Annotated in this window: 52 protein-coding genes, 5 tRNA genes, 3 rRNA genes and 2 pseudogenes (2 of these 62 only partly in view); 22 read left to right on the top strand and 40 right to left on the bottom strand. The window is 43.1% G+C overall.

Annotated features, from left to right (window positions below):
* From bslm_RS01285 to bslm_RS01275, 3 genes are all read right to left on the bottom strand, one after another.
* Positions 1–112: the start of an MFS transporter gene (locus bslm_RS01285; RefSeq protein WP_003246425.1), read on the bottom strand. Its footprint begins 1139 nt before the window's first position; 112 of the gene's 1251 nt are visible here — the first part of the coding sequence; it begins with the start codon at positions 110–112; its stop codon lies beyond the left edge, outside the window.
* Entirely contained in the window at positions 109–1026 is a 918-nt protein-coding gene (locus bslm_RS01280) for a bifunctional helix-turn-helix transcriptional regulator/GNAT family N-acetyltransferase (protein WP_003246419.1), read from the bottom strand. The genes bslm_RS01285 and bslm_RS01280 overlap by 4 nt, the downstream gene beginning before the upstream one ends.
* A gap of 91 nt (positions 1027–1117) precedes the next feature.
* Complete coding sequence (locus tag bslm_RS01275; protein ID WP_003234879.1) at positions 1118–1366, bottom strand: YbeF family protein; 249 nt, start codon at positions 1364–1366, stop codon at positions 1118–1120.
* A 296-nt stretch (positions 1367–1662) separates the two neighbouring features.
* On the opposite strand from bslm_RS01275, the gene glpT reads away from it, so the two are divergent.
* On the top strand, positions 1663–2997 hold the full coding sequence (glpT, locus tag bslm_RS01270; protein ID WP_003246460.1) for a glycerol-3-phosphate transporter: 1335 nt from the start codon (positions 1663–1665) through the stop codon (positions 2995–2997).
* A gap of 98 nt (positions 2998–3095) precedes the next feature.
* Positions 3096–3977: a glycerophosphodiester phosphodiesterase gene (locus bslm_RS01265; protein ID WP_038428300.1), complete on the top strand. Its 882-nt coding sequence runs from the start codon at positions 3096–3098 to the stop codon at positions 3975–3977.
* 46 nt (positions 3978–4023) lie between these two features.
* Here the strand turns inward: bslm_RS01265 and bslm_RS01260 are convergent, their stop codons facing one another.
* On the bottom strand, positions 4024–5643 hold the full coding sequence (locus bslm_RS01260; RefSeq protein ID WP_003246447.1) for a glutamate/serine transporter AimA: 1620 nt from the start codon (positions 5641–5643) through the stop codon (positions 4024–4026).
* 265 nt (positions 5644–5908) lie between these two features.
* Here bslm_RS01260 and bslm_RS01255 point away from each other — a divergent pair, with 265 nt between their 5' ends.
* Positions 5909–6169 carry a hypothetical protein gene (locus bslm_RS01255; RefSeq protein WP_003234883.1) on the top strand — a complete coding sequence of 87 codons (261 nt, stop codon included), beginning with the start codon at positions 5909–5911 and terminating at the stop codon, positions 6167–6169.
* Positions 6170–6209: 40 nt separating this feature from the next.
* Here the strand turns inward: bslm_RS01255 and cypC are convergent, their stop codons facing one another.
* Positions 6210–7463, bottom strand: a complete 1254-nt coding sequence (gene cypC, locus bslm_RS01250; RefSeq protein ID WP_038428299.1) for a CYP152 family fatty-acid peroxygenase CypC — start codon at positions 7461–7463, stop codon at positions 6210–6212.
* Between the two features lie 172 nt (positions 7464–7635).
* On the opposite strand from cypC, the gene blaOXA reads away from it, so the two are divergent.
* A complete protein-coding gene (blaOXA, locus tag bslm_RS01245; RefSeq protein WP_038428297.1) occupies positions 7636–8439 on the top strand; it encodes a class D beta-lactamase in 804 nt (267 codons plus the stop codon).
* A gap of 26 nt (positions 8440–8465) precedes the next feature.
* Here the strand turns inward: blaOXA and bslm_RS01240 are convergent, their stop codons facing one another.
* From bslm_RS01240 to bslm_RS01225, 4 genes are all read right to left on the bottom strand, one after another.
* The gene (locus bslm_RS01240; protein ID WP_003234886.1) at positions 8466–8657 is read right to left on the bottom strand and encodes a DUF5370 family protein; all 192 of its coding nucleotides are present in this window, start codon (positions 8655–8657) and stop codon (positions 8466–8468) included.
* 16 nt (positions 8658–8673) lie between these two features.
* The gene (gene csgA / locus bslm_RS01235; RefSeq protein WP_024571599.1) at positions 8674–8922 is read right to left on the bottom strand and encodes a sigma-G-dependent sporulation-specific acid-soluble spore protein CsgA; all 249 of its coding nucleotides are present in this window, start codon (positions 8920–8922) and stop codon (positions 8674–8676) included.
* Between the two features lie 112 nt (positions 8923–9034).
* On the bottom strand, positions 9035–10423 hold the full coding sequence (locus bslm_RS01230; RefSeq protein WP_015252942.1) for an amino acid permease: 1389 nt from the start codon (positions 10421–10423) through the stop codon (positions 9035–9037).
* Positions 10424–10740: 317 nt separating this feature from the next.
* Positions 10741–11925: a DUF4885 domain-containing protein gene (locus tag bslm_RS01225; RefSeq protein WP_038428296.1), complete on the bottom strand. Its 1185-nt coding sequence runs from the start codon at positions 11923–11925 to the stop codon at positions 10741–10743.
* 131 nt (positions 11926–12056) lie between these two features.
* Between bslm_RS01225 and bslm_RS01220 the strand changes: the two genes are divergently transcribed.
* On the top strand, positions 12057–12914 hold the full coding sequence (locus bslm_RS01220) for a hypothetical protein (RefSeq protein ID WP_038428295.1): 858 nt from the start codon (positions 12057–12059) through the stop codon (positions 12912–12914).
* A gap of 85 nt (positions 12915–12999) precedes the next feature.
* A complete protein-coding gene (locus bslm_RS01215) occupies positions 13000–13770 on the top strand; it encodes a serine/threonine protein kinase (protein WP_015715158.1) in 771 nt (256 codons plus the stop codon).
* Here the strand turns inward: bslm_RS01215 and bslm_RS01210 are convergent.
* The 4 genes from bslm_RS01210 to bslm_RS01195 form a co-directional block, all read right to left on the bottom strand.
* On the bottom strand, positions 13755–14009 hold the full coding sequence (locus bslm_RS01210; protein WP_088325232.1) for a hypothetical protein: 255 nt from the start codon (positions 14007–14009) through the stop codon (positions 13755–13757). The two genes, bslm_RS01215 and bslm_RS01210, sit on opposite strands and share 16 nt — an antisense overlap.
* Before the next feature lie 65 nt (positions 14010–14074).
* Positions 14075–15061: a two-component system sensor histidine kinase YbdK gene (ybdK, locus tag bslm_RS01205; protein ID WP_038428294.1), complete on the bottom strand. Its 987-nt coding sequence runs from the start codon at positions 15059–15061 to the stop codon at positions 14075–14077.
* Complete coding sequence (gene ybdJ, locus bslm_RS01200) at positions 15058–15729, bottom strand: two-component system response regulator YbdJ (RefSeq protein ID WP_015252948.1); 672 nt, start codon at positions 15727–15729, stop codon at positions 15058–15060. Before ybdJ ends, ybdK begins: the two co-directional genes overlap by 4 nt.
* 1 nt (position 15730) lies before the next feature.
* Entirely contained in the window at positions 15731–16708 is a 978-nt protein-coding gene (locus bslm_RS01195; RefSeq protein WP_038428293.1) for an alpha/beta hydrolase, read from the bottom strand.
* Between the two features lie 119 nt (positions 16709–16827).
* On the opposite strand from bslm_RS01195, the pseudogene bslm_RS20280 reads away from it, so the two are divergent.
* Positions 16828–16986, top strand: a pseudogene (locus bslm_RS20280) (MerR family DNA-binding transcriptional regulator); the annotation flags it as partial.
* Positions 16987–17089: 103 nt separating this feature from the next.
* On the opposite strand, the gene bslm_RS01190 reads toward bslm_RS20280, so the two are convergent.
* The 10 genes from bslm_RS01190 to adaA form a co-directional block, all read right to left on the bottom strand.
* Entirely contained in the window at positions 17090–17443 is a 354-nt protein-coding gene (locus bslm_RS01190) for a hypothetical protein (RefSeq protein WP_029317260.1), read from the bottom strand.
* A gap of 207 nt (positions 17444–17650) precedes the next feature.
* Positions 17651–18823: an MFS transporter gene (locus tag bslm_RS01185; RefSeq protein WP_038428292.1), complete on the bottom strand. Its 1173-nt coding sequence runs from the start codon at positions 18821–18823 to the stop codon at positions 17651–17653.
* Positions 18824–18949: 126 nt separating this feature from the next.
* Positions 18950–19252 (bottom strand): ArsR/SmtB family transcription factor, encoded by a 303-nt coding sequence (locus bslm_RS01180; protein ID WP_003234907.1) that lies wholly within the window; start codon positions 19250–19252, stop codon positions 18950–18952.
* A 496-nt stretch (positions 19253–19748) separates the two neighbouring features.
* On the bottom strand, positions 19749–20123 hold the full coding sequence (locus bslm_RS01175; RefSeq protein ID WP_003246482.1) for a Na-translocating system protein MpsC family protein: 375 nt from the start codon (positions 20121–20123) through the stop codon (positions 19749–19751).
* Positions 20124–20180: 57 nt separating this feature from the next.
* Positions 20181–20471, bottom strand: a complete 291-nt coding sequence (locus bslm_RS01170) for a DUF6407 family protein (RefSeq protein WP_017694954.1) — start codon at positions 20469–20471, stop codon at positions 20181–20183.
* Between the two features lie 60 nt (positions 20472–20531).
* Positions 20532–21062 (bottom strand): carbonic anhydrase, encoded by a 531-nt coding sequence (locus bslm_RS01165; RefSeq protein ID WP_017694953.1) that lies wholly within the window; start codon positions 21060–21062, stop codon positions 20532–20534.
* Between the two features lie 76 nt (positions 21063–21138).
* Positions 21139–23751 (bottom strand): DUF2309 domain-containing protein, encoded by a 2613-nt coding sequence (locus tag bslm_RS01160; RefSeq protein ID WP_046380741.1) that lies wholly within the window; start codon positions 23749–23751, stop codon positions 21139–21141.
* Between the two features lie 14 nt (positions 23752–23765).
* Positions 23766–25283, bottom strand: a complete 1518-nt coding sequence (locus bslm_RS01155) for an NADH dehydrogenase subunit 5 (RefSeq protein WP_046380740.1) — start codon at positions 25281–25283, stop codon at positions 23766–23768.
* A gap of 517 nt (positions 25284–25800) precedes the next feature.
* Positions 25801–26343 (bottom strand): methylated-DNA--[protein]-cysteine S-methyltransferase, encoded by a 543-nt coding sequence (adaB, locus tag bslm_RS01150; protein ID WP_046380739.1) that lies wholly within the window; start codon positions 26341–26343, stop codon positions 25801–25803.
* A complete protein-coding gene (gene adaA / locus bslm_RS01145; protein WP_046380738.1) occupies positions 26327–26965 on the bottom strand; it encodes a bifunctional transcriptional activator/DNA repair enzyme AdaA in 639 nt (212 codons plus the stop codon). The genes adaB and adaA overlap by 17 nt, the downstream gene beginning before the upstream one ends.
* 272 nt (positions 26966–27237) lie before the next feature.
* On the opposite strand from adaA, the gene alkA reads away from it, so the two are divergent.
* Positions 27238–28149, top strand: coding sequence for a DNA-3-methyladenine glycosidase II (gene alkA, locus bslm_RS01140; protein ID WP_046380737.1), 912 nt, complete (start codon positions 27238–27240; stop codon positions 28147–28149).
* 248 nt (positions 28150–28397) lie between these two features.
* On the opposite strand, the gene bslm_RS21200 is transcribed toward alkA, so the two are convergent.
* The 12 genes from bslm_RS21200 to bslm_RS01085 form a co-directional block, all read right to left on the bottom strand.
* Positions 28398–28538, bottom strand: a complete 141-nt coding sequence (locus bslm_RS21200) for a hypothetical protein (RefSeq protein ID WP_128484027.1) — start codon at positions 28536–28538, stop codon at positions 28398–28400.
* A 46-nt stretch (positions 28539–28584) separates the two neighbouring features.
* On the bottom strand, positions 28585–30387 hold the full coding sequence (gene glmS, locus bslm_RS01135; RefSeq protein ID WP_046380736.1) for a glutamine--fructose-6-phosphate transaminase (isomerizing): 1803 nt from the start codon (positions 30385–30387) through the stop codon (positions 28585–28587).
* A gap of 433 nt (positions 30388–30820) precedes the next feature.
* Positions 30821–32167, bottom strand: coding sequence for a phosphoglucosamine mutase (gene glmM / locus bslm_RS01130; protein WP_014112449.1), 1347 nt, complete (start codon positions 32165–32167; stop codon positions 30821–30823).
* An 18-nt stretch (positions 32168–32185) separates the two neighbouring features.
* Entirely contained in the window at positions 32186–33637 is a 1452-nt protein-coding gene (gene cdaR / locus bslm_RS01125) for a CdaA regulatory protein CdaR (protein WP_046380735.1), read from the bottom strand.
* Positions 33630–34451, bottom strand: coding sequence for a diadenylate cyclase CdaA (gene cdaA / locus bslm_RS01120; protein ID WP_003223651.1), 822 nt, complete (start codon positions 34449–34451; stop codon positions 33630–33632). The genes cdaR and cdaA overlap by 8 nt, the downstream gene beginning before the upstream one ends.
* 160 nt (positions 34452–34611) lie before the next feature.
* A complete protein-coding gene (gene rsiW, locus bslm_RS01115) occupies positions 34612–35238 on the bottom strand; it encodes an anti-sigma-W factor RsiW (RefSeq protein ID WP_038428286.1) in 627 nt (208 codons plus the stop codon).
* A 13-nt stretch (positions 35239–35251) separates the two neighbouring features.
* Positions 35252–35815, bottom strand: a complete 564-nt coding sequence (gene sigW, locus bslm_RS01110) for an RNA polymerase sigma factor SigW (protein ID WP_014478649.1) — start codon at positions 35813–35815, stop codon at positions 35252–35254.
* A gap of 230 nt (positions 35816–36045) precedes the next feature.
* Positions 36046–36117, bottom strand: a tRNA-Gln gene (locus bslm_RS01105).
* A gap of 4 nt (positions 36118–36121) precedes the next feature.
* Positions 36122–36206: transfer RNA gene (locus tag bslm_RS01100), tRNA-Tyr, on the bottom strand.
* A 22-nt stretch (positions 36207–36228) separates the two neighbouring features.
* Positions 36229–36301, bottom strand: a tRNA-Thr gene (locus bslm_RS01095).
* A gap of 4 nt (positions 36302–36305) precedes the next feature.
* Positions 36306–36381, bottom strand: a tRNA-Val gene (locus tag bslm_RS01090).
* A gap of 3 nt (positions 36382–36384) precedes the next feature.
* A tRNA-Glu gene (locus bslm_RS01085) sits at positions 36385–36459 on the bottom strand.
* Positions 36460–36638: 179 nt separating this feature from the next.
* Between bslm_RS01085 and bslm_RS01080 the strand changes: the two genes are divergently transcribed.
* The 13 genes from bslm_RS01080 (at position 36639) to bslm_RS01020 (ending at position 51069) form a co-directional block, all read left to right on the top strand.
* Positions 36639–37094 (top strand): 2-thiouracil desulfurase family protein, encoded by a 456-nt coding sequence (locus tag bslm_RS01080; RefSeq protein WP_003234960.1) that lies wholly within the window; start codon positions 36639–36641, stop codon positions 37092–37094.
* A 12-nt stretch (positions 37095–37106) separates the two neighbouring features.
* A complete protein-coding gene (locus bslm_RS01075; RefSeq protein ID WP_014475628.1) occupies positions 37107–37589 on the top strand; it encodes a GNAT family N-acetyltransferase in 483 nt (160 codons plus the stop codon).
* A gap of 109 nt (positions 37590–37698) precedes the next feature.
* Positions 37699–38613 (top strand): N-acetylmuramic acid 6-phosphate etherase, encoded by a 915-nt coding sequence (murQ, locus tag bslm_RS01070; RefSeq protein WP_017694928.1) that lies wholly within the window; start codon positions 37699–37701, stop codon positions 38611–38613.
* A gap of 16 nt (positions 38614–38629) precedes the next feature.
* Positions 38630–39481 (top strand): MurR/RpiR family transcriptional regulator, encoded by an 852-nt coding sequence (locus bslm_RS01065; protein WP_015252968.1) that lies wholly within the window; start codon positions 38630–38632, stop codon positions 39479–39481.
* A gap of 25 nt (positions 39482–39506) precedes the next feature.
* Entirely contained in the window at positions 39507–40874 is a 1368-nt protein-coding gene (locus bslm_RS01060) for a PTS transporter subunit EIIC (protein WP_003234968.1), read from the top strand.
* Between the two features lie 56 nt (positions 40875–40930).
* Complete coding sequence (gene amiE / locus bslm_RS01055; protein ID WP_038428285.1) at positions 40931–42256, top strand: N-acetylmuramoyl-L-alanine amidase; 1326 nt, start codon at positions 40931–40933, stop codon at positions 42254–42256.
* A 27-nt stretch (positions 42257–42283) separates the two neighbouring features.
* Positions 42284–44212, top strand: a complete 1929-nt coding sequence (nagZ, locus tag bslm_RS01050) for a beta-N-acetylhexosaminidase (protein WP_038428284.1) — start codon at positions 42284–42286, stop codon at positions 44210–44212.
* 13 nt (positions 44213–44225) lie between these two features.
* Positions 44226–45470, top strand: a complete 1245-nt coding sequence (locus tag bslm_RS01045; protein ID WP_015252972.1) for an exo-beta-N-acetylmuramidase NamZ family protein — start codon at positions 44226–44228, stop codon at positions 45468–45470.
* A gap of 190 nt (positions 45471–45660) precedes the next feature.
* A complete protein-coding gene (gene btr / locus bslm_RS01040; protein ID WP_038428283.1) occupies positions 45661–47250 on the top strand; it encodes a bacillibactin transport transcriptional regulator Btr in 1590 nt (529 codons plus the stop codon).
* Positions 47251–47340: 90 nt separating this feature from the next.
* Complete coding sequence (gene feuA, locus bslm_RS01035) at positions 47341–48294, top strand: iron ABC transporter substrate-binding protein FeuA (RefSeq protein WP_014475620.1); 954 nt, start codon at positions 47341–47343, stop codon at positions 48292–48294.
* A gap of 18 nt (positions 48295–48312) precedes the next feature.
* Positions 48313–49317: a FecCD family ABC transporter permease gene (locus bslm_RS01030; protein ID WP_003234979.1), complete on the top strand. Its 1005-nt coding sequence runs from the start codon at positions 48313–48315 to the stop codon at positions 49315–49317.
* On the top strand, positions 49310–50320 hold the full coding sequence (gene feuC / locus bslm_RS01025; RefSeq protein WP_038428282.1) for an iron ABC transporter permease FeuC: 1011 nt from the start codon (positions 49310–49312) through the stop codon (positions 50318–50320). Before bslm_RS01030 ends, feuC begins: the two co-directional genes overlap by 8 nt.
* Positions 50317–51069 (top strand): alpha/beta hydrolase, encoded by a 753-nt coding sequence (locus bslm_RS01020; RefSeq protein WP_038427276.1) that lies wholly within the window; start codon positions 50317–50319, stop codon positions 51067–51069. The genes feuC and bslm_RS01020 overlap by 4 nt, the downstream gene beginning before the upstream one ends.
* Positions 51070–51078: 9 nt before the next feature.
* Here bslm_RS01020 and bslm_RS01015 read toward each other — a convergent pair whose 3' ends face one another.
* Both bslm_RS01015 and bslm_RS01010 read right to left on the bottom strand, forming a co-directional pair.
* Positions 51079–51999, bottom strand: a complete 921-nt coding sequence (locus tag bslm_RS01015; RefSeq protein WP_072557088.1) for a bile acid:sodium symporter family protein — start codon at positions 51997–51999, stop codon at positions 51079–51081.
* 145 nt (positions 52000–52144) lie between these two features.
* Positions 52145–53581: a SulP family inorganic anion transporter gene (locus bslm_RS01010; RefSeq protein ID WP_038428280.1), complete on the bottom strand. Its 1437-nt coding sequence runs from the start codon at positions 53579–53581 to the stop codon at positions 52145–52147.
* 307 nt (positions 53582–53888) lie between these two features.
* On the opposite strand from bslm_RS01010, the pseudogene bslm_RS21800 reads away from it, so the two are divergent.
* A pseudogene (locus bslm_RS21800) lies at positions 53889–54311 on the top strand (hypothetical protein); the annotation flags it as partial.
* A gap of 15 nt (positions 54312–54326) precedes the next feature.
* Here the strand turns inward: bslm_RS21800 and rrf are convergent.
* From rrf to bslm_RS00995, 3 genes are all read right to left on the bottom strand, one after another.
* Positions 54327–54442 (bottom strand): 5S ribosomal RNA (gene rrf / locus bslm_RS01005).
* A 55-nt stretch (positions 54443–54497) separates the two neighbouring features.
* Positions 54498–57425 (bottom strand): 23S ribosomal RNA (locus bslm_RS01000).
* A 167-nt stretch (positions 57426–57592) separates the two neighbouring features.
* Positions 57593–57671, bottom strand: a 16S ribosomal RNA gene (locus bslm_RS00995) (it continues 1471 nt past the right edge of the window).
* The 16S, 23S and 5S rRNA genes sit together here, the layout of an rRNA operon.

Below are 57671 nucleotides of genomic sequence, written 5' to 3'. Positions count from 1 at the left end.
GCCGTTCCCACGGCTCCACAAACGCACCAAACGACAGCCGCACCCCCTGAACCGCCAATAAGATCAAAAAGGTGACGGAGACGATGATCCACGCATAATGCAGTCTTTTCATGACAGCTCCAAATCCCACCGTTCTTCTGTCAGCTGCTGTCCCCATAATGGCGCTTCTTGTTTTACTTCACTTATCCTGAATCCAAATTTTTTATAGAGCGGACGAGCCTCAGCCATCGTGCTCACCGTCCAAAGGAAAATGCGGTCAAACTTCATGTCTTGGCAGTATGCAACCAGATGCTCCAGCAATTGCGTGCCAAGCCCCCTGCCCCGAAAATCCGCATCAACCAGAAACCATCTGAGCTGGACTGTCTTTTCATCGTGCTTGACCAACCCGACAGAGCCGGCAAATTTCCCGCCGCTTTCCGCAATCCATATTTTTTCGATGTCAGCGTCAAATGTCTCCTGAAGATAAGCTAAAAACGTGTCATCCCAACCGTGAGCCTCCGCGTAAAATTGTCTTTGTTTCTCAATAAGGAGTTGAAGATCCTCCGAAAGAAAATAATCTCTAATCGATATCTCTGATGCTCTGGCAGAAAGCGACTGTGAAAGGATCGCTTCAATCTCTGCCATCGCCTCGGCAAGCTTGTGCTGCTCCTTTTGGTTGATTACCTTCAGCATCAGTTCTACTTGTTCGTTGGCTTTCTCCTCCAGCTTTTTATAAATCGTTTTTCCTGTTTCTGTGACAAAAATGTAATGGTGGCGGGCGTCATCTTTGCTCCTCTGTTTATAAATCAAATCTTCTTTTTCAAACTGCTTCACAATCCTGCTGACATATCCCCGGTCAAGCCCCAGCTTATCCTGAAGAGCTTTTGCCGTACAATTAGGCGTATTATAAATCTCAAATAAAATCCGTGTTTCTGTTAAGGAAAACGGGCTGTCGTAAATGTGCTCATTAAGGAAACCAAGGACGTTTGTATAAAATCGATTGAACTTTCTGAATTTTAACCCGACAGATGATTCTCTTGTTTTCAAATCAATTCCCACTTTCTAATATCGTTGACTAAAGCAATTATAATCACATATAGTTGCTTTAGTCAACGATATGTTAGAAAGTGAGGTCTTTTTAATTTCCTGATTCCTTCCTTTTCCTTACCACAATCAATGTGATATAGGATAAAGCCAGAGAAACCAAGCTATAGACAACAGCCCATCCCAAAAATGATTGATTAAAAATGGTAAAGGTGAGCACAAGAGAAATCACCAAACTAAGCATTGGCATCAGATACGGGTTTTTACAAATACAGGTCCCGACAATCGATAGCAGCATAATTCCTAACGGTAAAATAAAGAATGCGATATCTAATTCATCCATCTTTAAACAGCCTCCCTCCAGATTTTTATGTTACTAGTAAAAAAATATAATTGCATTTAGTAAAAGGATAATATTCACTTCCCTAAGGCCCAATTTGAAAATTACCCGTTTACATTCGCTCCGGACTATGATAATTTAAGAAAGCGCTATCATGATAAGTTAATAGCTTGGATGGAGATGAGGAGAGCCAGGAATCCAACCCCTTTTGACAAGGGGTGTTTTCTGGCTCTTTTTGTTTTTCGGGAAAGGAGGCACGCCACACATCCAGCACAAACAGCAAAGGGGGATAATTATTAATGCTTAATATATTTAAACCGGCTCCTCATATTGAGAGACTGGATGATTCAAAGATGGATGCGGCATACAAACGGCTCAGACTGCAAGTATTCATTGGTATTTTCATTGGCTACGCAGGCTACTACCTGCTGCGGAAAAACTTTGCCTTTGCCATTCCTTATCTGCAGGAACAGGGATTTTCGAAAACAGAACTGGGTTTGGTGCTGGCCGCTGTGTCCATTGCGTACGGCTTCAGCAAATTCATCATGGGAATGGTGTCTGACCGCTGTAATCCGAGATATTTTCTGGCGACAGGCCTATTTTTATCAGCAATCGTTAATATTCTATTCGTTTCAATGCCTTGGGTGACTTCGAGCGTCACCATCATGTTTATTTTTATGTTTATCAACGGATGGTTTCAAGGAATGGGCTGGCCGCCATGCGGCAGGACGATGGCCCATTGGTTCTCCATAAGTGAACGCGGCACAAAAATGTCGATCTGGAATGTCGCCCATAACATAGGCGGCGGTATTCTTGCTCCGCTTGTCACTCTTGGGATCGCGATGTTCGTCACTTGGAAAAGCGTGTTTTTCTTCCCTGCCATCATCGCCATTATCATTTCATTTTTAATTGTTTTATTGGTTCGTGATACGCCTCAATCCTGCGGACTCCCGCCAATTGAAGAGTATCGGAATGACTATCCAAAACACGCTTTTAAAAATCAGGAAAAAGAATTAACAACAAAAGAAATTCTTTTTCAATATGTGCTGAACAACAAATTTCTTTGGTACATCGCTTTTGCCAATGTATTTGTTTATTTCGTGCGATACGGCGTGGTTGACTGGGCGCCTACTTACTTAACAGAAGCCAAAGGCTTTTCTCCTGAAGACTCACGCTGGTCGTATTTTCTTTACGAATACGCAGGCATACCGGGAACGATCTTGTGCGGCTGGATCAGTGACCGATTCTTCAAAAGCCGCCGGGCACCGGCAGGCGTTTTGTTTATGGCGGGTGTTTTCATTGCCGTATTGGTGTACTGGCTGAATCCGGCCGGCAATCCGCTCGTAGACAATATCGCCTTAATCAGCATTGGTTTCTTAATCTACGGACCTGTTATGCTGATCGGCCTGCAAGCGATCGATCTAGCACCGAAAAAAGCAGCCGGAACTGCAGCCGGTTTGACCGGATTTTTCGGATACATCGGCGGATCCGCCTTCGCAAACGCCATTATGGGCTTTGTCGTTGACCGCTTTAATTGGAACGGCGGCTTTATCATGCTGATCTCTTCCTGCATTCTTGCCATCGTCTTCTTGGCTTTGACGTGGAATACAGGAAAACGGGCAGAGCATGTTTAAGAAAGACACATAAAAGATTAATAGTTTTCCAACACGCCGTTTACATCCGTTTTTTAATATGAAAGACAGGTAGTGCTTATCTATAAGGAGGAGAAATCATGAGAAAAAATAGAATACTGGCCTTGTTTGTTCTGTCGCTGGGCTTACTCTCATTTATGGTAACGCCAGTGTCGGCAGCGTCAAAAGGAAACCTGCTGTCACCTGACCGTATCCTGACCGTCGCGCACAGAGGGGCTTCTGGATATGTGCCTGAGCACACGATTCTGTCTTACGAAACCGCTCAGAAAATGAAAGCAGATTATATTGAATTAGATCTGCAAATGACAAAAGACGGGAAATTGATTGTCATGCACGATGAAAAACTGGACCGTACCACAAACGGAACGGGCTGGGTGAAAGACCATACGCTCGCAGACATTAAGAAGCTTGACGCCGGTTCTTGGTTTAATGAAGCCTATCCGGAAAAAGCAAAGCCGCAGTACGTCGGCCTTAAAGTTCCTACATTAGAAGAGGTATTAGACCGTTTCGGAAAGCACGCGAACTACTACATTGAAACAAAATCGCCTGACACCTACCCAGGTATGGAAGAAAAACTGATCGCTTCTTTGCAGAAACATAAATTACTGGGGAAGCATTCTAAGCCAGGCCAGGTGATCATTCAATCGTTCAGCAAAGAAAGTCTGGTAAAAGTCCATCAATTACAGCCAAAACTGCCGACCATTCAATTGCTGGAAGCCAAACAAATGGCGTCAATGACAGATGCTGCCCTGGAAGAAATCAAAACATACGCTGTCGGTGCGGGCCCAGATTATAAAGCTTTAAATCAAGAAAACGTCCGTATGATCCGCAGCCACGGCCTCCTGCTTCACCCTTACACAGTCAATAATGAAGCTGATATGCATCGCCTGCTTGATTGGGGCGTAACAGGAGTGTTCACCAACTATCCTGATCTTTTCCACAAAGTAAAAAAGGGTTATTAAAAGCAAAAAACCTTGCGACAACTATCGCAAGGTTTTCTTCTATATTTTATTCTTTTCCGGCAGCAGCTTCTGACTGTCCATTAAGCAGCTGAGAATTTATCTCTTTCGCATCCTTTAAGTATTCTGTCTGGTAGCCGCTCTTCAGCGCCCACACATAGAATACAAGTGATACCATCGCAATCAGAACCATATCCCAGCCATAATGAATGACATTCAGGCCGCCGAATTTATCACTGCCCAAATAAGAAATGACCATCATGGCCAGCAGATAAAACACCATCCAGACGCCGGCTTTAAAGTTCCTGCCAAACCCTTTCCATTTCGCCTTCGCCTGATAATAGAAATAAATCGGAAGACCGATCAGGATAATAAACAGAACCTGTCCTGTTAACGGCCAGCGCGCCCAATACAGCACCAGTGACGCAAAGATAAATCCAAGCGGCGCAATCACGTTTAAGCCTTTTAAACGAAGAGGCCTGTACAGGTCTTTCCCCGTCCGTCTCAATGTCATGACTGTGATCGGGCCGGTGATATAAGAAATTAACGTAGCAACGGAAATAATTTCCGCTAATACGCCCCACCCTCTGAACAGGAACAAAAAGATGAACGACACAATCAAGTTAAAGAACATTGCTTGTCGCGGAACGCCGTAAATCGGATGAAGCTTCCCGAATATACTCGGCATGTATTTGTTTTTTTCCATTCCGTAAATCATTCGGGACGTTGTCGCCGTATACGTAATCCCCGTTCCAGACGGTGATACAAATGCATCTGCATATAACACAATAACAAGCCAGTTAATATTCAGCGCAATCGCCAGATCAGCAAAAGGAGAATTAAAATTCAGATGGCTCCAGCCGTGAGCAATATCAGAAGGATTCACCGCTCCGATGAAGGCGATCTGCAACAGGACATAAATCACTGTCGCAACGAAAAGAGAGCCAACAACCGCAATCGGAATTGATTTCCCCGGATTTTTTGCTTCACCCGCCATATTAATCGGGCTTTGGAAACCGTTAAACGCAAAAACGATACCGGAAGTGGCAACCGCCGTCAGCACACTTGCCCAGCCATTCGGCGCAATGCTTTGACCGCCAGTAAAGTTTTCTCCGTGGAATCCGACAAACAGCAAAGCTCCAATCGTAAGACCCGGAATAATAATTTTAAAAATCGTAATTAATGAATTCGCTTTCGAAAATAGATTGACTGTCCAGTAGTTCAGCAGAAAATAAATGAGAAGCAATACAGAGGCAAATGCTAGTCCTTCCCCAGTAAGCGTTCCATTCTTCACCAAACCGCTTGTCCATTTCGCCCATTCCCAAGGCCAAGAACTCATATATTGAACGGAGGCCACCGCTTCAACCGGAATGACGGACACAATCGCAATCCAGTTGGCCCAGCCCGCAATAAAACCGATAAACGAACCGTGTGAATATTGCGTATATTTTACCATTCCCCCCGCTTCAGGGAACATAGAACCTAGTTCACTATAAGAAAGAGCAATAAATAAAATGACGACCATTCCAATAACCCATGAAATAATAGCAGCTGGTCCTGCTATTTGAGCCGCACGCCAAGCCCCAAACAGCCAGCCTGAACCGATCATCGACCCGAGCCCGACCATCATGAGGGAAAACGTTCCCATTCTTCGATGCAATTGATTCATATCGTAAACACCTTTCATGTATGATGACATTCTCTTGCTAATTATATTATTTCTGATTACTTTACTTTGTCAATATTTATCGAATTTTGACTGAAACTATAATAAGTCAATGTATATTACCTTCCAATACAGGAATGAAGTCACTAGTTTCTTCTTAAATGGAATTTACTGTTAATCCCAGTGATAAAAACACAATAGGTTTAGCTATTTCCAAAACGGGAATGATACAGGAAACACTATTCTTAAAATAGAAAGGAGTATCACCATGAAACAAAAGCTGTTACTTTCAGGTCTCGCTGTTTCAACTGTCGGCATCACTTCTTATCTATTAAAAGACCCGTCAAATCGCCAAAAGGCAAGAGAATTCATTCACAGCATGAAGATGAAAATAACAAAACAGCCAGACATGGAAACGTTCCCAGTTGATAAAGCTGGCCACCCTGACCCGCAAGATATCGAGGACAACAAAATGGTATCAGAAGGCTCCATGTATCCCGTCCAATACTACGATGAAAAAAAGAAGTAATCAAAAAGCTCTCTTCGATAAAGGAAGAGAGCTTTTTAATTTAACTTTTTCGTCTGATTCCGCTCATTACGAATCCGCTTTCAGGCAATGATGGCATTCTGGCGAGACTGTAATGCAGTGATTGTTCCGGAACATCGTATTCAATCTGATGGACGAGGAAATCCAGGCTCGCTTTCATGACTTCAATTGTAATGCCTTCCCCTGGACAGCGGTGGCCTTTCTCGGCGTGCCCCCCGCCTTGAGGAATCATATCAAACAGATTTTCTTCCCGCTCCGCAAATCGTTCCGGCCGGAATTCATCGGGATGATCCCATAGACGAGGGTCGTGGTTCGTTCCATATAAATCAAGCAGCACCGATGTGCCCTTTTTAAACTCACAGTTATTCCATATAAAATCTTTTTTGACAAGCGCCCCTAAAAACGGGCCGAACGGATAATATCTGCGGACCTCCTGCACAAACATTTCTCTTTCCCGGCTGTTTCCAGACCGCAGCCATTCCTTATACTTCGGATGCTCATGAAGCGCCAAAGCTGAAAACACCAGAAAGTAAGAAATGGCGACAATAGGCCGCAGTACATTAATCAGCTCAATGGCTGCCATGCGGGAATCCAGCTGGCTTCCATCTTCTTGTGTGTGAAAAGCCATTTCATGCAGCGCTGTTCCGGAAGTCGTTTTCAGCAAGCCGGCACGAGCATCTTCAATCATGACTTCAATCCACTCTTCCGCACGTGGCCTTGCTCTTCTTCCCTTCCAATGCCGCGGTCCCACAGCACCGAACGCGTCGACCATGTCAATGAAGTCATCCGCTCTCTCTTTGACTTCCGTTTCCTTCAACGGAACACCTGCCCAATAGCACGCTACCCGGCATAGGATTTCTTTTGCTTCTTCAAATAACACAACCTCATCTGCCTTCTCCCATCTTGTGACTGCTGCTTTCCACTCCTCTGTCATCAACTCAGCCAAACGTTTTTGATGCGGCGGTGTCATTAATGATAGAAAAAGCATCTTCCGATGGATATGCGCGCTGCCATCCATTCCCTGAATCGCATTAACACCAAACAGCGATTTCTGCACCCGCTTAGGCAAAGCGTTCTGCCGCTGGAATCGATCCGTATCATAAAACACCTTCGCCGCCTCAGCGCCAGTCATGCAAATAAAGTTTTTTCCCAACAAACGGGCCTGAAACAGATCTGAATTGTAGCGCTCTGTTCTGTTTTTAATAAATAAATACCCTTCCTTCAGCAGTATCAGGCTGTTATCGAGACTTTTGTCATGTGGAATCTGCTCATTCATCCGCTTACCCTGCCTTCCTTTTTACCCTCTATTTTCACGTTATCTTCCGAATATAAACCCAGTAACAGTATTTGTTTACAAAACCAAATTTAAGCGCTTTTTGATTATTTTTTAAAGGAAGAACAAACGAAAGAGAGAAAAGGTAGTTAATCAAAACGAAGGGGAGAACAAAATGAAAAAATGGATATATGTTGTGCTTGTGCTGAGTATTGCAGGGATCGGCGGCTTCTCCGTCCACGCAGCATCATCTGCTCATGAAAAACACTTGAATGTCAACAGAATGAATGTCGATGACGAATTCAAGGATACGGATGGAACCTTCATTCTTCACGATTTACAAAAGGATCAGACATTTGTCTATAACAGAAAACGGGCAAATCAAAGACAAACTCCGCAATCCACCTTTAAAGTCGTGAACGCTTTAATCGGTTTGCAGGTCAAAGCTGTAAGAGATGAATACGATGTTAAACGATGGGACGGGGTCAAGCGTGAATTCGAATCATGGAACCGCGACCATACGCTTGGCTCGGCCATGCGCGAATCCGCAATCTGGTATTATCAGGCATTAGCGCGGGATATCGGTGAGGAAAGGATGAAATCGTGGCTTCATAGACTATCTTACGGCAACGAGGATATCAGCGGGGGAATCGACCAGTTTTGGCTGCAAAGCTCGCTTACAATATCTCCGCTGGAACAAGAAACTTTTTTGGAGAAACTGGCTAAAGAGGAGCTTCCATTTGACAAGCCGGTAATGAAAACCGTCAAGCGCATGATGATTCAAGAGGAAGGCGATCATTACACGCTCTACGGGAAAACCGGAACCCGCCTGACTGATATGGGATTAGGATGGTTTGTCGGATTCATCAAAACAGAGCATGGCTCTTATGTCTTTGTCACCAATGTCGATGATTCCGGCACAAAAGCCAAAAACATCACCGTGGATATCCTGAAAAAGTATGGCCTGATCACATCCTAAATAAAAGAGCCCTGCACGGCAGGGCTCTAAATCTCATGCTCAAAACAATAATGATTCACAAGCTCTTCAATCAAATCATGATCGGGATATTCCCCGTTAAATTCAAATTCGATTTCTTCCACAAATTCTCCTTGATGGTACACATGGATGGCTCCGTTTTGACGGACAACGCTAAACTCCGGCTGAAATGTATATCCGCTTCGTTCAATTGCTCCCATTTCTTACCCGCCTTTCTCAAAGCAGTAATTCATACACCTCGTTTAATTCCTTGGCCCGTTTTTGATCCTGTTCATTCTGGGCATACTTAATTTCTTTTTCTAATACATGGTTCAAAAAAGACATTTCATTATCATCTAAGTCTTTTACAAATTCCCCTTCATTTGCATAACGCTTCGCCAGCATCTTCTTGCAAATACGCTGGCAGACTTCATTTTCTAGATGATTCGAAAGTGATTCGCGCAAATAACCGAGTGTAACATCCATTTCATGAACACCTTTCCTTCTGCTATCTTTACCCTATAGCTTGCTAAAATAGGGAAAATCCATACGCGAAAAATAAAAAAAGAGACATCCGTGAATGTCTCTTTTTTTATCGTTATTCAGCTGCTTGTTCGCTTTTTGTCAAATTGGCCTGCGTGCGTTTGCCAATCCCAAACACATAATAACTAATGACCACAAGCGCTAAGAAAATTACGCCTACAATCAGGGAGATACGAGTATCATCGTTAAACCACATGCCAACCAGAACCATCAGCAAGAAAGCAATCGTCAAATAGTTTGTAAAAGGAGCAAACGGCATTTTGAATGGATGTTTATCTAATGCAGCGCCCTTCGCTTTTCTGAATCCGATATGGCTGATCAAAATGATAAACCAAGGAATCATCCCTGGGAGCACGCTTGCGCTGTATACATAGACAAAGATCTTCGGCGGAGCGATATAGTTCAGCACAACGCCGACAGCCAAACCGATCAGCACCGCAATTGTGCCATACAGCGGCACACCATTGCGTGAAATCTTCTTAAAGAATTTCGGTGCTTGTCCATTGACACCCAGTGTATACAGCATGCGGCCCGCGCTGAAAATACCGCTGTTACAGCCGGACATTGCAGCAGTAATCACGACAAAGTTAATAATGCCGGCCGCTGCCGTAATTCCGATTTTCGAGAACGTAGACACAAACGGACTTCCGAGTGAGTTGAGCTCATCCCAAGGATACACCGTCACGATCACAAAAATAGCACCAATGTAGAAAATCAAAATACGCCAGATAATACTTTGAATCGCATTTCTTAGCGTGTTTTGCGGGTCCTTCGCTTCACCCGCTGTAATCCCGATCAGCTCAACTCCTTGATAGGCCGCAATGACAAGAGACAGTGCAAAGAAGAAACCTGAGAAACCTCCTGCAAAGAAGCCCCCGTGAGACCACAGGTTCGACAAACCGATCGCATCTCCGCCGTTGCCAAAACCGAAGAAAATAATTCCGATTCCCGCAATAATCATCAAGATAATCGTCACGATTTTAATCATCGCAAACCAAAACTCAAATTCCCCAAACGACTTAACAGAAATTAAATTCGCCGCACCAAGAATCACCATTGCCACGATACCAGGTATCCAAGCAGGCAAATCCGGGAACCAATACTTCATATAAGAACCGACAGCGATAATTTCTGACATGCCGACGATAATCCACTGGAACCAGTTGCTCCATGCTGTTATATAACCTGCCATCGGATGAATATATTGATGGCCGAACGTCGCAAAAGAACCTGTGCTCGGCTCGACATACAGCATTTCACCCATCGCACGCATAATAAAAAAGATAAAAATTCCGCATATTGCATAAGCCAGAAGGACAGATGGGCCAGTCCATGAAATCGTGCTGGCAGAACCCATAAACAAGCCAACACCGATTGTACCGCCCAAGGCGATCATCTGAATATGGCGCGCGCCCAGGCCCCTCTTTAATTCTTTATTTGCCACTCCTCTTCCTCCTCCTAACAAAATACTCATAAATGAGAAAACAGCAGACCTGCTTGCCTTCACATGAATCAGTGATAACAATCAGAAAATTCAAACTTAAAATTGTTATATAATCTCCTAAATTACTTATTTCATCATAATAAATTTCTCTGGAAAATACAATTGTTTTTTTCAGGTAAACACCTTTGTTCAGAGTTTTGAATCGTTCACTTCTTTTAAAATCTTTTATATAAAAATAATAAAATTGTTTGAATATTTAAATTAATATACCCCTTAGATTCTCATAAAAAATAAGCTGTTCTACATGAACAGCTTACTTAATAATTCACACCCGTTTGACGCTTTAATGCTTCAAGCCACCCGGTATCTCCGGTCCCATAGCTCTTGCTTTGTCCCACATCTCTCAGAGATCCATTGCTGTAATCAATTGATAGGATGAAATCTGGAATGGCATTATACCCGGCTTCCGCGATTTTACTGAGCTCTGAACGATAGTAAGATATAGCATAAGAAGCCGTTTGTTTCTGCACTGGATCTTTTTCAAGCTCTTCCTTATATACATCTAATAAGTCACGTCCATCAGGCGTGATATACCGCCCATCAATCACTTCTAAATCCTTCAATTGATAGCCTGTGACTTCGTACATCTCACGAGCTGCCTGATACTTTTGATAGGCCTCTTCGGAAAATTGTGTTGAATCACTGCTTTGGCTTTTCATGATGTGCAAAAATAGTTCTTTGCTGTTGTCTCCAGATTGCAGCACTTGCTCAATTTGCTTGATCAGATCCTGATCGTCTGTCCCGCTCACCCGCACCTGATAGTCAATCGGTGTGATTGTAAACGTCAGCTCTGTCCCCTCTGGAATATAAATATGGTTTCGATTCAACAGCACTTGCAGCTGCTGGTTAACCTGTCCCCGCTGATACACCTTTTCATTCTCAGCTTCCACTTCCCCATGAAATGTGACATTCCGAAACACAGCATCCTGAAGGTTATAGTTTTGCGCCTTCCCTTTGAATAACCATTCTGTTTCATTATCGTAAGCGGCCTGTCTTTCTGCAGCTGACAGATCACTTCTGAAATAAGGAGACTTTGAATTTTGGTACTTATCCTTAATATAGCCTAATGGATCAGACTTTGTTTTATTAATCGCATTCATCCTGCTGTATTTTTCATCTAGTATTTTGATTCTGATATCACTCTCAGATTCATAGGGGTTTTGGGATTGAATCACTGTTTCTTCCCCTGTGTCTGTCACTGTTCGATCATTCGCTGATTGATACACTTTGCTGAATGTCCCGCTGTTTCCCGACACGCTGATTTTAGAATAATTGAACTGATTGATTCCCCTAGTTGAAGATTGTGACTTAAGCCTGCTGTATGCCTTTTCCAGAACTGCCGCTGGATTTTCAGTCGCATTCTCCCGTTTGGCAGGCGCATTCTTGCTCAATATGTTCTGTGCCATCAGCTGAGTGCGGATAAATTGCCGATTCAGACGCATTGAATTCCCTCCCGAGTATTCTCTCTTATTCTTTTTTATCGGCAAATACAATGTATATATTAACCTCAAAAAACATTTATTTACACCTAAATCGTTATTATGTATGATGGAAATAAAAGGAGGTTGTTTGCATGGTGAAAAAATGGCTTATTCCATTCGCTGTTATGCTGTCTGTCTTATTCACCTTTACGTATTCGGCATCAGCTGCCGGAGTCACTGCTATCACAGGAAACAATTCATTTGATACCGCAATGCCGATCGGTTATTGGAAATATAAAAATATCGATACAACAATACTGGAAGCTGGTCAAGATGAAGCCTATTTCACTTTTACGGCTAATAAGGGAGAAAAAGTATACGTGAGGAGTACATACCAGAGCGCGTATACAGGGATGAAAATTGAAATTTATGATAAGAATAGAATACCTGTTTCTCAAGGGACAGAAGTCATTAACCCTAATACGTTTTCTTCTTTTATTTATGCAAATGCAGACGCCCAAAACACGACAGATACCTTTTATGTGAAAGTGTCACGAGGCACCTATACCGGAAACATGTATTTTACACTTTCAATTGAAGACCGAATCAAATCAGGCAGCGGAACGTTCCAATTCAGCGGCGTTGCTGAAAATAAAGGAAATACAACCCTTAGCCCCTCAGGTTCTGACTCCAGCGTGATCAAGGTTGATTTAACAAACCAATCTGGGATACCGCGTGATGCCATTGTAACCAGAGTTCAGACAACCGCCACTCAAACACCAAGCCAGGGAAATACACGGCACCTGATCATGACGAGCGAAAACAACGAATGGCGCCGTGCTCTTGTAAACAGCTCGACTTCAGGGTCTTATGATATCTCTTTGTCAGATCAACTCAGTGTGGCAAAGGTATGGAGTTTTAAATATAATACATTAGCGACAGCCAGATCGACGATGAGCAATGTAAAAGCAAAAATAGATTATGAATACGACGTGACAAAGCAGTTTTAACTTATACCGAGCCGGTTATCCGGCTCTTTTTTATTCTCCGTCTAGAAGGTAAACTATAGTCAGTACAACCAAGGGAAGTGCAGACATGGCATTAAAACTTCTAAAAAAACTGCTATTTGACCGCCCTCTAAAGAACGGCGTTATCTTAAATCATCAATACAAAATCGAAGAGTGCCTCGGTATGGGAGGCTACGGTTTGGTTTATTTGTGCACCGATATCCTAACTCAAACACCTTATGTCTTAAAACAGCTTCGGCCGACAAAAGCGAAAAAGGAAAAAGAAAAAGTCCGGTTCCAGCAGGAAATAAAACTGCTCAATAGCATTCACCACCCGCAAATTCCGGGCTTCATAGATGAGTTCATCATAGACGGACAGGCTTATTATGTCATGCAGTTCATTGAGGGAGAGAATATAGAAGAATTATTATTTTTTCGAAAACAGCCGTTCACAGAGCTTATGGCGTTACAACTGATTTCGCAGCTGCTTGAGATTATAGAATACCTGCATGATCGCCTTATCTTCCACAGCGACATCAGAACGCCTAATATCATCATCAATGACGGCAGGCTCTGCCTCATCGATTTCGGCCTTGCCAAACAATTGACTCCTGAAGAAATGGAGGAAATAAAGGTACGAAAACAGGATGACTTCTTCGATCTCGGAGAAACGCTGTTATTCCTGCTGTACTCTCAATATAAAGGAAAAAAGAAGAAAAACGGCACTTGGCTGGAGGAATTAACACTGACAAAGGAAGTAACCCTGCTGCTGAAAAGATTATTGGGCATTGATGAGGAGTATCAGCACACCGCTTCCATTCGCGAGGATCTAAACCGGGCCATTCAATCGATCACATAAAAAAACCCTTGTCCCAAAAGCGGAACAAGAACTTTTTTTGGATTAACTGCTGCTGTAGCTCCGGCGTTTGTAACGATGACTGCCGCCATAACGGTCGTAGTGTCTTCTTTTGCCCGAGCTGCTGCTGTAGCTGCGATAATGTCTGCGCCTGCTGCTGCTGTAATGCCGGTGTCTGCGATATCGGTCACTAGAACTGCTTGAGAGGTACTTAATCGTTTTGATGATTTTTTTAAACATATGCTTCACCCCATTTCTTTCTCCCTATTATATAAATTTTATAGGAGAAAGAAAAACATCAGCGGGGTCACTCTTTTGAAAACAAGAACCCCGTTCCGTTATCATTTGTATGCAGCTCATAAGTAATCGCAAGCAGCCTGCATGTATCATCAATAATCTTTAACCCAAGTCCCTCACTGCTCTCATTCCGATCAAATCCAATACCGTCATCACGAATAAAAACATCGCCATGTTCAATCGTGACTTCCATCTTTTCAGCTTTTGAATGCTTTAACGTATTTTGAAAAATATTATCAAACAGCCTTTGCATCCATAACGCGTTGCTCATCCATATCACATCTTGATCTGCCGGCTTATAGTGCAGCTCAATCCCACTCATACTGTATAAATAATCCCACTTTTTCACCGCTGTTTCTAATAGCTCGTTTAGACGCACTTCTTCATTTACAATATAAGAGCTTTCCAGCGTCTCAGCGGAATATAGATTGAATTCATTGGTTAATTCCGAGATATATTCGATTTGCTGATACAATGATTCGAATACAGCCTGACCATGACATTGGTCTTCCAAATAAAATAACTGCAGCCTGAGAGCCGTTAAAGGTGTATTAATGTCATGCCGCAGTTTTTGCAAAAGCTCCTTTTTGATTTCCTCTTGCTGTCTCAGCTCCAGTTCACGATATGTCGTCCGTTCAATTAACAAATTGACCGACTTGATCAGTTCCCCGATTTCATCAGCACGCTTCACTTCAATTTTATCGGGCACCCTTTGATCACTCGCCAAATGCCGAATGGTTTGATTTAATAGATTGATTTTATGCAACAGAGAATGAATCGACTTTGAAAATAAAAAAGCTAACAATAAGAGCGATATCAAAAATACAACAATCATTGCCGGGTACGCAAACGACCTGTGAAAGGGCGTACCATGATTCATCGGTTTAAACATGCTGTCATAAATCACCGACATCAAAACACTTACCGCCAGCAATAGCATCGGAACACTAATGACTGCCGTAAACAATAACAACTGATATTTTGTCTTGAGCTTCATTTCTTGACAACGGTATTCAGCCGATACCCTTCTCCATATATATTTTCAATCATCTCACCCGCTTGATCATTGATTTTAGCTCTAATTTTTTTAATATGCACATTGACAATATTCGGGTTTCTATCTTCGAGCTGCCATAGATATTCAAAGAAATGTTCCTTTGTCAGGATACTGTCTCTATTTTCATATAAATAAAAGAAAATTTTCCGCTCAATCGCAGTAAATAATACCTCATCATGCAGGCTTTCATTGAACACTTTTTTCGTTACCGCATCAATATACAAATGTTTGATTTGCGTAAAGGTCCCATAATGATGCTCAAGCATATTCCGCATTCTTAATAGCAGCTCTCTCGGATCAAAGGGCTTTACCATATAATCCTCGCCGATCTGCAAACCTTGAAGCTTGCTGTCCATATCATTACGGGCCGAAAGAAAAATTACCGGAATGCCCAGCCCCAGCTCTTTGATTTTTGCAGACATTTGATACCCGTCTTCACCCGGCAGCATCACATCCATAATGACCAAATCCACCTTCTGAATCACCGAAAGCACATCCGCTCCATCTGTTTTCCATATCACACGATATCCTTCACGCTGCAAAATCTTTTGCAGCAATTCACCAATCATCACATCGTCTTCCACGATTAAAATATGATATCCCTTCATCCTAGCGAACCTTTCTCATAAACTCCATGGACAGTTTATATATTTGATCAGGCTGATATAAATAAATACTGTGTGTTCCCCTCAGTTCCTTTATATCGGCAGTATTGAATTGAGCCGCAAACGCTTCATAGTCTTTTCGGTTTTGTATAGCATACTTTGAATGTCTATTTTGGTCAGAGACCGCATCTAAAATCAAGACGGGAGTTTCCTTTGGCGCCGGCAGATTCACAGATTTGCTGCCGTTTTGGTAAGACTGTAAAAGCTCATGCTCCATATCTGCATTAAAAAATTGCTTAAAGTTAATGGCTTTATAGATTTCTTTTTCTTCATCAGTTAAAAACGACTGCCGTATCACCTCAGGATTATATACAGCGGAAGGCATAAACCGATGAAAACCAATCGAGGTTAACAGGTGGAACCCTCTCACTTTCAACCTGTCAACTCCGCTCAATTTATACGTGACGTACTGCTGGGGCAATCCAATATCCATCGCAATAATGGCCTTGATTTCCTTAGGATATTTCTGTGCCCAATACATCGCTTCAATCCCGGATATCGAATGAGGCATTAAAATATAAGGAGGCTTATTTCCGCTTTTCATAAGCGCTTTCCTCGTCTGTTCCAATACCGTATCAATATCTCTGTCATCGTGAGACACTTCACTGTATCCATAACCTGCCCGATCTACAACAGCAATCTTATTTTCTTTTGAAAACTTGCTGTACAGCCCCTTCATTTCATAAGCAGGCGCAGCAATCCCCGAACCAGACATAAACACAAACGTATCCTTCCCGCTTCCCTCTTGATACACATTCATCTTTTTACCATCAACATCGACTACTGTGCCTTTTTCTTTAAGGAGTGCCGCCTCCTTATTTAGCTGGAAATGGTGATAAATAAATACCGAGACGGATACAAGCAAAACCAAAGCAGCCAAGCTGACAAAAACAATTTTGAGGACTTTCCATAATGTTTTCATATGATGCTCCTTTCACTTGATACTGAAAGGATACAATATGAAAATAAATTTCTGATTAACTTTGGAACAGTTTTTTTCACATTTGACTTTGCCCTTACGGAAAGGTGTACATTTGGAGCATGGAGGTGATCACTCGGCTATCGATCAGCGAATTTTCAAAGATATGCAAAGTATCAACAAAAACACTGCGATACTATGATGAAATCGGACTCATCCACCCAGAAGACATTAATCCTGAAATCGGAAGGTCTATCCGCAAAGTCCGAGAATTTCTTATACGCAGCCTTCTCCAACCGAGAACGACATTGAGAAGGCTACCGCTAATATCAATCTTTCACAAAACATAATTCAGGGGTATTTAATCTATTTATTCCTATTTATTCACACAACAAAGTCACCACAAAGCTTTTTCTCTTCTTCCTGCTCGATAAACAGATAATTTTCAGGACGGCCCAAAACAGAAAAAAGTGCCAAAAGCAACTTCCAACCTCGAAGCGGACTTCCGCATCTAAACTTCAACACTTCTCCTTCCGCTAAAGTAAACCTCAAAGTTGGGCTTGTACACCAAGCAATCTTCACTTGAATAACATGCTCACCAGGCGGTAAATCAATTCGCAGCCTTCCTCCATCTTTGATAGTTCCCATCTCAGCCCCATCAATTAGCACTGAATACTCTCTCATTTTGTTGATGTACTGCGATGTCCTGCTCATTTCAATGTACGTCTTTTGATTCACGATGACACATCCTCAAAGTAATGATCTTACAGGCGAGAAGCGCTAGAACCCTTCTGCCATACCGTTATTTCCCTTCCTAGTATATTATAACTTGCTGTGCTTCTGCTCTCCGTCGGCAAAAATCCCTTTCAGCTTCAGTGTGCCTTCTACTTGAGCCTATAAAAAAACACCCGCTTGTATAACGAGCGGATGTTAGATCTTTCGAAATTATTGATTGATATCTTTTAGCGCTTGTTTCGGTTGCGAATTGAAAATCAGCAATGATGCAATAATGGCAATCATAACCCCTAACGCACCAACCCAGGTAATCGAGGCCAATGATACGTTTTCCACAAAAACCCCTCCTATACCTGCGCCGACCGCCATGGCGAATTGCATCATTGACTGATTCATGCTAAGCAAAACACCTGACATTTCCGGTTCTATTGTAGCCAGGTGAAATTGCTGTGTCGGACCGGTGGACCATGCGGCAAACGACCATAATATGAGAATCACCAACACTCCGATATAGGAATGAGTGACAAGTGACAGAAGAATCAGTGTGACGATATGCAACGTCATCCCGCCAACGAGTGTAAAGGGCACTCCCCATTTATCGGTGCTATATCCCCCAAACTTTGATCCAACCAAACTGGCAATTCCAAATATAAGCAAAACACCGCTAAGCAAGTTGCCGTTTATACCTGAGATGTTCAAGAGATACGGTGACAAATAAGTGTAAGCAACAGAATATCCCCCGAGCCAGAAGAAAGTGATTGATAATCCCATAGCCACTTTCCGTTTTTTGAAAAGAGCAAGCTGTTGAAGCAAAGGCACAGGCTTATCCCCTTCAGTATGCGGAAGAGTAAAGAAAATAACGACCATTGCGATCAATCCCAACAAAGCAATGGCTCCAAATACAGACTTCCAGCCTAATGCTACTGCTATCATTCTTCCAAGCGGAACACCAATGATTAAAGAAGCGGTAAATCCCATCACGACCGTAGCGATGGCACTTCCCTGCTTCCCTTCCGATGCAATCTTAGCGGCAATCGTTAATGCGGTGACAACCACCACACCTGCTCCCATCGCCATAATGATCCGCGCTGCAATAAACCATCCATAACCAGGCAATACAAAAGCCAGGACATTACCGAACACAAACAAACCTAGGGCATACATCATCAATTTGCGTCTATCCATACTTGCTGTCAACGCCATAAGTACGGGTGTAGAAAGAGCATATACAAGTGAAAAAATGGTAATAAACTGGCCCGCGGCAGCTAAAGTGATCCCGAGAGTATGAGCAATTTGATCCAAAATTCCGGAAATGATGTACTCTGAGGTTCCAACTAAAAAGCTGACAATGGCTAAAATATAAATTTTCCAAGTGTTAGACATAAAACATTCACTCCTTAATTATTAATAAACATATCACGAATTATCGATATGTTATTATAAAAAATAAACACATCGTAATATGTCGATATGTATGGTGTAAAAATAAACATCTTTTGATGTTTATTTTTATATCTCTGTTTTAAGAAAGTCAGCAAGTTTCCCAATGGCTTCTTCATCTCTTTTGTAATATGTGTACTTTCCAATACGCTCCGCCTTAATCAAGCCGGCTCTTAAAAGGATGGTAAGATATTGAGAAGCTGTCGATTGCGTCATTTTCAATTTGTCTGTTATTTGACTGACACATACCCCGATTGTGTTCATATCAATCCCTTCATGGGGTGCAAAATGACGATCGGGCTCCTTCAGCCATTGTAAAATTTGCAGCCTTGATTCATTTGATAAGGCTTTGAATACTTCAATTGGTTCCATATCGATTATTATATCGTTATATTTCGATATGTCAATCCGTTTTTTGGATATATTTAATTAAAGGTTTATCTCTGACTAATTCCGTGAAATGAAACTGAAGACAGCATATCAATTTTGTTCACCGCTTAAATTTATCATCAAGCTTTACGAAATTGGTCTCATAATCATTTCACAAAACACTTGGGTGAACCTGGAAGGTGACAAGGATGTTTTCAATTAAAGTGAATTTAATATTGTTCAAGTGACTAATCACCAGCATCAAATTCATGTATTTAAAATAGATGTAAAAAAACATCCGCTCATAACAACAGCGGATGTTAGATCTTTCGACAGGAATAACACAACAGTGTACTATGAATTGATATCTCTTTATGTCCGCTTAGGATATGAATAAAAGTTATCAATGATACCATAATTGTAAAACAAAAGAATCGGCAGTTCTTTATGTTCAATTCACAACAAATTCCATACCGTCTTAACATTTATTTTCTTTAGATTATAAGATCTTTTCCAAATTTTTCTCTAGATCATTACATAATTTAAATACCATCACTCGTTCACCTGTCCGGGAGCTTAAATCAGTATGAAAACTTTTCACTTTTTCTCCGGTTATTTTTAAGATAATATCCTTAAGGCCTTCTATACCTGATTCAACTAACTCCGAACGAGTTTGTTTGATAGATAACATACCCTCTTTTGATCCACAAACTACATATTCGGCTGGTGTTAAAATCCCTTTTAAATTGACGATGATCATGTCCCGCAGTATATCAGTCTTAACAGATACAGACCCCCGCCCAAGATAATCCTTCTCCCATTGAGTAATGGACTTACTGATCTCTGATTCAATAGAACCCTTAGACTTTTTCATATCTAATACATCTCCTGAGCAAAAAAATTGGCATATTCTATTTGTGATTTCGTCTCATTAATATTCTCTTACAACATATCCTTCATATACACCTTCAATATCCAAATCAGTTTTACCGTTTCTTGTGACCACTATCATTTTGGATAACATATTTTCTTCCATCATAGAGTGGACATGCAAAAATCGAACATTTCCTGAATGGGTTTCCTCAACTTCTTCATAAGACTTTAGATGATAAAAATCAATTGCTTTTCTAATTAGTTTTTTCATAAATTCCATATTTTCACGATCAAACGAGTTCATGTCCTCTATTGTTTTCGTGACAAAATCAGTTAAATTAGCGCTCATACAATCTCCTTAGAACTGCTTTCTCCATATATGGGTGCGTTTAGAAGTTGAACCTGTATTTCATCGTGACAAGCAATGATCAGGTATGGCTTGACCTGTTTTAGCATCAGGACCCTCCGCGATTGAGGGTTTTCCATCCTTATGATGAACGAATAAACCTCTAACTTTAACATATGACGGCACTAGGGGATGATGTCGAATCATATCAACACTTTTTTCAATGGTGTCACTGCTATTTTCATTTAGCCATTCATCGACCGTACCACCTAAAAATTCAGGCTTGCAATTTTGAAAAAGATAATCCAATGTTTGTATTTTATCTTTCATTGTTTCAAGTTGAGTTAGTCCATTACCTGCGGAAGTCTTCTTATCTTTTGTTCCTACTACAAAAATCTCCTCAACATCTTCCTGGTAAATCGCAAAAATAACAGACCTCATGATTTCTCCATAAGGATGTGAAATACCGGCACCATAGCTTTGTATAGTCAACATATTCTCTGCAGAAGTGTTAGTCGCTTCTTGTAAAATAGGCTCCAAACCGTTTTCAATATCCGTCAAAAATAATACTTTTTTATTTTGGTTTACATTCATACAGCACACCTCTTCCTTATGTTTATCATTTTTATTTTGAATAACAAATCCATTTGATAAATGCTTAGATTCATCATTACCAGCTTTCCCAACATCCTTCTGGATCAAGACTAGCCAGTCGGACCCATCCATTTTGAACTTTTTGCAGAAATGCTGAATCATTATTTAATAACCGTTCTACATATTCTCTAGGTGCTTGGATGAGTATCAATAAACGAAGAGGAGAATGATAGGCCTCGTGATCTGATTCCATGACGGATTGCCAAGGCAGTCCGGCTAACAAATCGCTTGCATTCCCCTGCATAACGCCGAGACCTGCAGTAACGGTTTGAGTTGCTTTATTTCCGCTGCCATAATAATGAGGTGCTACCGTTGATGCGTAATATTGTAAATTAATCCATTGGGCTACAGTTCCAGGTCCTGCAATAATATTTGCTAGGAGTTCACCGCTTTCATCCTGCTTCCAATCATAATTATGGAGAAAGGCTCTGCCTTCCAAATCACAATCCTGAGTTAGTTCACGTTTACCGATAATAAAAGCGGCATTACGAGCCAGTCCCCATTCCGGACGTATCTCACTCCAATCTTCCGCAAATCGGTTTGCCTCAGCCTTCGGATTTTTTAGCTTCGATTGGAAATTCGGTAATTGGGCTAGACGTTCTGCGTTTACATGATGTCTCACTTTCGGCATCACGGCTTCAATTTGTTCAAATGCTTCTTGTGCAGCTTCGGAAAGCTCTGGTACATAAAGCCAATGTAATTCATCTACTGTTGTATTATGTTCAGCTGCTGCAAAAACCGTATCCTCAGGAATTTTAATTCCTTCAGCTAAAAGAGCTTCTCGTACCTCTGATAGATTACATAAAGCAGCTAAAACTCTTGCATTGAATCCACCGGCCGCTCCACCGCAGGCACCACAATCAAGGGCTGCAGAATAAGGATTATTAGTGCTTTGACTGCCATGCCCGCAAATTACGACCAATGGTGCGATGTTCTCTGTTAACCCCATCATTTTTAATGCTTGGCGAGCATAGTTCACTTTTTCTTCATCAGTAAAACCCACAGGTATTTCTGCCTCTGTAGCATCATGATGAAGCGAGAGTTTTGTATCAGGTTTGCGTAACCAAGCCTCACGGAGATTACGAATGAAACGACCCGCCTTTCTTGGCACAAAGCTACGGGCTGCCATTTGCAGAGTAAGCCAAGGTCCGCTTAGCTCAGGCAGTAGTAAGCTCGAAAGCGCATTCTGCTTCATCGTTTTAAAGGTATGGCTTAAAGAATGAATTGCTTGCTTCCGTTGATTGTATTTTTTGAATACATCCTCATCTGCGAACTCTTTTATTTTATTTTGCGGTTTTTGTATGATCGGCAAGGAAGCATGACTGTGTTTACTGCCAAGTTCACAAGTTGCAATCGGCACCCCGAAGAAACCAGCAATACCAATCGTTTCAAACGGGCCTTCTTTTTCTAGATGACGACGAAAAGGTTCTGATCGTACATCGATGCAGAATGCTAATTGAGCTAATGCAGATTTTTTACCGCCGGTTTCACGTTGTTTCGAGATGATCTTCTGGCTTAATCGATCAGTGTACGTTTGTTCCCAAGCTTCTAACCAAAGTTTCTTGCGAAGTTTCTCATCAAAGCTGTAGGCAAATGATAAATATTCGTTTTGTTCAATGGCCGTCATCTGTGACCATTCTTCTAATGTATGCCCACCCCAATGAATCCAAGCTGCTATAAGGGGAGCAATTGAAATTGTTTTCTTAGATCGTTCATTCAAAGGTAAGTATGGCTTTATAAGAGCCCACTCCATGGATATTCGAACCGCTAAGTATTCTGTTAGGAGTGCATGTTCGTGGCTCGATTGCTGGGAGCGCCAAAGCATCATCCCTGCCCATCCAGGTAATGAAAGTAAATGACCTTCAAGATAAGTCTGGATTTCTGACTCTGGGATTTCTAGTGCGAATAAGGCTTCCTGTAAAGCCAAATGTGCCTCTTTCGGCCAACCTTTTAACCTTTCTCGCTGCTTTTTGCTAAGTGCTGGATCATATTGAATGAGATGCTGCCAAGCACGATAGAAACCTTCCTCACGATTAGGCATTGTCCAGCCTGCTTGAGAGTCATCAAGATATAATTTACTCCATTTAATGACATGATGATCTAGTATATTGACTAGCCTTTCACCATCTTGATTCTCTATATACGAACTTAGTGGCTGCATAAACACATTCTCGATATGATCCAATCCACTACATTCACCTACTAATTTCTCCAGCTCATGTGATGATAAAAGGTCGGAAGGCAGGGGATCTAACTTTAATGCAGCATGACAAAATCGCTCTGCCACGTCCCGTGGGATGTGATAGGAATGTGAATCAAGCCAACGCTGCAGCCCCATTTCCACAAAATCTTCATCAATCTCACCTTTATTCTTTGCTGAACGGATCATAGACGCACTAGGGTATATATCAACATCGCGAGTGTTTTTCAACCAACTTGCAACCTGATCAAAAGGTTGGTTTTCAAGTCCCATCCACGGATTACGTGCAGCAAATGTAGAAATAGGCCAAAGTGGTGCAATCACTCGGCTGGCAGATGTAATGAAAACGTTAAGATCCCTTTCTTGAACATCAATATCTGTATCTATCTTTTTTACATTATCTTTCGTTAATACGGATGTAATGCCCATCTCAGATTAGCTCCTTATGAAATATATTGTTTAAGGTAGTCTGGGTGACTCTCTACTGACTTTGGTTTTGCTTCACCTAATCGAACTAACCAAAGATAGAGCACCGCGAAAAAAACGGAAGAACGATAACGAGCAACCCATGTACCTAAAGCACTGCCAAATAATAAGAGACATACGACAATCATGACAGCTGACATTGGAGGTTGAACACTTTGAAAAATGGTTGTATGCAGCCACTTATAGAAAAGGTGATGAATGATAAAATATACGAGGGCTGCTCCTCCTAAAACAGTTAAGCCGGCAATTCGGCCAATTCGGCCCTCTCCAAAAGCGACAAGCTGATTCCAAGAAACGGACAATGACCACCCTAAGATCAGCGCACTAATGAATTGATATCCCTCTCCAGGAGCAGCGAGCCAAAAAGCAACACCTATAACTAAGGATAAAATCCGACCAGCCATGATCCATAAATAGGATGTTCTTTCATTAGTGCGAGCCGATACTTCATGACGCCCTACTGCTGAACCAGCTTGTAGAAACAACGTAGCTTTGAATAAACCATGTAAAATAAGATGAATAATGGCTGCTATATAGGCGCCTAATGCACACTGAATGAGCATAAACCCCATTTGTCCAATCGTGGAGCCTACTAACTGGCGTTTATAATCAACCTGAACTAAACTAATTCCAGTTCCAATCAATACAGAAATGCTAGCAAGCAGAAGTAAGATAATCGAAGCGATACCACCATGAAATAGAGGTGAAAATCGAGTTAGGATTATTCCTCCAGCATTTACTAAACCTGCATGCATAATTGCAGAAACTGGGGTGGGAGCAACAATAGACTCAACCAACCATCTTTGGAACGGCCATTGAGCTGCAGGAATGATCACCGCCAGTACAATCAATAGCTGAATCCCTGTTCTCTCCCATTCTCCCAGCCCAGCTAAACTTTCATTTGTTACAACCAATGATAACTGCCATTGACCTGTGGCATGAAAAAGCCACATCATTGCGAAAAACAAAGAAAACCAACTTAACAAAAATAACCGTCCAGAAATTTTGGCTGCTTCACTAGCCACTTGCCAAGCACTGTTTAACCTAATAAGTAAGGTTAAACCAACAAGAGTTGCTCCCCAAAATAGAACCATCAAGCGGAGATCACCACTTAACCATGTCATTGAAGCAGCTCCTGTTGTGAAAGTAAAAAGCGTAAAATATTTTCGATAAGATCGATCCCCCATTAAGTAACGTACAGAAAAACGCTGAATGATGAATCCAATTGCAAGAACAAAGAAAGTCATTAAACAAGCTAAGGAATCTAAGTGCCAAGGGCCAACATTTCCACTCACACCACTATTGGCAAGAATCAGTAAGGAAACCAAAAGTGGTAAAGCCAAGATCCCAATATGAATGCGGACAAAACTCAAGGGTACTCGCGGATGTAAAAACAATAGTCCACTTATCCCAGAAGCCATAAGCATAATAAAAAATAATGTTAATAATGATGACAAACTCAGCGAAACTAACATTCTAAATTCTCCCTTTTTTAAAACTCATTATTGTTCAAAAGACCTTTCAATCAGATCATATTTGTCTATTATTTATTTCAATTTTTATTTATCTCTATTTTTTTCCAACAAAAAAGCCGACAACTTCAAAATTTCAATGATTATGTTAGATCATTGAATCCTGAAAATTGTCGGCTTCACTTCAACTAACTTCAGCGAAGTTTTTTGAAGTGCTACCTTATTATTGGTCTTTACTTTATGCTATGTTTTCATTTCCTTTAATATAGTCCTGATTATCAAATAAATCGACTCATGTTCTCTTCCTTTTTTATTAGGATACTTTTTCATCCTATCAATATTTAAAATTAAATATGAAAAGAATGCTAAAGGCCTACATATTTTAAAAGGAAAAATAAACATCTGCATCGATTATTAAGTTACGTATAAGATATGCTAAATTTTAAAAGTTGTCAAGTTTATCAGTAAACTGGTCTTTACTTTCCTCTAAAATAATCCAACCCATATAGATGATTCACTTTCAATGAGGAACATCCATTTCAGATGAAGCTCGCTTTTCCAGATCGAGGAGCAGTGTCTTCATTTCAAATCCGCCCCGATAGCCAGTTAATGAGCCATTCTTTCCTATTACACGATGGCACGGTACAGTAATTAATACCGGATTAGCCCCAATAGCCGCACCTACAGCACGAACAGCTGCTGGTTTATTTATATCATTTGCAATGTCGGAATAGGATTTCGTCTGTCCATAAGGAATTTCACAAAGTGCATTCCAGACGGCTAGCTGAAATTGCGTACCGGCGTACTCAACTGGAACAGTAAAGTTTTTCCGCTTTCCTTCTAGATATTGAGTGATTTCAACAGCATAGGGTTCAAGCTTATCATCATCTTCAACAAGAAGACTTCCTGGAAAGCGTTTCTTAGCCCATTCGAACAATTCCTCGATTGGTTTGTTCTGTGAACCCACAAACACAAGCCCCTTTAAAGTTGAAGCAATATAAAAATTCCAATCCTTGAACATTAGTAAAGACCAATAAAGGGTTGCTTTATTCTTTGTTACCATTGTACGTTTCCTCCATTTTACTCATTTGACGAAATTGTGCTGGTGTCTGTCCAGTTTTCTTTTTAAATAAAGTAATAAAATAAGGCGCGTTAGCTATACCCACACATATAGCGATATCTCCAATCGCTTTATTTGTCTGAATCAAATACTTTTTAGCCGCGTGTACTCTAACTTGTTGTATATACTCAACCAGCGTAATGCCTTTAATCTTTTTAAATGTTCGATGCATATGATACGGACTCCCATGACAAATATCTGCTAACGATTCTAGCGTTAATTTTTCTGTGAAATTTTTATCAATGTATTCAGTAATTAAATCAACCCATTCGCTATCAGGCATTTTTTCATTAGTGGGCTTGCATCGTTTACAAGGGCGAAAATTTGCGCGGAGAGCTTGTTCTGCGTTTGGAAAAATACATACATTTTCTTTTTTCGGAACACGAGATTTACAGGATGGTTTACAGAATACCCCTGTCGACTTTACAGCGTAGAAAAATTGATTATTATACGCTGCATCATTATTTATAATTGCTTGCCACTTTTCATCTGTTATCATTTCTGCATCATTCGAAATTCTATGCTCATGGCTCTCTTTATGTCCGTTATTGATACTATCCGGCATTTATCTCACCTCTCCTTACAATGCTCATCTAATTCAGTTTGAATTGAATCCCAATTTAAATTTTCGACACGCGTTTTTTATATCTTGGGCCATTTTTATCTACTCCCGTTTAGCATTCTTGATAACTACACTATAACCTCATAAATAGAAAAAAATAAGGTGGTTAGAATGTAATAGCAAGATAACAAAATGAGTAAAGATGATTATGTGATAAACTAATTTCAACCAGCGTGAGTTTTCTTATAATTATTTAAGATAAGGAGAAAGAAAAAGTGGCATGGCATGAAGTCAATGATGTTATCGTCATTACATTACCTGAAATATTCGACATGAATGCGAACCTAGGCTACCTAACCAGGGAAAAAAATGAATGCATGTATGAAATAGAGAACAATATCATTACAAAAGTTATAGCCATTGGGAAAATTCGGTCCTTAGTGCAGGTAAGCGTAATCAATAATAAACAAATGATTGTTCAATTCCTAAACGATTCTAGACCTGTTGAGCAGTGGAAACGGGAAGAGATTGTAAAATATATTCATGAATGGTTTGATCTTGATAACGATTTAACTCCATTTTATGAAATGGCAAAAGCAGATCCATTACTTAAAATGCCTGCCCGAAAATTTTATGGGTTGCGAGTGATCGGCATTCCCGATTTATTTGAAGCTTTATGTTGGGGAGTTTTAGGGCAACAAATTAACTTAGCCTTCGCGTACTCCTTAAAGAAGCAATTTGTAGAAGCATTTGGCGATTCTATTGAATGGAATGGTAAAAAGTATTGGGTGTTCCCACCGTACGAGCGAATTGCACGGTTAACCCCTACCGACCTGGCAGATATTAAAATGACGGTGAAAAAAAGTGAATATATCATTGGAATAGCCAGATTAATGGCAAGTGGAGAATTATCGAGGGAAAAATTAATGAAAATGAACTTTAAAGATGCTGAAAAAAACTTAATTAAAATACGAGGAATCGGTCCTTGGACAGCCAATTATGTTCTAATGCGCTGCCTTAGGTTCCCGACAGCTTTTCCAATCGATGATGTGGGTCTTATTCATTCGATAAAAATATTACGTAATATGAACCGAAAGCCTACGAAAGATGAAATCTTAGAAATATCGGTTCCATGGAAAAAATGGGAATCATACGCTACCTTTTATTTATGGCGTGTCCTTTACTGAATCATTTCAACTTAAACCGGAATGTACTCAATAAAAAAAGAATGAACTTTAAACCTAATCCCACAAGTACATTCTCTTTTCATAACTCTTCTTTCATTTTAATGTCATGAATTTCTCGCCCTTTATTAATTGTCATAAAAAATCTATTGTCATTAGAATAGGCTCTCCGGTCTGCTATTACATTAGAAAATTTAGTTGAAAGTAAAAGCAATTTCGCTCCACTGAAAAATTCATACAGTCTACTAGTTTTAAAGCCTTTTAAGCTCGTTAACTGGCCTTATGTGGAAACATCTTAAATCTATAGCCATGGCCGATCGATAGTCGGGTCCTGTAACATTACCTTCTTTAATCCATTTTTCCACTGTAGACGTTCTTTCTCTTTTGGACATAAAAACACCCCTTTAGACAATCTTATCCAAAGGGGTTAAACATTTATTACTCCACAGTAACACTCTTCGCAAGGTTACGCGGTTTATCAACATCACAGCCGCGATGCAGTGCAGCATAGTAAGCGATCAGCTGCAATGGAACAACAGATACCAACGGAGCAAGCGCTGGGTTTACTTCCGGCAGTACGAATCTGTCATCCGCATCGTTTAGGCCTTTCAGTGAGATGATGCATGTGTTTGCTCCGCGAGCAGCAACTTCTTTGACGTTTCCGCGGATGCTTAGGTTTACGTGCTCTTGAGTTGCCAGTGCGAATACTGGTGTTCCTTGTTCGATCAAGGCAATCGTTCCGTGCTTAAGCTCACCGCCGGCAAAACCTTCTGCCTGGATGTAAGAAATCTCTTTCAGCTTCAGTGCGCCTTCGACACATACGAAGTAGTCAAGGCCGCGTCCGATGAAGAAAGCATTTCTGGATACAGTCAGGTATTCACGGGCGATCATTTCCATTTCGTCTTTCTGGTCGCATAGAGCTTCCATTGCGTTTGCAGCGATACCGAGTTCTTTGACGAGGTCAAATCCGATATCGATGCCGTTTTTGTCAGCAGCCACAGAAGCAAGAACCGCAAGAACTGCAATTTGTGCAGTGTATGCTTTTGTTGACGCAACAGCGATCTCAGGGCCTGCATGAAGCAGCAATGTATAGTCAGCTTCACGAGAAAGCGTTGATCCAGGTACGTTTGTGATTGTCAGGGCTTTGTGTCCGAGCGCTTTGACTTGAACGAGAACCGCGCGGCTGTCTGCTGTTTCTCCGCTTTGAGAAAGGAAAATGAAGAGCGGTTTCTTAGACAGAAGCGGCATGTTGTAGGAGAATTCACTCGCTACATGCACTTCAACCGGGACGTTTGCCCACATTTCAATATATTGTTTACCGACAAGTCCTGCATGGTAGCTTGTTCCGCAGCCAATGATATAGATGCGGTCCGCTTCCGCTACAGCGGCAGCGATATCGCCAGGCACAGACAGCTTGCCGTTTTCATCTTGATACGTTTGGATGATTTTGCGCATGACAACAGGCTGCTCATCCGTTTCTTTCAACATGTAGTGAGGGTACGTGCCTTTTTCGATATCACTGGCATCAAGCTCAGCAATATAAGACGCACGTGTAATCACGTCACCATCAAGGTTTTTGATGACGACTTGATCATCAGTAACAATAACCATTTCTTTATCCATCAGCTCTACGTATTCGTTGGTTACTTGAAGCATCGCCATCGCATCAGATGCTACGACGTTGAATGTATCTCCAAGACCTACTAATAGAGGGCTTTTGTTTTTCGCTACAAAAATCGTTTCTCTGTTGTCGTTATCGAATAAAGCAATTGCATAAGAGCCTTTTAACAGTGTAAGTGTTTTGCGGAACGCTTCTTCTGTCTCAAGTCCTCCATTGACGAATTGCTCGATTACTTGAACGACTACTTCTGTATCGGTGTCACTTTTGAGCTCTACATCTTGCAAATACTCTTGCTTCAGCTGAACATAGTTCTCGATCACGCCGTTGTGAACAAGTGTAAAGCGGCCCAGTGCGCTTTGATGCGGGTGAGCGTTCAGATAGCTTGGTTCGCCGTGTGTAGCCCAGCGAGTATGCCCAATTCCGGCTTTCGCTTCTACATTGGCATCCACAACTTCACGAAGATCTGCAATGCGTCCTTTTTCTTTGAACACATGGATTCCCTGTTCGTTGGCAACAGCAATACCAGCAGAGTCATAACCGCGATACTCAAGCTTTTCTAACCCTTTTAACAAAATTTCCTTCGCATCAAGCTGACCGATATAACCTACGATTCCACACATATTTTTCTTCCTCCTAAGATTGTAAAAGGAGACGAAGAAAGTCAAATTTCAAGGGGACTTTCAATCGTCCCCTCCTACATGTTTTTTGGAAGATCATGTGATTTCTCTTTGTTCAAGGAGTCACCCCCTTGGTTTGAAGAAATCCTTACGGCTGTGATCTGCATACTCAGCCGGGAGGCATCCGCCGAAAATTCGATAACCTCCATCCTCGTCAACTAAGCCTTTTTCCGGGCGCTTAGTTCGGGCGCTATAATTATAAGTAAAGCAATAATCCCGTCTTCTTTTCCTATTGAGAAAATAAGAACAAGACAAGCTTGATTTTACAACATGTGGCATAAACGGTCAATTGTTTTTTAAACAACTTTGCCGTATGTCTCACAATTATCTTATGTAAACCTCGCTTGTCTTGTTCACTCTCTGATAATAGACTTCGTTACTCTAATCCCATTTCTGACCGGACGACTTCAACAATGCGATTGACATACTCATCGCACAGCTCTTTCGTCTTCGCTTCAGCCATGACACGGACGAGCGGTTCAGTTCCTGAAGGACGCACCAAAATCCGGCCGTCGCCGTTCATTTCTTTTTCAACTTCAGAAATAACTGCTTTTACTTTTTCATTTTCTTCAACTTTATATTTATCAGTCACTCTCACATTGACTAACAGCTGCGGGAACTTCTGCATTTCAGCTGCAAGCTCTGACAGCGGCTTGCCTGTGGCTTTCAAAGTGTTCATCAGCATAATAGCAGACAATAAACCGTCCCCTGTCGTGTTGTAATCAAGGAAAATAAGATGTCCTGACTGCTCTCCGCCGACGTTATAGCCGTCTTTTTTCATTGCTTCTACTACGTAGCGGTCGCCGACAGCTGTCTGTACGCTTTTGATGCCTTCTTTTTCGAGCGCCTTATAGAAGCCGAGGTTGCTCATCACGGTTGAAACCACTGTATCATCCTTTAAGCGCCCCTCTGATTTCAGGTGTTTTGAGCATATGTACATGATTTGGTCGCCGTCTACAATATTTCCTTTTTCATCGACAGCAATCAGGCGGTCGCCGTCACCGTCGAACGCAAGACCAAGATCCGCATTTTTCTCTTTGACAAACGCGCTGAGCGCTTCGGGATGAGTCGAACCGACGCCGTCATTAATGTTTAATCCGTTCGGGGAAGTCCCCATTGTAGAAACATCTGCATCTAAATCAGCAAACAGGTGTGTCGCCAAGGATGACGTTGCGCCATGGGCACAGTCCAATGCCACATGAATGCCTGTGAAATCTTCATCAGCTGTCTGTTTTAAGAATTGCAGATATTTTTGTCCGCCTTCAAAATAATCGTTTACAAGTCCAAGGTCTGCTCCGACAGGTCTTGGCAGCTTATCCTCAGGTTCGTCCATCAGGCGCTCAATTTCAGCCTCTTGTTCATCAGAAAGCTTAAATCCATCTCCCCCAAAGAATTTGATGCCGTTATCCTGCACTGGGTTATGAGAAGCGGAAATCATGACGCCCGCCTCTGCATCCATCGCTTTTGTCAAATAAGATACACCTGGTGTAGAAATGACACCCAGGCGCATGACTTCTGCGCCAATGGATAAAAGTCCGGCGACAAGGGCTCCCTCCAGCATATGGCCGGAGATGCGTGTATCGCGGCCTATCAGCACTTTTGGACGTTGTTTGTCTTTTGTCAGCACATAACCGCCGAAACGTCCGACTTTAAAGGCCAGCTCAGGTGTAAGCTCACTATTGGCGACACCTCTTACACCGTCTGTTCCAAAATACTTGCCCATTTTATAATCGCTCCTTTTTTATTCCGATGAGGATTGTGAATTCGCAGTGGATTCATCCTCATCCTGATCTTGGTTTTGATCTTTATTTTCGTCTTGGTTTTGATCGTTGTTGTTTTTATCAGTGTTCTTTGTATCTTCTTGCTGATTGTTCTTTTGATCATTTGTTTGTTTATCTGTGTCCTGGTTCCCTGATGTATTGCTGCTGTTATCATTCGTTGATGTATTGCTTTTCTTAGACGTCAGCTTGATTTTGGCGTTTTTACGCCCCAAGGACCAAGTTACATTCTGTGGCCCGTTCACTTCAAGCTTCACGCTATGCTCCCCGTCCTCTAAATCTGAAACATTCACATACAATTCAATATCTGATTTTTTCAGCTTTTTTATATTCGTGGGAGAGCCTTTAGCCGTTACATCTATCGCTTGTGATTCAGGATCAAGAAATTCAATGTTTTGTGAGCTGCTCAGCCCTACAGTCTTGATAGGGACATTCTCGAACTTCTGATCCGCTTCACTATCGACTTCTATATGCAAAGTCACCTTTGACGGTGAGATTTTTTTGACACCGTCAGGAAGCGGAATATCTGCCTCGATATCGGAATCCTTGTTAATTTTACTTAAATCTAAGCTGACGCCGTCAATAAATTCAAGAGAATCCAACACATCCTGTGAGCCGTAAACCGTTACCTCACTGGGGCTGGATTCAATATTCGCTATGCTGACACCGTCAGGAAGGCTTCCTGTCCGTTCAATTTTAAAGGGCACTTTTTTACTCGGGCTTGTCACCGGAACGGTAATCTTGATGACCGAGGGCTCCACGTCGACAGGAAGCGCGTTTCCGTCTTTATCATAGACAGTCACTTTCGCTTCCTTTTCAATCGTTTCATCTGCGTTTTCCAAATTCACTGAAGCTTTTACAAGAGAAATATTATCGATGACATTTTTCGATCCGGTAATCTGCACATTTTTCGGACTGACAATCGGCTGCTCCGGAGAATAGCCTTTTTTCATCTTGCTTTTATTGTAGTACTCCACTTCTACGGGAAAACTTTTGGTCGTCCGTTCCTGAATGGTCACTGTCGTAACAGACGGATTAATTGAGATTGTCAGCCCATCCGACACGTTTTTGGCCTTAAGCTCAACCTTATGTGTGCCGGTTTTCAAATGTTCCATATCGGCATATATTTCAAAGTTTTTGGTCTGCCGAGCCTTTTTCACGGCGCTTGTCGAGCCTTTTATCGTGACATTAACCGTTTGCGGAACACCCGTCACGACGTAATTTTCATCATCATAATACGCTTTAACCGGAATATCAGTCAGAGTTGCTTCATCAGTTGTTGATGTCGGAAAGAAAGATTCACCCGGTTTTTTTGGAGTCGGTGCTTGGTTGCTGTTAACCGCCACATAAAGCAAGAGCGCGAAAAGCAGAGCAATGATTTTCACAGCCCAGCGGTTGTTTAAGAATTTATCCATTTTTCTTGCCCCTCCAATACCAGCGGTTAGAAGAAGTGTCTCTGGTGTTTTTCTTAAACTCGGCTTCAAGCATTTCTTTCAGCGCTTCTTCTGTAAGCTCTCTGTGAAGGTCGCCGTTCTTTGCCACACTGACGCCGCCGGTCTCTTCAGACACAATAATCGTCAAACTGTCTGTTACTTCACTGATACCGACAGCTGCTCTGTGCCGCGTGCCCAGTTCTTTTGAAATAAACGGGCTCTCAGAAAGCGGCAGATAACAGGCGGCCGCGGCAATTTCATTATTTTTCATAATTACCGCACCGTCATGAAGCGGGGTGTTTGGGATAAAAATATTGATCAGCAGCTCAGAGCTGACTTTGGCATTCAGTGGTATGCCGGTCTCAATATAATCCCCCATTCCAGTATCCCGCTCAATGGTAAGCAAGGCGCCTATACGGCGTTTCGCCATATAATTGATCGCTTTTGTAATGGCCTCAATCGTTTTCTGCTGCGCTTCTTCAACAGGCGTGCCGCTCCTCGAAAAAAAGCGGCCGCGGCCTAGCTGTTCAAGCGCTCTTCTCAGCTCAGGCTGAAAAATAATAATAATTGCTAAAAATCCCCATGTTATCGCTTGGTCCATCAGCCATTGAAGTGTGCTGAGGCCCAAATATTGGCTGGCCATACGAACAAGCACGATGACTACAATTCCTTTTAACAGCTGAACCGCTTTCGTGCCACGTATCACCATAATCAATTTATATATCACATACCAAACAAGGAGAATATCAACGGCATTGCCGAGGTACTGCAAAAAAGGGATATCCTCAAAAGCCATTTCCTCGTCCTCCAAGATTTCAGTCATTTCGTATTTTGTGTTTTACGTGTTACGCATATGTACTTTACATAGCGAGCCCATTATACCACATTTCGATTTAGCAAGTGAAATGTGCCAGCCCTCTCAGCCCGCAAAAAAAGAGCAAAGCGGCTAACGCGCTTTACTCTTCTCCCTTCGGACTGAATGCATCGAGTACACTTTTCCCCGCAGACTTCATCTTGTACCATGTCCAATCGAATAATTGATTGATTTCTTCAATCTGACCGGTGACTTGTCCAGCAGAGGCCATATACTTTTCGCCGTTTACGACGGTTACATCCCCGTCTATTTTGCCTTTAATAATCAGCTTGCCGTTTTTAACAGTGACATCACCTTTGACCGTCTCACCTTCTGGCACGGTCACAGTATGGTTATGAACCACAAGATTCGGCTGCTTGGACACGCTGAAATTGTGGTCATTATGCCAGCTGTTAAAAAAACCCCCGCCCATCAAAATGATGAATACCGCAGCAGCTGCGATAACGGGATGGGATCTGAACCATCTTTTTACAGAAGCTCTTTTCTTCTCCTTAGGCAATTTTGCCATGACATTAGCGGTAAAATCCGCGGGGGCTTCGACATGCGATGTGCTCCGTACGAGCGCTATGGATTTCTCCATCTCGTAAAAATGCTTTCTGCATTTCTCGCATGTCTCCAGATGTTTATTTAATACGTGTTCATCTTTTGGAAGGATATCTCCATCAAGATGCATATGCATAAGCTGCACAATTTGTTCAGGACAGCTCATTTCATCACCCCACTTAAAGATCCCTTAATTGTTTTCTAAGAGCCTCTCTGCCTCTGTGAATCCGCGTTTTCACAGTCCCCACAGGAATATTTAGAATCTCCCCGATTTCAATTAATGAGAGTTCGTCAATATACTTTAATACGATGACTGTTCTGTATTTGTCAGGAAGCTTTAAAATTTTCTGCTGTATCGTGTTTGAGAGCTCCAGCGACACAACTGCATCTTCAGGCAAAACACCATCTGCGGCGATTTGAGAATACATGGTCAAGCCTTCCGTACCAGCCACCTCTGCATCGAGGTAATAATCCGGCTTCTTTTTGCGAATGCGGTCAATGGTCAAATTGGTCGCGATTCGATAAAGCCAAGTTGAAAATTTCCGGTTAATATCAAAACTGTCGATATTAACGTACGCTCTGATGAAAGCTTCCTGTGCAATATCCTCCGCCTCATGCACATTGCCAAGCATACGGTAGCAAAGCTGATAAATTTTATCTTTGTAAATATCTACGATGTCCGCAAATGCATTCTGGTCGCCTTTTTTGACTTGTTTAATTCTTTTTTTAATCATCATTTCCATATTTATCTAACCTCTGCCTTCACCGGTCTGTATGTATACGAGCTTCGTTTCAAAAGGTTTCAATTTTTTTATAAAATAAGTTTATCAAATTTTTGGCAGGGTGTAGATGGTAATTCGTGAATAAACTACCTTAACATATTTTTAAAATTATTATACAGACTGAACAGTTAGAAGTTGGAATGATTTTTCCGAAAAGAAAAAAGACACCTTTTGATCAAAGGTGTCTGTGACTGGGCTAGCTGGATTCGAACCAACGCATGACGGAGTCAAAGTCCGTTGCCTTACCGCTTGGCTATAGCCCAATAATGGTGGAGGGGGGCAGATTCGAACTGCCGAACCCTGAGGGAGCGGATTTACAGTCCGCCGCGTTTAGCCACTTCGCTACCCCTCCACATAAAATTTTGAAAAAACAGTGCCGGCAAGAGGACTTGAACCCCCAACCTACTGATTACAAGTCAGTTGCTCTACCAATTGAGCTACACCGGCAAGATGGTGGAGGATGACGGGCTCGAACCGCCGACCCTCTGCTTGTAAGGCAGATGCTCTCCCAGCTGAGCTAATCCTCCAAATGGTGACCCGTACGGGATTCGAACCCGTGTTACCGCCGTGAAAGGGCGGTGTCTTAACCGCTTGACCAACGGGCCGTTGTGTTCTCGTCGAGCTGACAAAAGTTATTATATACAGGTCACCCCCTGTTTGTAAAGAGAAAAATTAAATTTTTTATTTTCAAACTTTTTAACTCCTTTTTTAACTGAAAAAGCCTCCCAACTAAAGCCATTTATTTTATGATAGAGACAAGCAAAGCAAGAGAGGAGAAACCAATATGATACTAGTCAGTTCTTGCCTTGGAGGCATTGAATGCAGATATAACGGCTCTCACGCAGCGTCGGAGAAAATCAGAAAACTAGTCGATGAAAAGAAAGCAGTCATGGCTTGCCCTGAACTTCTCGGCGGCTTCTCTACCCCACGCGAACCCGCAGAAATCATAGGAGGCACTGGCGAGGATGTCCTCAATGGAACAGCGAAAATCGTGACAGCTTCAGGAGAAGACGTCACAGAACTATATATGGAAGGCGCCGCGAAAACATTGGCTTACGCAAAAGAAATCAACGCTTCTGCCGTCATATTAAAAGAAAACAGTCCATCTTGCGGAAGCGGTTTTATCTATAACGGCACATTCTCTGGCAAAAAAATCACCGGCAGCGGAGTAACCGCCGCACTGTTAAAACAAGCGGGCTACCGCGTCATTTCGGAAAACGAGCTTAACGACATATTGTAAGGAGGCCACCCCATGACTCAAGACATTTCTTTATCCTTCTATAAGCCTGAACACTTGCCCGAGCTCCAATCATTCACGCTCACCAACGATGACAAACGCTTTACCTCCCTCCCGAAAGAGGTGCTGTCTCAGGCTCTGGGCATACAGGACCGATACCCGGTTGTCATCTTAAAAGACGACCTTCCAGTCGGTTTTTTCATTTTACATGCATCAAAAGAAACGCTTGCTTCCTATTCTAACAATCCATTTGCTTTACTGCTCAGCTCCCTGTCTTTAAACGCTGTGCATCACGGAAAAGGCTATGCGAAAAAAGCCATGCTTTTGCTTCCCGCTTTTGTGAGCGGATATTTTCCATGGTGCGACGAAATCATCTTGGCCGTCAATCATCTGAACATACGCGCAAAACACCTTTATATGAAAAGCGGGTTCCTTGATAAAGGACGGCGAAGAATCGGGCCGCTTGGAGAACAGTTGATCCTTCATCATTTCTTATAGTCTTAAGTGAAATAAAATTTCAAAAATTTAAAAACATAGTTGAAATATCATAACAGAAATGAATATACTGAATATTGAGATATATCATTTTAAAACAGGGGGCATCCTCATGTCAGAACCATTAAACCTTCACCGTCTCACAACGGAATCACGCAATAGCCAAACAGTTGAAATCCACAAAGCAAACACTCTCGGCATCCTTAAAATGATCAACAACGAAGATATGAAAGTCGCTGCAGCCGTTCAGGAGGTTCTCCCCGACATCAAAACAGCTGTAGACTGCGCATATGAATCGTTTCAAAATGGAGGCCGGCTCATATATACAGGCGCCGGCACAAGCGGCAGACTCGGCGTCATGGATGCTGTTGAATGTCCTCCCACCTACAGCGTAAGCCCAGATCAGGTCATCGGAATCATGGCTGGAGGCCCCGAAGCCTTTTTACAGGCAGCAGAGGGCATTGAAGACAGTGAAGAAGCAGGAGCTGAAGATTTAAGAAACATACAGCTCACTTCAAATGACACCGTCATTGCCATCGCAGCAAGCGGCCGCACACCCTACGCCGCAGGCGCCCTAAGATACGCCCGCAAAGTCGGAGCACACACCATCGCCCTTACTTGCAATGAAAATTCCGCCATCAGCAAGGATGCGGATCACAGCATTGAGGTTGTCGTCGGACCTGAGGCCATTACAGGATCAACACGTATGAAAGCCGCAACCGCTCATAAAATGATTCTAAACATGATATCTACCGCTGTAATGGTCAAAATCGGCAAGGTTTACGAAAACTTGATGGTAGACGTCAACGTCAGCAACAAAAAACTAAAAGAACGCGCCATCAGCATCATCCAAAGCCTTACAAACGCTTCATACGACACAGCCAGATACACTCTGGAACAAGCCGATCATCACGTTAAAACAGCAATCGTCATGCTCAAAACAAGCACAGATCAGAAACAAGCAAAGACATTACTCGATGAAGCAAACGGTTTCATTGACAAAGCAATCGAACATTACCATCCATGATAAGGAGAGAACTAGAATGGCCACAGGCGGTTTAGCGATCATCCAATCAATGAAGCATAAGCTCCCTCCATCCGAGCGCAAACTTGCAGATTATATCCTAGCCCATCCCCACAAAGCAATCGAAAGCACGGTCAACGAAATCAGCGCCTTAGCCAATTCAAGTGACGCTGCCGTCATCAGGCTCTGCAAATCACTCGGTTTAAAAGGATTTCAAGATTTAAAAATGAGAGTAGCGGGCGATCTGGCAAAGCCTACTTTTCAGGGCTACCGGGATATTGTTCCCCACGAGCCGCTGCCCTCCATTTCCGAAAAAACGGCCGGCAATGCCATTCAAGCCATTCAGGATACTTCAGACCTGATGGACTACAAAGAGCTTGAGCGAGCGGTTTCTCTGCTTCTCAAAGCTCATACCGTGCATTTTATCGGCCTCGGGGCTTCCGGCATTGTCGCCAAGGACGCCCAGCAAAAGTGGCTTCGCATTCATAAACAAGCAACCGCGTTTACAGACACTCATCTTGTGGCATCTTTAATCGCAAATGCAGATAAAGACGACATCGTATTCGCCATTTCGTTTTCAGGAGAGACACAGGAAATCATTGAACTGTTTGCCATGGCTAAGGAAAAAGGCATCACAACGATCAGCCTCACACAATTCAGTCAGACATCCGTCTCCGCACTGGCTGATGTCCCTTTGTATACAGCCCATTCCAATGAAGCCTTGATTCGAAGTGCAGCCACTTCCTCCCGCCTCGCCCAGCTTTTTATAATTGATGTTTTGTTTTTAGGCATGGCGGCTGAGCAGTATGAAACGACAACCGGTTATATCGATAAAACGAGAGCAGCCATACAATCTATGAGAATAAAATAAGGCATCTTGAAGGGGAGGGGTTTTAATGAGCAAAGAAAATAACTACCATCATCTCGCACAGAAAATCCTTGAGCTATGCGGAGGAAAATCCAATATTTCTTCATATACGCATTGCATGACACGCCTGCGCATTACGCCTTACGATGAAAGCAAAGCGGATGCTCAGGCTTTAAGAAAGCTTGACGGCGTATTGGGGGTCGTTGAAGCTGAAACCTTACAAATTATCCTCGGCACAGGAGTCGTCAATCATGTTACAGCTGCTTTCTCAAAGCTCGTGTCAGCAGAAGAAGGTGCCGATGTCAAAGAAGCAGCCGCCAAAAAGAAAGCCGATATCAATCGGAAAAATGCCACTCCTTTTAAACTTTTCTTACGTAAAATTGCCAGCATTTTTATCCCTCTTATTCCCGCTCTAGTCGCTTCCGGTTTAATTACTGGGATTACCAAAGCAATTATTCAAGCAGGCTGGCTCTCTGCAGACTCACAAATTGCGATTATCCTGACAGTCATCGGATCAGGGCTGTTCACTTATCTCGGCATTCTCGTCGGTATTAACGCTTCGAAAGAATTTGGCGGGACACCCGCACTTGGGGCTTTGGCCGGGATCTTGATTATCAATCCGGAGATCGCAAAAATCAGTTTATTTGGAGAAGAGCTTCTCCCGGGCAGGGGAGGTCTGATCGGCGTCCTTTTCGCAGCCATATTCATTGCTTACACCGAACAATTTATTCGCCGTTTTATCCCTCAATCACTCGATATCATTGTCACACCCACCGTTTCACTGTTAATCACCGGAATCGTAACGTATGTCGTATTTATGCCTTTAGGCGGATTCATTTCTGATGCCATTACATCCGGCCTTCTGTCCATCCTGGACATCGGCGGCATCGCTGCAGGCTTTATTCTGGGCGCAACCTTCCTTCCTCTCGTCGTAACCGGACTGCATCAAGGCTTGACGCCTGTGCACATGGAACTGATCAATTCAATTGGCAATGATCCTCTGCTCCCTATTTTGGCTATGGGAGGTGCAGGACAGGTAGGCGCGGCCTTTGCCGTTTTCGTGAAGACGAAAAAAACAACACTGAGGAAAGCAATCGCCGGCGGGCTTCCATCGGGACTGCTCGGCATTGGTGAACCGCTTATTTTCGGAGTCACGCTGCCGCTTGGCCGTCCGTTTTTAACAGCATGTTTAGGAGCTGGAATCGGCGGCGCCTTTCAAGCTTATTTTCAAGTAGCCACCATTGCGATTGGTGTCTCCGGACTGCCGCTTTCTTTTCTAGTCCTGCCTTCGCAAATCATCCTGTATATCGTTGGGCTCTTTATTTCCTACGCGGCCGGTTTTTTATTGACCTATGCATTCGGATATAAAGATGAAATGGCTTCTCAGTTCGATTAAATTGTTTCTGTTTTAGGGATAGTAAACGGGATAGAAGCACAGAAAGGGGCTAGCCTGTGAAAACAAAGACACTGTTCATATTCAGTGCCATTTTAACCCTATCGATATTTGCGCCAAATGAAACCTTCGCACAAACAGCAGACAACTTGATTGAGCCGAAAATCATAAATGCAGAAACTGCACAATTCTCGACGAAGAAGCTAAGGAAGGTAGATCAGATGATAGAACGGGATATTGCAGCAGGATTTCCAGGCGCCGTTCTTGTGGTGGTGAAGGATGGACGCATCATAAAAAAAGCAGCATACGGCTACAGTAAAAAGTACGAAGGATCAGAACTGCTGCGCCGTCCGGCCAAAATGAAAACCCGCACGATGTTTGACTTAGCCTCAAATACAAAAATGTACGCAACAAATTTTGCATTGCAGCGCTTAGTCAGCCAAGGAAAACTTGACGTCTATGAAAAAGTTTCTGCATATTTGCCGGGTTTCAAGGATCAGCCGGGTGACCACATAAAAGGAAAAGACAAGATACGTGTCATCGATGTCCTCCAGCACCAATCAGGGCTCCCATCAAGTTTTTACTTTTACACGCCGGAAAAAGCCGGCAAGTACTATTCCCAGGAACGGGACAAAACGATTGAATATTTGACGAAAATTCCGCTCGATTATCAAACCGGGACAAAGCACGTATACAGTGACATTGGATATATGCTACTTGGGTGTATTGTCGAAAAACTCACTGGCAAACCGCTTGATGTCTACACGGAGCAAGAGCTCTACAAACCGCTCAGGCTGAAGCATACCTTGTACAATCCGCTGCAAAAGGGCTTTAAACCGAAACAGTTCGCAGCTACTGAACGAATGGGCAATACACGTGACGGCGTTATTCAATTCCCTAACATCCGCACAAACACGCTGCAAGGAGAGGTGCATGACGAAAAAGCGTTTTACTCAATGGGTGGCGTGTCTGGGCATGCCGGATTGTTCTCAAATGCAGATGATATGGCCATACTGCTGCAAGTCATGTTAAACAAAGGTTCATATCGAAACATTTCTTTATTTGATCAGAAAACAGCCGACCTGTTTACAGCACCTTCAGCAACAGATCTGACATTCGCTCTTGGCTGGAGGCGGAACGGAAGTAAAAGCATGGAATGGATGTTTGGCCCTCATGCCAGTGAAAATGCTTACGGGCATACCGGCTGGACGGGGACAGTTACAATTATTGATCCAGCATACAATTTAGGCATCGCATTGTTAACAAATAAAAAGCATACACCAGTTATTGATCCGGAAGAAAATCCAAACGTCTTTGAGGGTGATCAATTTGCAACAGGCAGTTATGGAAGTGTCATAACCGCGATTTATGAAGCGATGGAGTGAATGATTAGACGATAGGAGGAAGTTTCTATGAGACCTGTCTTTCCGCTTATCCTTTCAGCCGTTCTCTTTCTTTCATGCTTTTTCGGGGCCAGACAGACAGAAGCCTCTGCATCCAAACGTGCAATCGATGCCAATCAGATTGTCAATCGTATGTCGTTAGATGAAAAACTCGGCCAGATGCTGATGCCTGATTTTAGAAATTGGCAAAAGGAAGGCGAGTCCTCTCCGCAAGCCCTTACAGAAATGAATGATGAAGTCGCCAGCCTCGTCAAGAAATATCAATTCGGAGGCATCATCCTTTTTGCAGAAAATGTAAAAACAACAAAACAAACTGTCCAACTGACAGACGATTACCAAAAGGCAAGTCCAAAAATCCCGCTCATGCTGAGTATTGATCAGGAAGGCGGCATTGTAACGAGGTTAGGGGAGGGCACTAATTTCCCAGGGAATATGGCGCTGGGCGCAGCCAGAAGCAGAATCAATGCGTATCAGACCGGCAGCATCATCGGGAAAGAGCTCTCTGCCTTAGGCATCAATACAGATTTCAGCCCTGTCGTGGACATTAACAATAATCCTGATAATCCTGTAATCGGCGTACGGTCATTCAGCTCCAATCGAGAACTGACATCACGCCTCGGTCTATATACGATGAAAGGGTTGCAGCGGCAGGATATCGCGTCTGCCCTCAAACATTTCCCGGGACATGGAGACACGGACGTTGACAGCCATTATGGACTGCCGCTCGTTTCCCATGGCCAAGAACGGCTTCGTGAGGTCGAGCTTTATCCTTTTCAAAAAGCAATTGATGCTGGTGCTGATATGGTGATGACAGCCCATGTTCAATTCCCTGCCTTCGACGACACCACATACAAAAGCAAACTCGATGGATCGGACATTCTGGTTCCAGCTACACTTTCGCAAAAAGTGATGACAGGTCTTCTTCGTCAGGAAATGGGCTTTAATGGGGTCATCGTTACCGATGCGCTCAATATGAAGGCAATTGCAGATCATTTCGGACAGGAGGAGGCTGTGGTCATGGCCGTAAAAGCTGGTGTCGATATTGCATTAATGCCAGCCTCAGTCACTTCAATGAAAGAAGAACAGAAATTCGCACGTGTCATTCAAGCTTTGAAAGAAGCCGTGAAAAACGGGGATATTCCTGAACAACAAATCAACAAATCAGTTGAAAGAATCATTTCCCTGAAAATAAAACGCGGCATGTATCCAGCACGAAACAGCGACAGTACAAAAGAAAAAATAGCCAAAGCCAAAAAAATCGTAGGAAGCCAGCAGCACCTGAAAACAGAGAAAAAAATAGCTGAAAAAGCAGTAACTGTATTAAAAAATGAACAGCACACTTTGCCGTTCAAGCCTAAAAAAGGCAGCCGAATCTTAATTGTGGCACCTTACGAAGAACAAACTGCTTCAATCGAACAAACCATTCACGATCTCATCAAGCGAAAGAAAATCAAACCCGTATCTGTCGACAAAATGAATTTTGCCAACCAAGTATTTAATGCCGAGCATGCAAAACAAGTAAAAAAGGCTGATTATATCATAACCGGCTCCTATGTCGTCAAAAATGACCCTGTCGTCAACGACGGTGTCATCGACGACACAATATCAGATTCAAGCAAATGGGCCACCGTGTTTCCGAGAGCTGTCATGAAAGCCGCACTGCAGCACAACAAACCATTTGTCTTAATGAGCCTGCGCAACCCATATGATGCCGCCAATTTCGAAGAAGCAAAGGCACTGATTGCAGTCTATGGCTTTAAAGGATACGCAAATGGCCGTTATCTTCAACCTAATATTCCGGCCGGAGTGATGGCGATTTTCGGCCAGGCAAAACCTAAAGGCACACTTCCAGTTAACATCCCATCAGTCACGAACCCGGGGGACACCCTTTATCCATATGGCTACGGATTAAATATCAAAACGGGAAGACCGCTTTAATAAGGAGGGACACATGAGAAAAACAATATTCGCTTTTCTGACAGGGCTCATGATGTTCGGAACGATAACCGCTGCCTCTGCTTCACCCGATTCAAAGAATCAAACGGCTAAAAAACCTAAAGTCCAGACTGGGATAGACACGCTCTTGCCAGACTATAAAAAACAGCTCAAGGGAAAACGCATCGGACTGATCACCAATCCAACCGGAGTAAACGCATCTCTGAAAAGCAGTGTCGATATTCTTTACGAGAACCCAGATATCAAACTGACAGCTTTATTCGGCCCTGAACACGGCGTCCGCGGTGACGCCCAGGCTGGAGACGAAGTAGGCTCTTACATTGACGAAAAAACCGGGGTTCCCGTATACAGCCTCTACGGAAAAACGAAAAAACCGACTCCAGAAATGCTGAAAAATGTCGATATTCTAATGTTTGACATTCAGGATGTCGGGACCCGTTTCTACACGTACATTTATACAATGGCATACGCAATGGAAGCCGCTAAAGAAAACGGCATTCCATTTATGGTGCTAGACCGTCCGAATCCCCAAGGCGGGAATCATATTGAAGGGCCAATCTTAGAACCTGAATACGCCTCATTTGTCGGATTGTATCCCATTCCATTGAAGCATGGGATGACGATAGGCGAATTGGCTTTACTGTTCAACAAAGAATTTGATATTGATGCCGATCTTACAGTGGTAAAAATGAAACACTGGAAACGAAAAATGGATTTTGACGATACCCGATTGCCTTTCGTCCTCCCTTCGCCTAACATGCCGACGGTGGAAAGCACATTTGTTTATCCTGCAACCGGGCTGATTGAAGGAACAAATATATCCGAAGGGCGAGGGACAACAAAGCCATTCGAATTGATCGGAGCTCCCTTTATCAAAAGCACAGAACTTGAAGAAACATTAAACAGCCTCCATTTGCCGGGCGTAACATTTAGGGCAGCATCCTTCACACCGACGTTTTCTAAACATCAAGGAACGCTTTGCCACGGTGTGCAGCTCTATGTGACAGACAGAGATAAGTTTGAAGCCGTTAAAACGGGTCTTTCAGTCATTAAAACCATACACGATCTCTATCCTGAGGATTTTGAGTTCCTGTCAACAGGTTCATTCGATAAACTGGCAGGCAACGGCTGGATCAGGACAAAAATTGAAAATGGAACTTCGGTTGAGGGCATCATAAACAGCTATGAAAAAACACTCCAACAATTCAGCAAAACAAGAAAAAAATATCTCATTTATTAGAACGTAAGCATCGTATGTTACACGTGTAACATATTCTTACTGAACGAAAGACCCTTACTTTTACACATAAGTAAGGGTTTTTTTCATGCTAAAAACCCACCCGCTTTATATAGGAAAACTTTCATTTATTTGGTACAATTTTTATTGAAAATGATTATCAATTGAAAGCTTCTGAAAAGGTGGTCTACTCGTGCAAAATGCAGTGATTTATCAACCGATACAAATTGAATATCTAAAAAAGACAAGTGATCTCTTCTCAGAACAGCAATTAGCCGATTCATTCGTGCTGATTTTTCATTTAAAAGGAAACGGCTATATTTCGATCGGAACAAACACCAATCCTCTGCAAAAAAAGACACTTTATGTTTGTCCGCCTAACGAGACCTTTGGCTTTATGCCAGCAGCCGATGGACATATAGATGCCTGTCTGATCAGGCTTCAAAGCTATATCAAGGAAGCCGGCCAAGATATTTACACACCGTGCACAGAATCGGAATTAGCCAAACTGAAGCTTATGAATGTTTCACATATCGAAAATCTTGCAGTCCGGCTTCAAGAGCTTGCCGCACTATGGAATGAATCGTCTCAGCTTTCTCAGCTAAAATGTGTGATTGAAGTACAAAGCCTGATTTATGATCTTTTTACTGCCAGTTTATCTGATCAAACGGATACACATTCAGCAATCGAAAAAACAAAACACTATATCGAAACACATGCCGATACAAAAATCACGCTTGCCCAGCTGTCGCAAATGGCAGGAATCAGTGCCAAACACTACAGTGAAAGCTTTAAAAAATGGACAGGACAGAGCGTAACAGAATTTATTACGAAAACACGAATCACAAAGGCAAAACGGCTCATGGCAAAATCAAACTGCAAATTGAAAGAAATCGCACACCAAACCGGTTATCAAGATGAATTTTATTTCAGCAGAATCTTTAAAAAATATACAGGCTGTTCACCTACAAGCTATATGAAAAAACGCCGAAAGAAAATCGCCGCATACGGAAGGGGCACAATGGGCCATCTCATCCCTCTTCACCACATACCTTTTGCGGCCGCTCTGCATCCGAAATGGACGTCTTACTACTATCAGCATTATTCGACAGATATACCCGTCCAGCTCAGTGCATACCGGTTTAATGAAAAGTGGGAAGAAAACCTGTACACGTTATCGCAGGCAGAACCAGATGTGATTGTCAGCATGGATTCTATTTCTCCAGAAGAACAAAATCGCCTGAATCGCATCGCAGAAGTCATGTACCTTCCTTCAGAAGAAAGCTGGAGAACCCACTTTCTGCAAACTGCCTCATTTTTAAAGGAGGAGTCCGAAGCAGAAAAGTGGCTAGCGGATTATGACCAGCAGACAACAGCCGCCAAAAAAACACTTCAGCACGTTCAAGGGCTGCGTTTTCTCTTTTTGAGGCTGCATAAGCAAAACTTCTATCTGGCACATAACCGAAGTGTCCGCGAAGTTTTCTTTGGGGATTTAGGATTCAGCTCGGCAACAACGGCTGACACACCTTCAGAACAAGCGATTTCGTTAGAAAATATCGCAAATTACCAAGCTGACTGTATGATGCTTTTTCTTTTTAAAGAGCCGGAGACCATAGCTTACTACCAGCAATTACAGCAGACAGAAGCATGGCAAAACCTAAGCGCGGTACGAGATAACCGTGTTTATCTTCTATCCCTTGACCCGTGGAATGAATACTCAGCTTGCGGGCACGAACGCATCGTTCAGCAAACTGTTTCTTTACTATCCGGAGATTGTCCATGATAAATCAGGAATTTGTCCATGGTGTTATATCTGTTCATTCTCTATAATTCCAATTGATAATAGTTATCAATTGAACAGGAGGCTCTATAGATGAAAAAGATATCTCTTACCTTATTAATCTTGCTTCTCGCGCTGACGGCGGCAGCTTGCGGCAGCAAAAATGAATCAACTGCCAGCAAGGCAAGCGGCACAGCATCTGAGAAGAAGAAAATTGAATATCTTGATAAAACATATGAAGTAACTGTACCGACAGACAAAATCGCCATTACGGGAAGCGTTGAATCAATGGAAGACGCGAAATTGCTTGACGTTCATCCGCAAGGCGCAATTTCATTCTCCGGCAAATTCCCTGATATGTTCAAAGACATCACTGATAAAGCCGAACCAACCGGAGAAAAAATGGAGCCAAATATTGAAAAGATTCTTGAAATGAAGCCTGATGTTATCCTTGCTTCAACAAAGTTTCCGGAAAAAACGCTGCAAAAAATCAGCACAGCAGGCACGACGATCCCAGTTTCTCATATCTCTTCAAACTGGAAGGAAAACATGATGCTGCTTGCCCAGCTGACCGGAAAAGAGAAAAAAGCAAAGAAAATTATTGCAGACTATGAACAAGATCTAAAAGAAACAAAAACAAAAATCAACGATAAAGCGAAAGATTCAAAAGCGCTTGTCATTAGAATTAGACAAGGCAACATTTACATTTACCCTGAACAGGTGTATTTCAACTCCACACTATACGGTGATTTAGGCCTTAAGGCGCCTAACGAAGTAAAAGCTGCAAAAGCGCAAGAGCTGATTTCATTAGAAAAATTAAGTGAAATGAACCCGGACCATATTTTCGTCCAATTTTCTGATGATGAAAATGCAGATAAACCTGATGCCTTAAAAGATTTAGAGAAAAATCCAATCTGGAAAAGCCTTAAAGCAGTCAAAGAAGACCATGTGTATGTCAACTCAGTGGACCCTCTCGCACAAGGCGGCACAGCTTGGAGCAAAGTCCGTTTCCTGAAAGCGGCTGCTGAAAAATTGACACAAAACTAATTCAGAGTAGGTTTTTGTATGTATTCAAAACAGTGGACACGTATCATATTGATTACTTCTCCATTTGCTATAGCGCTGTCACTTTTACTTTCAATCCTTTATGGGGCAAAGCATCTTAGCACAGATATTGTTTTTACATCTCTTATTCATTTCGATCCGGGAAACACAGACCATCAAATTATATGGCATTCCCGGATTCCAAGGGCTGCCGGCGCTCTGCTCATAGGGGCAGCCCTTGCTGTTTCTGGAGCGCTTATGCAGGGCATTACGCGCAATTATTTAGCTTCGCCATCCATTATGGGTGTTTCAGATGGTTCAGCGTTTATCATTACGCTTTGCATGGTTCTGCTCCCGCAATCATCTTCGATTGAAATGATGATATACTCTTTTATCGGCTCAGCGTTAGGAGCTGTGTTAGTATTCGGCCTTGCCGCCATGATGCCAAACGGATTTACCCCCGTGCAGCTCGCCATCATCGGCACAGTCACAAGCATGCTGCTCAGCAGCTTATCAGCGGCCATGTCGATTTATTTTCAAATTTCTCAGGATCTCAGTTTCTGGTACAGTGCCAGACTTCATCAAATGAGTCCGGATTTCCTGAAGCTCGCCGCTCCGTTTTTCCTGATTGGCATTATAATGGCCATTTCTCTCAGCAAAAAGGTAACCGCTGTATCATTAGGGGACGACATTTCTAAAAGCCTGGGGCAAAAGAAAAAAACCATTAAAATCATGGCGATGCTTTCCGTCATCATTTTAACCGGCAGTGCCGTAGCGCTGGCCGGAAAAATTGCGTTTGTCGGATTGGTTGTTCCGCATATCACGAGATTTCTCGTCGGCTCTGATTACAGCAGGCTGATTCCGTGCTCCTGTATTTTGGGCGGAATCTTTTTAACCCTGTGTGATCTCGCAAGCAGATTTATCAACTATCCGTTTGAAACACCGATTGAGGTCGTAACATCCATTATCGGCGTACCTTTCTTCCTTTATTTAATTAAACGAAAAGGAGGGGAGCAAAATGGCTAAAAAATATGCATTGTTCATCGCTTTGATTCTTGTTGTCAGTTATTTCAGCTTAACGAGCGGATCATTTTCTGTTCGTCCTGCTGAGCTGCTCTCCACTCTTTTTCAAATCTACCCGAATCCGCAGTATGAAATTTTGCTGTTCGATTTAAGGCTGCCGCGGGTTGTCATGGCTGCTATTATTGGACTCGGTCTTGGCATTGCAGGCGCTGTTATCCAGGCCATCACGAGAAACGGGCTTGCTGATCCTGGAATTCTCGGAATCAACGCAGGGGCAGGAGCCGGCATTGTAGCGTTTATGCTCTTATTCCAAGGCCAGAAGGAAGTGACATCCATAGCTGCAGCGATGGGAATGCCGCTCTTTGGATTGATAGGCGGGCTCATCGCGGCGATCCTGATTTACATATTTGCATGGCACAGAGGCAATTTAGATTCAGGAAGAATTATTCTGGTAGGGATTGCGATCAATTCAGGATTCAGCGCCCTGTCTTTGTTTTTATCTTTAAAAATGGACCCGCAAGACTATCAAATGGCCATGGTGTGGAAAAACGGAAGCATCTGGTCTGCCAACTGGACGTATATCACAGCCGTTCTCCCATGGATGCTGCTGTTTATACCGATTCTTATCGGCAAATCCCGCCTGCTCGACACCATTCGTTTTGATGAAGACACAGTCAGAAGCCTCGGCATTTCATCAAATAAAGAAAAAACCATCCTGCTCGTAGCCTGTGTAGCAATCATCAGCGCCTGTGTCTCCGTAGCGGGAAGCATGGCGTTTGTCGGCTTAATTGCTCCCCATATCTCACGGAGACTGGCTGGCGTCGAACATCGCTATATCCTGCCACTGAGCGGTTTAATCGGGATGCTTCTTGTGATAAGCGCAGACTTTTCCGGAAAACTGTTTTTTCAGCCCGCAGAAGTGCCCGCAGGCATCATTTTGGCGATCCTCGGAGTTCCTTATTTCTTATATCTGCTTTTCAAGCAAAAAAAGGGGGAGAATGCTTGAAAGGATCTCTTTCAGAACACAAAGCCGGCAACAGGAGGTTCACGCTGTACCTCCCTCCTTCCTACAGCACAGACAGCGGGGGATTTCCTGCTGTTTACGTGCAGGATGGCAGTTCTTTGTTCCAAAACCAAATCGAATTATTAGAAAGCGCATATCAACAGCAAAGGCTCCCTGAACTCGTGCTGATCGGTATCGAACCCGAAAACCGGCTAAATGAATACACACCTTGGCCGGCTGCATCACTCAGTGATCGGTTCACGGACTTCGGCGGAATGGGATATCACTATCTGTCTGATATAACGAACCAGTTCATTCCGCTAATCGAAGAAAACTGGAACGTCATCAGGGAACCGCAGTCAAGAGGAATGATCGGTGCCTCATTAGGCGGCCTCATCTCAATGTTCGCCTTATTAAAATATCCGTCAATGTTCGGGAAAATAGGCTCTATATCAGGTTCATACTGGTACGAGAACGCAGCGGAAACCATTCATATATCTTCTTTAAAGCCCGGCACTACACGTGTTTTCATGTCTGTCGGGAGTGAAGAAGGCCGTGAAAAACAATCCATTCAGCGACATATGCTGAAAAAAACAAAGCAAGTTCATCAAAGTCTAAAAGAAAAAGGCTTCACTGAAGACCGGTTGTATCTTTCAATTGAAAAAGGAGCGGTGCACCACCGCAAGTATTTCTGCAAACAGTTCATCAACGCGCTCGAATGGCTATACGGAAAAAACCGCTCAACCCTATGAGCGGTTTTTTTATGCTTTCTGCAACATGGGTTTTAATTCAAAACGATTCAGCATATAGCCAAACAAAGCAGCCAATATCTGCTGAAACAGCATGCCAATCACAACAGGAACGGCAACCTGAGACGGGAAGAACGTAACGGCAAGAACTGCGCCGGCACTAATATTCCTCATGCCTCCCGTAAATATAAGAGAGACTATTTCCTCTTGCCGCCTTTTCATCATTTTTCCGATCAGCCAAGCAGCGGCATAGCCTGTTAACGCGATAAAGAATACCGTTACAGCTATTCCTGCAAATCTCAAATCAATGGATTTGAAATAAGGAGCAATCGCTGAACTGTTAATCGCAATCACTGCCATCAAGCAAAGCTTTGAAAAAGGCGACAGCGCACTGCTCACAGACGCAGTTCTTTCTGGAGATGACATCTGATTAAACAGCATGCCCAAAAAAGAAGGAATCACGACCATTACAATCAGACCTTTCATCATTCCCCACACATCCATGTGAACCTGAGCGCCGGCCAGCAATGAAAGACTCAGCGGTACGATTAGCGGTGACAGCACAGTATCAACTAAAATAATTGAAAGTGTCAAACCGACATTCCCTTTGTACATCGCTGCCCAAATCAAGCTTGTAATCCCCGTAGGAATCACAACAGCCAATGTTAAACCGGTAATCGTCAAAGGATCACCTTTAAATATAAGATGGCCGCTGCCCCAAGCAAAAAGCGGCATGAAAATATGAAGAACGAATAGTGCAAGAATCATAGGGAGAGGGTGAGACAATGCATGTCTCAAAGATTGAAAGTTAGCGCTTAAACTGCCTGCAAACGTAATAAAAGCAAAGATCCAAGGTACAGCCCATTCATACCCATTTAAAAACTGAGACAGCAGCACGCCCAACACCACACTAGTCGGCGTTAACAGCGGCATCACTCTCCCCAATACACGGTTCAGCTTCTGAAGCATCATATGCAAGTCCCCTATTTAAAATTTCTCTTCTCTCTATTATATCAATGCTGCTTAAGTGTATGTTATATAAAAAAGCCCAGATCTCATTCATCTGGGCTTCTCTATTTTATGCCATCTGTTTCATTAGAGATTTACTCGCTTTATTCAAACCTTTTAACTCAGCTTCAATGCCTTGTTCCTTAAACTTCGCAACAATCTTATCAAGTGCGGCCGCTCCAGAATCGTCCCATACGTGAGCTTCAGTTAAGTCAATCACAACCCGCTCAATATCCTCTTGATATATAAACGCATTCGTAAGATCAGTCACTGACGCAAAAAAGATTTGCCCCTTTACTTGATACGTTCTAAGCTTTTGTTCCTCTGCATGAGAAACGATTTTCAGCTTCGAGATTTTTGCCACAAAGAACACGGCACTTAAAAGAACACCGACAAATACACCCTTAGATAAGTCATCCGTCACAACAACCGTAACCACAGTCACAACCATGACAATCGAGTCCGTGAGCGGCGCTTTTTTGAGACCTTTTAAAGAAGACCAATCAAAAGTGCCGACAGACACCATAACCATTACAGCTACTAACGCCGCCATTGGGATTTTCACCACGACATGACTTAACACCGCAATTAAAAACATCAGAAAAGCACCGGCAACAAATGCTGACAAACGTCCGCGACCGCCCGCTTTTGTATTAATGACAGATTGTCCGATCATAGCGCAGCCTGCCATTCCGCCAAAGAGTCCAGTCACGATATTCGCAATTCCCTGTCCGCGGCTCTCTTTATTTTTATCACTGTCCGTATCCGTCATTTCATCAATAATCTGTGCTGTCAGCAAAGATTCAAGCAACCCGACAAACGCTAAAGCAATTGAATAAGGAAAAATAATTTGCAGTGTTTCAAAGGTAAACGGAACATCAGGGATTAAGAAATGAGGCAATGAACTAGAAATATTGCCCATATCACCAACCGTCCGCACATCCACATGGAAAGTGACCGCAATAATTGTCATCACAATAATTGCCACAAGCGGAGACGGAACAGCAGTCGTAAACCTTGGCAGCACATAAATAATAACCAACGACCCGGCAAGCATCGCATACATGCTCCAAGAAGCACCTTCAAACTGGGGAAGCTGTGCAGAGAAGATAAGGATCGCCAGCGCATTCACAAACCCGATCATCACAGAACGCGGGATGAATTTCATTAATCTTGCAATTTTACTGATACCTAAAATCACCTGAATAATACCTGTCAAAATCGTAGCCGCAAATAAATACTGAAGCCCATGATCAGCAACCAGCGACACCATAACGACTGCCATTGAGCCTGTCGCAGCTGAAATCATGCCAGGTCTGCCGCCAAAAATAGAAATAATAATGGCTATACAAAATGACGCATAAAGACCGACCATCGGATCCACACCGGCTATAATAGAAAAGCCAATCGCTTCAGGAATTAATGCTAACGCAACTAAAATGCCAGCAAGAATGTCTTTTCGGATATTGCCGAACCATTGCTGTTTTAATGTAAAACTATTATTCAAATATAACGACTCCTTTTTAGTAAAAAATAAATCCGCACCATATCTATTGTATTGGGAGCTTTTTTTATTTTACGGGAGAAAATGAAAAGAAAAACGACCGGAGAAAACGGGGAAACGTTGAGTATATTGTATTGAGGCAAGGAGTTGTCATACAAAGAGTATCATAATAAATTTTTATCAATTACGCAAGATGAATGCTGAAGAAAAAAATGGCTCAAATATAGTCTGAGACATTTTATCATATCCGGATGAAACCAAGAATCGTTTTAATGACAGTAATATCTTTTCTCTCATTTGGCAACCCGAGCCGGTTTCCGAAAAAATAACCTATCATCATTATCTCAGGCTGATAAATATGAGCGGCCTCATTTAACTCTGTATTTTGGCAATCAATAAAACAGCTTTTGCAGGGATTATTCTTAGTTTTTTCTTAGGACTTATTTATGGCCGGCTTGTTCGCCATTATCTTAATTGTCACCAATCAATTTTATCATGGAAAAACAGAACAAACGACAGGCATGCTGCTCGCTGCCAATTGCAGACGGATGGAGTCTGGATGAGTCTCCCGTTACAAACTGCATTTTGATTATTTATGACTCTCATGTTGATCATGCTGGTGATTGTATTGGATTCAAAAGTATTAGAAAACTTAAAAAGCAGAAGCTTGATAAAATGGATACTGATGAAAGCAAATCGGCACAGATATAAAATAAAAAACCCAGCTCAATGAGCTGGGTTTAAGCTTGCTTGGCGGCGTCCTACTCTCACAGGGGGAAACCCCCGACTACCATCGGCGCTGAAGAGCTTAACTTCCGTGTTCGGTATGGGAACGGGTGTGACCTCTTCGCTATCGCCACCAAACAAATTGAGAGTGTTCTCTCAAAACTAGATAACAGATGTAACATCATTCAAAAATATGGTTAAGTCCTCGATCGATTAGTATCTGTCAGCTCCATGTGTCGCCACACTTCCACCTCAGACCTATCAACCTGATCATCTTTCAGGGATCTTACTTCCTTGCGGAATGGGAAATCTCATCTTGAGGGGGGCTTCATGCTTAGATGCTTTCAGCACTTATCCCGTCCGCACATAGCTACCCAGCGATGCCCTTGGCAGAACAACTGGTACACCAGCGGTGCGTCCATCCCGGTCCTCTCGTACTAAGGACAGCTCCTCTCAAATTTCCTGCGCCCGCGACGGATAGGGACCGAACTGTCTCACGACGTTCTGAACCCAGCTCGCGTACCGCTTTAATGGGCGAACAGCCCAACCCTTGGGACCGACTACAGCCCCAGGATGCGATGAGCCGACATCGAGGTGCCAAACCTCCCCGTCGATGTGGACTCTTGGGGGAGATAAGCCTGTTATCCCCGGGGTAGCTTTTATCCGTTGAGCGATGGCCCTTCCATGCGGAACCACCGGATCACTAAGCCCGACTTTCGTCCCTGCTCGACTTGTAGGTCTCGCAGTCAAGCTCCCTTGTGCCTTTACACTCTGCGAATGATTTCCAACCATTCTGAGGGAACCTTTGGGCGCCTCCGTTACCTTTTAGGAGGCGACCGCCCCAGTCAAACTGCCCACCTGACACTGTCTCCCCGCCCGATAAGGGCGGCGGGTTAGAAGGTCAATACAGCCAGGGTAGTATCCCACCGATGCCTCCACCGAAGCTGGCGCTCCGGTTTCCAAGGCTCCTACCTATCCTGTACAAGCTGTACCAACATTCAATATCAGGCTGCAGTAAAGCTCCACGGGGTCTTTCCGTCCTGTCGCGGGTAACCTGCATCTTCACAGGTACTATAATTTCACCGAGTCTCTCGTTGAGACAGTGCCCAGATCGTTGCGCCTTTCGTGCGGGTCGGAACTTACCCGACAAGGAATTTCGCTACCTTAGGACCGTTATAGTTACGGCCGCCGTTTACTGGGGCTTCAATTCGCACCTTCGCTTACGCTAAGCGCTCCTCTTAACCTTCCAGCACCGGGCAGGCGTCAGCCCCTATACTTCGCCTTACGGCTTCGCAGAGACCTGTGTTTTTGCTAAACAGTCGCCTGGGCCTATTCACTGCGGCTCTCTCGGGCTTGCACCCTAACAGAGCACCCCTTCTCCCGAAGTTACGGGGTCATTTTGCCGAGTTCCTTAACGAGAGTTCTCTCGATCACCTTAGGATTCTCTCCTCGCCTACCTGTGTCGGTTTGCGGTACGGGCACCTCTCACCTCGCTAGAGGCTTTTCTTGGCAGTGTGGAATCAGGAACTTCGCTACTATATTTCGCTCGCCATCACAGCTCAGCCTTATGGGAAACGGATTTGCCTATTTCCCAGCCTAACTGCTTGGACGCGGATATCCAATACCGCGCTTACCCTATCCTCCTGCGTCCCCCCATTGCTCAAATGGTGAGGAGGTGGTACAGGAATATCAACCTGTTGTCCATCGCCTACGCCTTTCGGCCTCGGCTTAGGTCCCGACTAACCCTGAGCGGACGAGCCTTCCTCAGGAAACCTTAGGCATTCGGTGGAGGGGATTCTCACCCCTCTTTCGCTACTCATACCGGCATTCTCACTTCTAAGCGCTCCACCAGTCCTTCCGGTCTGGCTTCACAGCCCTTAGAACGCTCTCCTACCACTGTTCGAAGAACAGTCCGCAGCTTCGGTGATACGTTTAGCCCCGGTACATTTTCGGCGCAGAGTCACTCGACCAGTGAGCTATTACGCACTCTTTAAATGGTGGCTGCTTCTAAGCCAACATCCTGGTTGTCTAAGCAACTCCACATCCTTTTCCACTTAACGTATACTTTGGGACCTTAGCTGGCGGTCTGGGCTGTTTCCCTTTCGACTACGGATCTTATCACTCGCAGTCTGACTCCCAAGGATAAGTCATTGGCATTCGGAGTTTGACTGAATTCGGTAACCCGGTAGGGGCCCCTAGTCCAATCAGTGCTCTACCTCCAAGACTCTTACCTTGAGGCTAGCCCTAAAGCTATTTCGGAGAGAACCAGCTATCTCCAGGTTCGATTGGCATTTCACCCCTACCCACACCTCATCCCCGCACTTTTCAACGTGCGTGGGTTCGGGCCTCCATTCAGTGTTACCTGAACTTCACCCTGGACATGGGTAGATCACCTGGTTTCGGGTCTACGACCACGTACTCATGCGCCCTATTCAGACTCGCTTTCGCTGCGGCTCCGCATCTTCTGCTTAACCTTGCACGGGATCGTAACTCGCCGGTTCATTCTACAAAAGGCACGCCATCACCCGTTAACGGGCTCTGACTACTTGTAGGCACACGGTTTCAGGATCTCTTTCACTCCCCTTCCGGGGTGCTTTTCACCTTTCCCTCACGGTACTGGTTCACTATCGGTCACTAGGGAGTATTTAGCCTTGGGAGATGGTCCTCCCGGATTCCGACGGAATTTCACGTGTTCCGCCGTACTCAGGATCCACTCAGGAGAGAACGAAGTTTTGACTACAGGGCTGTTACCTCCTATGGCGGGCCTTTCCAGACCTCTTCATCTACCTCGTTCCTTTGTAACTCCGTACAGAGTGTCCTACAACCCCAAGAGGCAAGCCTCTTGGTTTGGGCTAATCCCGTTTCGCTCGCCGCTACTCAGGGAATCGCATTTGCTTTCTCTTCCTCCGGGTACTTAGATGTTTCAGTTCCCCGGGTCTGCCTTCTCATATCCTATGAATTCAGATATGGATACCACTCCATTACGAGTGGTGGGTTTCCCCATTCGGAAATCTCCGGATCAAAGCTTGCTTACAGCTCCCCGAAGCATATCGGTGTTCGTCCCGTCCTTCATCGGCTCCTAGTGCCAAGGCATCCACCGTGCGCCCTTTCTAACTTAACCGTTAAAAAGAATCACTATGTGATATCTTGTATTACTTGAATGTGATGTCTACTGTTATCTAGTTTTCAAAGAACACGTTTCGAAGGAATGATCCTTCAAAACTAAACAAGACAGGGAACGTTCTGTTTATAAGACCCAAGGTCTTATATTCCGTATAATATCCTTAGAAAGGAGGTGATCCAGCCGCACCTTCCGATACGGCTACCTTGTTACGACTTCACCCCAATCATCTGTCCCACCTTCGGC

The organism is Bacillus sp. LM 4-2, from assembly GCF_000978495.1.
Classification (GTDB): domain Bacteria; phylum Bacillota; class Bacilli; order Bacillales; family Bacillaceae; genus Bacillus; species Bacillus subtilis.
This window is presented reverse-complemented; position numbering and strand designations above follow the sequence as displayed.

Excerpts from the sequence above, each read along its gene's own strand:
- bslm_RS01275 (WP_003234879.1), bottom strand. The coding sequence starts at position 1,366 with ATGGATGAATTAGATATCGCATTCTTTATTTTACCGTTAGGAATTATG.
- glpT (WP_003246460.1), top strand. The coding sequence starts at position 1,663 with ATGCTTAATATATTTAAACCGGCTCCTCATATTGAGAGACTGGATGAT.
- bslm_RS01265 (WP_038428300.1), top strand. The coding sequence starts at position 3,096 with ATGAGAAAAAATAGAATACTGGCCTTGTTTGTTCTGTCGCTGGGCTTA.
- bslm_RS01260 (WP_003246447.1), bottom strand. The coding sequence starts at position 5,643 with ATGAATCAATTGCATCGAAGAATGGGAACGTTTTCCCTCATGATGGTC.
- bslm_RS01255 (WP_003234883.1), top strand. The coding sequence starts at position 5,909 with ATGAAACAAAAGCTGTTACTTTCAGGTCTCGCTGTTTCAACTGTCGGC.
- cypC (WP_038428299.1), bottom strand. The coding sequence starts at position 7,463 with ATGAATGAGCAGATTCCACATGACAAAAGTCTCGATAACAGCCTGATA.
- blaOXA (WP_038428297.1), top strand. The coding sequence starts at position 7,636 with ATGAAAAAATGGATATATGTTGTGCTTGTGCTGAGTATTGCAGGGATC.
- bslm_RS01240 (WP_003234886.1), bottom strand. The coding sequence starts at position 8,657 with ATGGGAGCAATTGAACGAAGCGGATATACATTTCAGCCGGAGTTTAGC.
- csgA (WP_024571599.1), bottom strand. The coding sequence starts at position 8,922 with ATGGATGTTACACTCGGTTATTTGCGCGAATCACTTTCGAATCATCTA.
- bslm_RS01225 (WP_038428296.1), bottom strand. The coding sequence starts at position 11,925 with ATGCGTCTGAATCGGCAATTTATCCGCACTCAGCTGATGGCACAGAAC.
- bslm_RS01220 (WP_038428295.1), top strand. The coding sequence starts at position 12,057 with ATGGTGAAAAAATGGCTTATTCCATTCGCTGTTATGCTGTCTGTCTTA.
- bslm_RS01215 (WP_015715158.1), top strand. The coding sequence starts at position 13,000 with ATGGCATTAAAACTTCTAAAAAAACTGCTATTTGACCGCCCTCTAAAG.
- ybdK (WP_038428294.1), bottom strand. The coding sequence starts at position 15,061 with ATGAAGCTCAAGACAAAATATCAGTTGTTATTGTTTACGGCAGTCATT.
- ybdJ (WP_015252948.1), bottom strand. The coding sequence starts at position 15,729 with ATGAAGGGATATCATATTTTAATCGTGGAAGACGATGTGATGATTGGT.
- bslm_RS01195 (WP_038428293.1), bottom strand. The coding sequence starts at position 16,708 with ATGAAAACATTATGGAAAGTCCTCAAAATTGTTTTTGTCAGCTTGGCT.
- bslm_RS01185 (WP_038428292.1), bottom strand. The coding sequence starts at position 18,823 with ATGTCTAACACTTGGAAAATTTATATTTTAGCCATTGTCAGCTTTTTA.
- bslm_RS01180 (WP_003234907.1), bottom strand. The coding sequence starts at position 19,252 with ATGGAACCAATTGAAGTATTCAAAGCCTTATCAAATGAATCAAGGCTG.
- bslm_RS01175 (WP_003246482.1), bottom strand. The coding sequence starts at position 20,123 with ATGAAAAAGTCTAAGGGTTCTATTGAATCAGAGATCAGTAAGTCCATT.
- bslm_RS01170 (WP_017694954.1), bottom strand. The coding sequence starts at position 20,471 with ATGAGCGCTAATTTAACTGATTTTGTCACGAAAACAATAGAGGACATG.
- bslm_RS01165 (WP_017694953.1), bottom strand. The coding sequence starts at position 21,062 with ATGAATGTAAACCAAAATAAAAAAGTATTATTTTTGACGGATATTGAA.
- bslm_RS01160 (WP_046380741.1), bottom strand. The coding sequence starts at position 23,751 with ATGGGCATTACATCCGTATTAACGAAAGATAATGTAAAAAAGATAGAT.
- bslm_RS01155 (WP_046380740.1), bottom strand. The coding sequence starts at position 25,283 with ATGTTAGTTTCGCTGAGTTTGTCATCATTATTAACATTATTTTTTATT.
- adaB (WP_046380739.1), bottom strand. The coding sequence starts at position 26,343 with ATGGTAACAAAGAATAAAGCAACCCTTTATTGGTCTTTACTAATGTTC.
- adaA (WP_046380738.1), bottom strand. The coding sequence starts at position 26,965 with ATGCCGGATAGTATCAATAACGGACATAAAGAGAGCCATGAGCATAGA.
- bslm_RS21200 (WP_128484027.1), bottom strand. The coding sequence starts at position 28,538 with ATGTCCAAAAGAGAAAGAACGTCTACAGTGGAAAAATGGATTAAAGAA.
- glmS (WP_046380736.1), bottom strand. The coding sequence starts at position 30,387 with ATGTGTGGAATCGTAGGTTATATCGGTCAGCTTGATGCGAAGGAAATT.
- glmM (WP_014112449.1), bottom strand. The coding sequence starts at position 32,167 with ATGGGCAAGTATTTTGGAACAGACGGTGTAAGAGGTGTCGCCAATAGT.
- cdaR (WP_046380735.1), bottom strand. The coding sequence starts at position 33,637 with ATGGATAAATTCTTAAACAACCGCTGGGCTGTGAAAATCATTGCTCTG.
- cdaA (WP_003223651.1), bottom strand. The coding sequence starts at position 34,451 with ATGGCTTTTGAGGATATCCCTTTTTTGCAGTACCTCGGCAATGCCGTT.
- rsiW (WP_038428286.1), bottom strand. The coding sequence starts at position 35,238 with ATGAGCTGTCCTGAACAAATTGTGCAGCTTATGCATATGCATCTTGAT.
- sigW (WP_014478649.1), bottom strand. The coding sequence starts at position 35,815 with ATGGAAATGATGATTAAAAAAAGAATTAAACAAGTCAAAAAAGGCGAC.
- bslm_RS01080 (WP_003234960.1), top strand. The coding sequence starts at position 36,639 with ATGATACTAGTCAGTTCTTGCCTTGGAGGCATTGAATGCAGATATAAC.
- bslm_RS01075 (WP_014475628.1), top strand. The coding sequence starts at position 37,107 with ATGACTCAAGACATTTCTTTATCCTTCTATAAGCCTGAACACTTGCCC.
- murQ (WP_017694928.1), top strand. The coding sequence starts at position 37,699 with ATGTCAGAACCATTAAACCTTCACCGTCTCACAACGGAATCACGCAAT.
- bslm_RS01065 (WP_015252968.1), top strand. The coding sequence starts at position 38,630 with ATGGCCACAGGCGGTTTAGCGATCATCCAATCAATGAAGCATAAGCTC.
- bslm_RS01060 (WP_003234968.1), top strand. The coding sequence starts at position 39,507 with ATGAGCAAAGAAAATAACTACCATCATCTCGCACAGAAAATCCTTGAG.
- nagZ (WP_038428284.1), top strand. The coding sequence starts at position 42,284 with ATGAGACCTGTCTTTCCGCTTATCCTTTCAGCCGTTCTCTTTCTTTCA.
- bslm_RS01045 (WP_015252972.1), top strand. The coding sequence starts at position 44,226 with ATGAGAAAAACAATATTCGCTTTTCTGACAGGGCTCATGATGTTCGGA.
- feuA (WP_014475620.1), top strand. The coding sequence starts at position 47,341 with ATGAAAAAGATATCTCTTACCTTATTAATCTTGCTTCTCGCGCTGACG.
- bslm_RS01030 (WP_003234979.1), top strand. The coding sequence starts at position 48,313 with ATGTATTCAAAACAGTGGACACGTATCATATTGATTACTTCTCCATTT.
- feuC (WP_038428282.1), top strand. The coding sequence starts at position 49,310 with ATGGCTAAAAAATATGCATTGTTCATCGCTTTGATTCTTGTTGTCAGT.
- bslm_RS01015 (WP_072557088.1), bottom strand. The coding sequence starts at position 51,999 with ATGCCGCTGTTAACGCCGACTAGTGTGGTGTTGGGCGTGCTGCTGTCT.